We start from the raw sequence: 53749 nt of genomic DNA on the forward strand, positions 1-53749 counted from the left end.
CTACTTCCGCACGACGGACGTGACCGGGACCGTTCAGCTGCCGGAAGGCACCGAGATGGTCATGCCGGGCGACAACCTGAAGTTCAACGTAGAACTGATCGCGCCGATCGCCATGGAAGAGAAGCTGCGCTTCGCCATCCGTGAAGGCGGCCGCACCGTCGGCGCAGGCGTCGTGTCGAAAATCATCGCCTGATCCGTTTATTGGGATCGTGGGTGAGGGGCCGCACGAAAGTGCGGCCCCTTTCNCTCGAAAATCATCGCTTAATCAACCGCAACCCGGAAGAGGGGTTTGGGGGCCTACGGGCCCCCTGACTTCCCGCCGAGCCCAAGGGGCACTACATGACTCAGACCATCCGGATCAGGCTCAAGGCCTTCGATTACCGCGTGCTGGATGCCAGCACCCAGGAAATCGTAAACACGGCAAAACGGACCGGCGCGCAAGTTCGCGGCCCCATTCCGCTGCCGAACAAGATCGAGAAATTCACGGTTCTCCGTGGTCCGCACATCGACAAGAAGTCGCGCGACCAGTGGGAAATCCGCACGCACAAGCGTCTCCTCGACATCGTTGATCCGACTCCGCAGACCGTGGACGCGCTGATGAAGCTCGACCTCGCGGCCGGCGTTGACGTCGAAATCAAAGTGTAAGGGGGCAAAAAGATGCGCTCTGGAATTATCGCCAAGAAACTGGGCATGACCCGTCTGTTCCTTGAGGACGGACGTCAGGTCCCCGTCACCGTCCTTCAACTGGACACCCTTCAGGTCGTCGCACAGCGCACGGTCGAGAAAGACGGCTACACCGCCGTTCAGCTCGGCGCGGGCACTGCAAAAGCGAAACGCACCTCGGCAGCGCAGCGCGGCCACTTCGCGAAAGCGAACGTGGAGCCGAAGCGCAAGATCGCCGAGTTCCGCGTGACCGAAGGCAACCTGATCGAAGTGGGCGAGGAAATCATCGCCGACCACTACTTCGCGGGTCAGTTCGTCGACGTCGCGGGCACCTCGATCGGTAAAGGTTTTGCCGGTGCGATGAAGCGTCACAACTTCGGCGGTCTTCGCGCCTCGCACGGTGTGTCGATCTCGCATCGTTCGCACGGCTCGACCGGCCAGTGCCAGGACCCCGGCAAGGTGTTCAAAGGCAAGAAGATGGCGGGTCACCTCGGTGCCGTCCGCGTCACCACGCAGAACCTGCAGGTCGTCAAGACCGACAGCGAGCGTGGCCTGATCATGATCAAAGGCGCGGTCCCCGGTTCGAAGGGTGGCTGGGTCACCGTCAAGGATGCGGTCAAGAAACCGTTCCCCGAAAACGCGATCATCCCCGCTGCACTGAAGTCCGCTGCCGCTGCCGCCCACAAGGCTGCCGAGGAAGCTGCCGCTGCCGCTGCTGCCGAGGAAGAAGCTGCACGCGCCGCTGCTGCTGCCGAGCAGGCTGCCGCTGAGGAGGCCGCACTGGCCGCCGCTGCTGCCGAAACTCCGGCCACCGATGCCTCCGACGAAGGAGAAGCGAAATGAAACTCGACGTCATCAAGCTTGATGCCGGAAAGGCTGGCTCGGTAGAGCTGTCCGACGACATCTTCGGTCTGGAGCCGCGCGCGGACATCCTGCACCGCGTCGTTCGCTGGCAGCGCGCCAAGGCTCAGGCTGGCACGCACTCCACGCTCGGCAAGTCGGACGTGTCTTACTCGACGAAGAAGATCTACAAGCAAAAGGGCACCGGCGGCGCACGTCACGGCTCCCGCAAGGCTCCGACCTTCCGTCACGGTGGTACCTACAAGGGTCCGACCCCGCGCAGCCACGCCCACGACCTGCCGAAGAAATTCCGGGCTCTGGGTCTGCGTCATGCGCTGTCCTCGAAGGCTGCGACCGGCAACCTGATCGTTCTCGAAGACGTGAACCTCACGGAAGCCAAGACGGGTGCGCTGGCCAAGACCGTGAAGGAACTGGGCTGGAAACGTGTCCTGATCATCGACGGCGCCGACCTGAACGACAACTTCGTGAAGGCCGCCCGCAACATCGAAGGCGTCGACATCCTGCCGACCATCGGTGCAAACGTCTATGATATCCTGAAGCGTGACACGCTCGTGATCACCAAAGCGGGTATCGAAGCGCTGGAGGCTCGCCTGAAATGAGCGTGAAACCGGAACACTACGACATCATCAAGAAACCGATCATCACCGAAAAGGCGACCTTGGCTTCGGAAGCCAACGCAGTCGTCTTCCAGGTGGCGATGGATTCGACCAAGCCGCAGATCAAGGAAGCCGTCGAGGCTGTCTTTGGCGTGAAGGTGAAAGCCGTCAACACGACGATCACCAAAGGCAAGGTCAAGCGCTTCCGCGGCCGTCCCGGCGTGCGCAGCGACAAGAAAAAAGCTTACGTGACCCTCGAAGAGGGAAACACTATCGACGTCTCCACCGGACTCTGATAGAAGCGCCAAATTCTCGCGGCCCCGGATTCGTCCGGGGCCGCGGAATTTTACGAACCGGGGATCTTCGGAGCCCTTCACCGGACCTGCACCATAAGGTCCCTAGCTGTACGGAAGACAGAAAGCATGGCACTCAAGTCGTATAAGCCGACGACGCCTGGCCAGCGTGGGCTGGTTCTGATCGACCGTTCGGAGCTGTGGAAAGGACGCCCCGTCAAAGCCCTCACCGAGGGTCTGACGAAGACGGGCGGCCGGAACAACACCGGACGCGTTACGATGTGGCATCACGGCGGTGGGGCGAAACGCCTCTATCGCATCGTCGATTTCAAGCGTCGCAAATTCGATATCGCGGCTGTCGTGGAACGGATCGAATATGACCCGAACCGCACCGCGTTCATCGCCCTGATCAAATATGAAGATGGCGAGCTGGCCTATATCCTGGCCCCGCAGCGTCTTGCAGTCGGTGACACCGTCATCGCTGGCACCAAGACCGACGTGAAGCCCGGCAACGCGATGCCCTTCTCGGGCATGCCGATCGGTACCATCGTCCACAACGTCGAGATGAAGCCCGGCAAGGGCGGCCAGATCGCACGCGCCGCAGGCACCTACGCCCAGTTCGTGGGTCGTGACGGTGGCTACGCCCAGATCCGCCTGTCCTCGGGCGAGCTGCGCATGGTCCGTCAGGAATGCATGGCGACCGTTGGCGCGGTTTCGAACGCCGACCACTCGAACCAGAACTTCGGTAAAGCCGGACGTATGCGTCACAAGGGCGTTCGCCCGACTGTCCGCGGCGTCGCGATGAACCCGATCGACCACCCGCATGGTGGTGGTGAAGGCCGGACTTCGGGCGGTCGTCACCCGGTTACTCCGTGGGGCAAAGGCACCAAGGGCAACCGCACCCGCAAGAACAAGACCACGGACAAGTATATCGTCCGCTCGCGTCACTTGAAGAAAGGGCGTTAATCCATGTCGCGTTCCGTCTGGAAAGGCCCGTTTGTCGACGCCTACGTCCTGAAGAAGGCCGAGAAGTCGCGCGAGTCGGGCAAAAACGAAGTGATCAAGATCTGGTCGCGTCGCTCCACCATCCTGCCGCAGTTCGTGGGCCTCACGTTCGGCGTCTACAACGGCAAGAAACACGTCCCGGTGGCCATCACCGAGGAGATGATCGGCCAGAAGTTCGGTGAGTATTCGCCGACGCGGACCTACTACGGTCACGCAGCCGACAAGAAAGCCAAGAGGAAGTAAGCCATGAGCAAGGAAAAGAATCCGCGCCGCGTGGCCGACAACGAGGCAATGGCCAAGCTGAAGATGCTGCGCACCTCGCCGCAGAAGCTGAACCTGGTTGCTGCCCTGATCCGTGGCAAGAAAGTCGACAAGGCCATCGCCGATCTGACCTTCTCGAAGAAGCGCATCAGCCATGACGTGCTGAAGTGCCTTCAGTCGGCCATTGCCAACGCCGAGAACAACCATGGCCTGGACGTCGACCAGCTGGTCGTCGCAGAAGCCTATTGCGGCAAGAACCTGACGCTGAAGCGTGGTCGCCCGCGTGCGCGCGGCCGGTTCGGCAAGATCATGAAGCCCTTCAGCGAACTGACCATCACGGTGCGTCAGAAAGGGGAGACTGCGTAATGGGTCAGAAGGTAAACCCCATCGGGATGCGTCTTCAGGTAAACCGGACCTGGGACAGCCGCTGGTATGCCGATTCGAAAGATTACGGCAACCTGCTGCTGGAAGACCTGAAGATCCGCGAGTTTGTCCATAAAGAGGTCAAGCAAGCCGGCATCTCCAAGGTGATCATCGAGCGTCCGCACAAGAAGTGCCGCGTCACGATCCACGCTGCCCGTCCCGGTGTCATCATCGGGAAGAAAGGCGCCGACATCGAGACGCTTCGCAAGAAGCTGACCCAGTTCACGGCGTCGGAACTGCACCTGAACATCGTCGAAGTCCGCAAGCCCGAGCTTGACGCTCAGCTGGTGGCCGAGTCGATCGCCCAGCAAATGGAGCGCCGGGTGTCCTTCCGTCGCGCCATGAAGCGTGGCGTGCAGAACGCTATGCGCATCGGTGCTCTGGGCATTCGTGTGAACGTCGCGGGACGTCTTGGCGGCGCCGAGATCGCACGGACCGAGTGGTATCGCGAAGGCCGGGTTCCGCTGCACACGCTGCGCGCGGATATCGACTACGCGACCGAAGAAGCGACGACCCCCTATGGGATCATCGGCGTGAAAGTGTGGATCTTCAAAGGTGAAATCCTGGAGCACGATCCGCAGGCCCACGACCGTCGTCACGCAGAAGCCCAGGAGGGTGCCGCACCGCGTCCCCGCCGCGAGCGCGCGTAAGGAGCACGAGAGATGCTGCAACCGAAACGGACCAAGTTCCGCAAACAGCACAAGGGCCGCATTCACGGCGAAGCCAAAGGCGGCTTCCTGCTGAACTTCGGCACCTTCGCTCTGAAGGCCACCGAGCCGGAGCGTGTGACGGCACGTCAGATCGAAGCGGCCCGCCGCGCGATCACCCGTCACATGAAACGTCAGGGTCGTGTCTGGATCCGCATCTTCCCGGATGTCCCGGTTTCGTCGAAACCGACCGAAGTCCGGATGGGTAAGGGTAAAGGCTCCGTCGATTACTGGGCGGCCAAGGTAAAACCGGGCCGGATCATGTTCGAGATTGACGGCGTGGCCGAATCTGTGGCAAGAGAAGCGCTGCGTCTTGGCGCGATGAAGCTGCCGGTTACCACCCGCGTCGTCGCTCGCGAAGACTGGTAAGAATTCCCGGACCCCCGGCGCTTTACGCCGGGGGTTCGGATTTTATTAACCCACCAGGCATGGGGTCACCCGACAAGGGGCCTTCTGGTGAGATGGAAAGGATAGGACGCATGTCCGCCAAGGAATTCACGGCGAAAACGCCGGATCAGCTGCGCGACCAGCTCGTGGCGCTGAAGAAGGAAGCCTTCAACCTGCGCTTCCAGCAGGCCACCGGCCAGCTCGAGAACACCGCCCGCATGCGCGCCGTCCGTCGTGACGTTGCCCGCATCAAGACGGTTCTGAACCAGAAAGCCGCTGAAGCGGCGGCGAACTGAGGATCTGACGAATGCCCAAACGTATCCTGCAAGGCACCGTGACCTCGGACAAGAACGAACAGACCATCACGGTTCTGGTCGAGCGTCGCTTCAAGCACCCGCTTCTGAAGAAGACCGTGCGTCTTTCGAAGAAATACCGCGCCCATGACGCGGAGAACAAATTCAAGGTCGGCGACTCGGTTCGTATCGAGGAATGTGCGCCGATCTCGAAGACGAAACGCTGGACCGTCGTGATCGAAGCTTCGGCTTGATCGGTCCAGACTTTACGAAACCCTGGGGGTGGTACGCCGCTCCCCAAAGGTCGGGAGAACCTAAATGATCCAGATGCAGACCAATCTGGATGTAGCTGACAACTCCGGCGCTCGCCGGGTTCAGTGCATCAAGGTCCTGGGTGGTTCGCACCGCCGGTATGCCTCCGTTGGCGACATCATCGTGGTGTCGGTCAAGGAAGCCATTCCGCGCGGCCGCGTGAAGAAAGGTGACGTCCGCAAGGCCGTCGTCGTTCGCACCGCCAAGGAAGTCCGCCGTGAAGACGGCACGTCGATCCGTTTTGACCGCAATGCTGCCGTCATCCTGAACAACCAGGGTGAACCGGTCGGCACGCGTATCTTCGGGCCGGTCGTGCGCGAGCTGCGTGCAAAGAACTTCATGAAAATCATTTCGCTGGCGCCGGAGGTGCTCTGATGGCTGCGAAACTCAAAAAAGGCGATGAAGTCGTCGTTCTGACCGGCAAGGACAAGGGCAAGAAAGGGACGATCTCGTCCGTTGCACCCTCGGCCAACAAAGCCGTCGTCGAAGGCATCAACATCGCGATCCGTCACACCAAGCAGTCCCAGGGCTCGCAAGGCGGTCGCATCCCGAAAGCGATGCCGATCGACCTGTCGAACCTCGCGCTGCTGGACAAGAACGGCAAGGCAACCCGCGTCGGCTTCCGTATCGAAGGCGACAAGAAGGTCCGCTTCGCCAAGACGACCGGGGAGGCGATCTGATGCTGGATCAAGCCAACTACGCACCGCGCTACAAGACGCTGTACAAGGACACGATCCGTCCCGCTCTGAAGTCGGAATTCGGCTACAAGAACGACATGCAGCTTCCGCGTCTGGACAAGATCGTCCTGAACATGGGCGTCGGCGAAGCCGTCAAGGACACCAAGAAGGTGAAAGCCGCAGCTGAAGAGCTGTCGCTGATCGCCGGCCAGAAGGCTGTCATCACGCATGCCAAGAAGTCGATCGCCGGCTTCCGCGTTCGTGAAGAAATGCCGCTTGGCTGCAAGGTGACCCTGCGCGGCGACCGGATGTATGAATTCCTCGACCGTCTGATCACCATCGCGCTGCCCCGCGTCCGCGACTTCCGCGGCGTGAAAGGCAATTCGTTCGACGGCCGTGGCAACTATGCCATGGGCCTGAAAGAGCAGATCGTGTTCCCCGAGATCAACTTCGACAAGGTCGACGAGATCCTCGGCATGGACATCATCATCTGCACGACGGCGAAGACGGATGCCGAAGCGAAGGCCCTGTTGAAGCATTTCAACATGCCCTTCATCGGCGAAACGCGCGAGGGATAAGATATGGCCAAGAAATCCATGGTTGAACGTGAGGTCAAGCGCGCCAAGCTGGTGAAACAGCACGCTGCGAAACGCGCCGCCCTCAAGGAAATCACCAAGAACGCAGATCTGCCGATGGAAGAGCGCTTCAAGGCGCAGCTGAAACTGGCCGGACTGCCCCGCAACTCGTCCGCGACCCGGCTGCACAACCGCTGCCAGCTCACGGGCCGTCCGCACGCTTACTACCGTAAGCTCAAACTCTCGCGGATCATGCTGCGTGAACTGGCCTCGTTCGGCCAGATCCCGGGCATGGTCAAGTCCAGCTGGTAAGGAGGACCGCATATGTCTGTGAACGATCCTCTTGGCGATATGCTGACCCGCATCCGCAACGCACAGCTGCGTGGCAAGTCGACGGTTTCGACCCCGGCTTCCAAGCTGCGCGCTTGGGTGCTGGACGTGCTGCTGGATGAAGGTTACATCCGCGGCTATGAAAAGAACGAGACCGAAAACGGTCAGGGCGAGCTGGTCATCAGCCTGAAGTACTTCGAGGGCACCCCGGTGATCCGCGAAGTGAAACGCGTGTCCAAACCGGGCCGCCGCGTTTACATGGCGACGAAAGATCTGCCCTCGGTCCGCAACGGCCTTGGCGTTTCCATCATCTCCACGCCGAAAGGCGTCATGTCCGATGCAGCTGCACGGTCCGCCAACGTTGGCGGCGAAGTGCTCTGCACCGTGTTCTAAGGAGGGGTTAGATGTCTCGTATCGGCAAAAAACCCGTTGAACTGCCCAAGGGCGTTTCGGCTGCCCTCAGCGGTCAGACCGTCGAAGTGAAGGGCCCGAAAGGGACCCGTAGCTTCACGGCGACCGATGATGTCACGCTGAAACTGGAAGACAACGTGGTCACCGTCACGCCGCGCGGCACGTCCAAACGGGCGCGCCAGCAGTGGGGCATGGTCCGCAGCCAGGTCGAGAACCTGGTGACGGGCGTGACCACGGGCTTCAAGAAAGAGCTGGAAATCCAAGGCGTGGGTTACCGCGCCGCGATGGCCGGCAACGTTCTGAAGCTGTCCCTCGGCTACTCGCACGAAGTCAACTTCGCCGTTCCGGCGGGCGTCACCGTGACGGCCCCGAAACAGACTGAAATCGTTGTGGAAGGCATCGACCAACAGCTCGTTGGTCAGGTTGCAGCGAACATCCGCGACTGGAAACGCCCCGAGCCCTATAAAGGCAAAGGCATCCGGTACAAGGACGAGTTCATCTTCCGCAAGGAAGGCAAGAAGAAGTAAGGGGCGCGAAAATGGCTTTGAACAAACGAGAGCTGTTCCAGAAGCGCCGCCTGCGCGTGCGGAACAAAATCAAGGCGATGGCCAACGGACGTGCGCGTCTGTCGGTCCACCGCTCCAGCAAGAACATCAGCGTCCAGCTGATCGACGACGTCAACGGCGTGACGCTTGCCGCTGCCTCGACCCTGGAAAAGGATCTGGGCTTCTTCGGCAAGAACAACATCGAAGCGTCGACCGCGGTGGGCAAGGCGATCGCCGAGCGTGCCAAGGCAGCTGGCATCGAAGAATGCTACTTCGATCGTGGTGGTTTCCTCTTTCACGGCAAGATCAAGGCTTTGGCCGAGGCTGCCCGTGAAGGCGGTCTGAAGTTCTAAGGAGACGATTATGGCAGAACGTGAGAACCGCCGGGAACGTCGCGACGACCGTCGCGAGGAGACCCCGGAATTCGCCGATCGTCTCGTGGCGATCAACCGTGTTTCGAAAACCGTGAAAGGTGGTAAGCGCTTCGGCTTTGCCGCACTCGTGGTTGTCGGCGACCAGCGTGGCCGCGTGGGCTTCGGCAAGGGCAAGGCGAAAGAAGTGCCCGAGGCGATCCGCAAGGCGACCGAGCAGGCGAAACGCCAGATGATCCGCGTCGCCCTGCGCGACGGCCGGACGCTGCACCATGACACCAACGGCCGCCACGGTGCGGGCAAGGTCATCATGCGTGCTGCGGTTCCGGGTACCGGGATCATCGCCGGTGGTCCGATGCGTGCCGTCTTCGAAATGCTGGGCGTCCAGGACGTCGTTGCAAAATCGATGGGCTCGCAGAACCCCTACAACATGATCCGCGCGACGATCGACGGTCTGAAGCAGGAATCCTCCCCCCGTATGGTCGCGAACCGTCGCGGCAAGAAGGTGGCGGACATCCTGAAGAAGCCTGAAGCCGAAGTCGCGGAAGCGTAAGGAGCAGGACCATGGCAAAGAAAACCATCGTCGTGAAGCAGGTGGCCTCGGCCGCCCGCCGCCCCGCGATCCAGACCGCGACCCTGAAAGGTCTTGGCCTGAACAAGATGAACCGCACGCGCGAGTTGGAAGATACGCCTTCCGTTCGCGGCATGGTCAACAAGATCTCGCATCTTGTTCAGATCATCGAAGAGCGCGGCTGATCCAAGCTGACATCGAAAAGAGCGCCCCGGTTTTTCCGGGGCGTTTTTCTTTGCCAACCACCAATCAGATGAATTGCAGTGCCATCCGTCCGGCCAGAAGGGCGATGACGCCGCCCGCCGCGATCTGCGCCGTGACCGCGGCCCGTCCGCCATTGCCTGCCAGTCGTCGCATCGTGCTGCCGCCGCCGATGGCCAATGTGTTGAAAGCCGCCGTGCCAAGCCCCATTGCGATGACAGCAAGCACGCCCTGCCAGACGATCCCGAAACGCCAGGCGATGACCAGAAGGAACAACGCCCCCGAACAGGGCCGGATCGCGATGCTTCCGATCAACGCCAGCGCGGCAGCGGGCGAGCGTGCGCGTGCGACCTCCTCCGGGGTGGGGCCGTGATGGTGGCCGCAGCCGCAGCCGTGGGGATGCGCCTCGACCCGCGCGGCGCGCAGGCCCCGCAGCATCATGACCAGCCCGATCGCCGCAATCGCGGCATAGCTCGCCGCCGCCAATACACCTTCGGCCAGTGAAATGGCGTGCTGGGACGTAAGCGACAGCAGTTTCACCCCGACCGCGACCAACAGGATCGCCATCGCGGACTGCGCGAGGCTTGCCGCCAGCCCGATCGCGACCATCCGGCGCATCGGCACCAGACCGGTGGCCGCAGCCCCGCCCAGCAGCAGCTTCCCATGACCCGGACCAAGCGCGTGGACAAAGCCGTATCCCGCGCTCATCGCGCAAAGGGTGATCAGCGCCAGCCCATCACCCCCGCGGATCGACTGAAGCGCACCGGCCATCGCGTTCTGGAACTCGCGCTGCCGCTCGGTCGCCCAAACAAACGCGGCGGTGCCATGATCGCCGCGCGACAGCAGGAACGCGCCAAGGATCAGCGCGGCTGCGGCAAGAATCACTCGCATCGCAGCACGACCTCGTCGGCGAAGCGGGCACCGACATTCGGATCGTCGGGGATATCCTCTTGCGACAGTTGCAGAAGCTGGTCCTGCAACTCGCGGGTCTGGGCATCGGCGACGAAGGGGATCAGCTTGGCCTCGCACCCATCGGGCGCATCCAGCATCAAAGGCGCGCCCGGAATGTCATAGGCGTAATAGTAGAACGGGTCATACAGCTTCAGGCTCGCCCCCAGCCCCTTGGCGGGGATAGGCGCGGGCAGGTCCAGATCGAAGCTGACTTCGACCGCGTCGCCGACCATTCGCGCAGCGCCGTTTTTGGGCTGCGACAGCGCCTTCTTCGCGCCGTTCACCCAAAGGTAGGTGTCGCCCTCATATCCCGGCTCCCACACGGTTTCGCCCCGGACGATCTCGGCCATGTCGGCATCATCCAGCGCCCCGTCGCCGTCCTGGTCGAGGTTGAGCTGGTCGTAAAGCAGCAGCGTGGTGAAGGCGTCGTATTGCCAGACGATGCGGATGCCGGTCAGCGCGCCATCGGCGAATCGAAAGCCGCCGGTGGCATCGACGAAGACATGCGGGTGCGCCTCGGCCCGAAGGGGGATCGCCAGCAGCAGGAGGAATAGGATCTTACGCATGGCCTCGGCGTAACCGAGCCGGACCGTCCCGTGCAAGTCAGATCACCGCGAGCGTGCGCGCGGCAGGGTCAGCGTCGCGGCCAGCCCCGGCCCGGCCGACAGGTCCAGCTGCCCCTCATAGACTTGCACCAGATCGGCCACGATGGCGAGGCCGAGGCCGCTGCCCGGCACGGCCTCGTCCAGCCGCGCCCCACGCGACAGCGCCGCGGCAAGATCGTCCTGCGCGATCCCCGGTCCATCGTCACGCACCGTCAGGTGCAGAAGCGCGCCGTCCATGCGCCCCGTGACCTCGATCCGCGAAGCTGCCCATTTCACCGCGTTCTCCAGCAGGTTGCCCAGCATCTCCTCCAGATCCTCGCGTTCTCCGGCGAAGACCAGCGGCGGCAGATCGCGCGTCAGCGTCAGGTGCTCCATGTCGCGGTCCAGCACCTGAAGCAGATCGTCCAGAACCGCATCCACCGGGGTCGTCTGGCCAAGGCTGCGCCCTTGCCCGGCAGTCCGCGCCCGTTTCAGGTGCCAGCGAAGGGTCCTGTCCATCCGCGCGATCAGGTCCGGGTCGGCCCCGCCATTCGCCAGCGCGGCCAGCGGGGTTTTCAGCGCATGGGCAAGGTTGCCGACATGGGCGCGGGCGCGGGCGATGACGGATCGGTTCTCCTCGATCAGGCGGTTCATCTCGTGGGCCAGCGGGCGCAGTTCGGCCGTTTCCGGAATGGGCAGGCTGTCGATCCGGCCCGCGCGCACAGCCTCGATCGACCCGCGCAGGCGGTTCAACGTTCGCAGGCCCAGCGTGACGCCGATGACAGAGGCGGCGACCAGACCGAACCCCAGCACTGCAAGCGCCAAGGCAAGCGGGCGGGTGATGCGCGCAATCTCGCGCGCGAGGACCGATTCCGGCATCGCCACGGTCAGGGTCAGCGGCGCACCATCGCCGGGGGCGGTGAAGCCCACCGCCTTGCGCGACAGCTCCGCTCCATCCGGGCCCATGGCCGCACCCAGCGGCCCAAGGTCGGAGGTCCAGAGCGAATCCGACTTCGCAACCACTTCCGAGCCGTCAGCGATCTGCCAATACCAACCCGACAGCGGCGTATCGAACCGCGGATCGCCCGCGCCCGCCACCGCCAGCACATCGCCGCGCCATTCCGCGCCGCCCATGACGGATTCGGCCACCGCGTCCAGTTCCGCGCCGAAGCGTCCGGTCACGAAATCGCGCAGAAGGGCGGCGATGAACATCCATGCCAGAACCAGCGCAACCGCCGTCCACAGCGCGGAAAACGCCAGCAGCCGCCCCCGCAGCGAATTCATGCAGGTTCCACCGACAAAAGCCGGTATCCCTCGCCGCGCAGGGTTTCGACCCGCCATGCCCCGATCTTGCGGCGCAGGCGCCCGATCACCACCTCCAACGATTTGAAATCGCGGTCGGCTGCGGCGTCATACATGTGCTCGGACAGTTCCGTGCGGCTGACCACGCGGCCCCGGTGCAGCACCATATAACGCAGCAGCCGCGTCTCGAACGGGGTCAGGCGCAGAGGCATCTCGTTCAGCGTCAACAGCCCGGTCTGCGTATCCAGCTTCAGCGCGCCCGCAGCGACGACGTTCTGTGCATGCCCGGCGGCGCGGCGCACCAGCGTCTGGGCGCGCATCACCACTTCCTCCATGCGGAAGGGTTTCAACACGTAATCGTCGGCTCCGGCGCGAAAGCCGCGCACCTTGTCGGCCCATTCGCCCCGTGCCGTCAGGATCAGCACCGGCAGCACCAGCCCCGCGCTGCGCCAGCGGGTCAGAACCTCGATCCCGTCAAGGCGCGGCAGGCCAAGATCCAGCACCGCCACGTCATAGCTTTCGGTCGCGCCCAGATATTCGCCCTGTTCCCCATCGGCGGCGGTGTCGGTGACGAACCCCGCATCGGCGAATGCGGCGGCGATCTGACCGCGAAGGGTCGCGTCATCCTCGACGATCAGCGCCTTCATGGCAGGATGCGCGCTTCGGTCTGACCGACGCCGTCCACCAGCAGGAACCGTCCCGTCGCGGCATCAAGCCGGATGCGCAGCACATTGCCCTGCGGCGTCAGCCAGCGGAAGTCATAGACGGGGCGATCGTCATCCTCGGTCAGTTCGGCGGCGATCATGCGGCCCTCGTATCGGCCCGCGACCACCGACAGCGCCCGGTCGATGGGCAAGGCATGTTCGGCCAACCGCGCCGGATCGTCATGGGCGTGGGCGGGCAATGCAAGGAACAGGGCAAGAAGTGTCGCGCGGATCATGGGGCTGTTATAGCCTGTATTTGCCAAACGGAAACCAAACGGGCCGTTGGCGCGGGGTTTGGCCGTGCCATGTCAAAGATGCTGCATGACCGATCACAGGAGATTCGCCATGAACAAGCTTTCGACCCTTCTTCTTTCCGCCGCCCTGCTGTCGCCGCTTGCGCTCCATGCCCAGACGGCGGAACTGACGGGCCGCGTCGCAGACGTCTTCGCCGATCAGTTCGTGCTGGAATCGAATGGCCAGCGCATCCTTGTCGAAGCGCCGGGGCAACTGCCCGCGCGGGGCGACATCGTGTCGGTGACCGGCACGCGGGATGGCGCGAACTTTGCCGCGACGGGCGTTCAGCAGGCCGCGAACGGCGTGTCCGCCGAGGAAACCACGCTGCCCGAGGATCTGCGCGACCTTGGCCTGACGAACATCCGTGACCGCATGGACGATGGCGAACGCCGCGTCGGCGGCCGCCTTGCCGATGGAAGCGAGATCCGCATCGAATACCACCGCGACGGACGTCTGGACGAGGTGGAGACGAGCCGCGACGGCGCCCTGCCGCCGCAATTCCTGACCCGCATCCTGCCTGCCGCGCTGATGGACAGCGCCGAATACAAGGGCATCGCCCGCGTGACCGAAGTGGACATCGACCGGGACGAAGTGAAGGTCGAAGGGTTTGCCGAAGACGGCGCAAAGATCGAGATCGAAGCCTCGCCCAATGGTGCGATCCACGGATACGAACGCAAGCTGGACCGCGACCGCCGGGCGATGAACGACGGCGCGGCGCGCGAACGTCTGGCGGCTCTGGGCTATGCCGATGCGGGGCGCATCCGCAGCGACGACGGCAAGCTGAACGTCGAGGCGACCAACCCGTTCGGCGAACGTGTCGAGCTGCGCCTTGACGAACAGGGCCGCGTCACGCGCGAACGCGCCGCCAATTAACAGCTGACGCCGGTGCCGCGCAGCGCGCAATAACCGTCGGGGTTCTTCGCCAGATATTGCTGGTGGTAATCCTCGGCGAAGAAGAAGGTGGGGGCGGGCAGGATTTCGGTCGTGACCGCCCCGTATCCCGCAGCCGCCAGCTTGCCTTCGAAGGCGGTGCGGCTGGCCTCGGCGGCTTCGGCCTGTTCGGGGCCATAGGTGTAGATGCCGGACCGATAGGTGGAGCCGACATCGTTCCCCTGCCGCATCCCCTGAGTCGGGTCGTGGTTTTCCCAGAACACGCGCAGCAGATCGTCGTAACTCACGACCTTCGGATCGTAAATCACCCGCACGACCTCGTTATGGCCGGTCATCTGCGTGCAGGTTTCCTTGTAGGTCGGGTTCGGCGTGTAACCGGCGGCAAAGCCCGCCATGGTCAGCCAGACGCCGGGGATCTGCCAGAACTTGCGCTCCACCCCCCAGAAACAGCCCATGCCGAACATCGCCTCCTCGAACCCTTCGGGCACGGGGGATTTCAGCGGGATGCCGGAGAGGAAATGCGTCTCGGCGGTGGGGATCGCGTTCGGGCGGCCGGGAAGGGCGTCTTCGGGGCGAACCATGTCGGTGGGGCGGGAAAAGAACATCTGGGTCCTCCTTGTTGCCGCAGATATAGGGACGGCGCGCGGTCAGAGGAAGGACTGCGGGTCGATGTCGATGGCAAGGCGCAGGTTGGTCGGCGGTTTGAGCTGCGCGACCCAATTGGCCACGGCCTGTTGGAAGGGCGTGCCCTTGTCCGCTTTGACCAGCAGGCGCACGCGGTGCCGCCCTCGGACGCGGGCGATGGGGGCGGGGGCGGGGCCGAAGACCTGCGCGCCGATGGCCCGGAGCGGCCCGTCTCGGCGGGCGAGTTCCGCGGCAAAGTCGAAGACCTGCGCGACATCGGGGTGCGACAGCACGATCCCGGCCATGCGGCCATAGGGGGGAACGCCCGCCATCCGCCGCTCGGTCGCCTCGGCGCGCCAGAAATCCTCCTCGTCGCCGGACAGGATGGCGCGGATGACCGGATGTTCCGGCTGGTGGGTCTGCAGCAGCGCGATGCCGGGCTTCTCCGCCCGCCCCGCGCGGCCCGCAACCTGCCGCATCAACTGGAACGTCCGTTCGGCGGCGCGCAGGTCGGACCCTTGCAGGCCAAGATCGGCGTCGATCACCCCGACCAGCGTCAGCAGCGGGAAGTTGTGACCCTTGGCCACGATCTGGGTGCCGATGATGATGTCCGCGCCCCCTTCGGCAATGGTGGCAATCGCCTCCTTCAGCGCGCGGGCCGATCCGAACAGATCCGAGGACAGGACTGACACGCGGGCATCGGGGAAACGCGCCGCAACCTCCTCGGCCAGCCGTTCGACGCCGGGGCCGACGGGGGCGAGCCGCCCTTCGACCTGACAGGAGGGGCAGGCGGTTGGCACCGGCTTCGTCGCGCCGCATTGATGGCAGACGAGCCGTTTCAGAAACCGGTGTTCGACCATCCGCGCATCGCAATCGTCGCAGCCGATCTGATGCCCGCAGGCGCGGCAGACCGTGACGGGGGCATAGCCACGACGGTTCAGAAACAAAAGCGACTGCTCGCCCGCAGCGATCCGTGCCTCTACCGCGCGGGCAAGGGTTTCCGAAATCCAGCGGTCCCCCGGCAGGCGCTCGGCCCGCATGTCGATGGCCCGCATCTCGGGCAGTTCCGCCGTGCCGAAGCGCGCGCCAAGGTCGATGCGGGCATATCGGCCCAGATCGGCATTCACCCACGTCTCCAGCGACGGCGTGGCCGAGGCGAGCACCACCCGCGCGCCGCAGATCGACGCCCGCAGCACCGCCATGTCGCGGGCGTTATACAGAACGCCTTCCTCCTGCTTGTAGGAGGTGTCGTGTTCCTCATCCACGACGATCAGGCCAAGCTCGCGGAAGGGCAGGAACAGGGCCGACCTCGCGCCGACGACAAGCTGCGCCTCGCCCTGGCTGACCATGCGCCACAGGCGGCGGCGTTCGGTCGATGTGACGCCGGAATGCCATTCGGCGGGGCGCGCGCCGAACCGCGCCTCGACCCGTTCGAGGAAGCCTGCGGTCAGCGCGATCTCGGGCAGCAGGACCAGCGCCTGACGACCCTGCCGCAAACATTCGGCGACGGCTTCAAGGTAAACTTCGGTCTTGCCCGATCCAGTGACACCTTTCAGCAGCGTCGTGCCGTAGCCGTCCATGTTCGCGCGGAGGGTATTGGCGGCGGCAAGCTGGGTGTCCGAAAGATCCTTGGACGGAAGGTCGGGGTTCAGGCGCGGATAGGGCAGATCGCGGGGGGCGTCTTCCTCGGCCAGAACGCCCGCCTTGACCAGCCCCTTGACCACGGCGGAACTGACGCCGGATTCGGCGCAAAGCTCGGCCAGTGTGACGGCGGCACCGTCGAAGACGTCCAGCGCATCCATGACGCGGGCGCGGGCGTCGGTCTGGCGATCCGGCTCGCGCCCGGTGGCGCGCAGGACGCGTCGGGTGGCGGGGCCGGCGCCAAGATCGGGCGCGCGGGTGGCAAGGCGCAGCATCGCGGGCAGGGGGGTCAGCGTGTAGTCGGCGGCACGCTGCAAAAACGCGCGCATCTCGTCCCGCAGCGGTTCGGCATCGAGGACGCGCGAGACGGAGCGGACGCGCGCGGGATCAAAGCCCCCCTCACCCGGTCCCCAGACACAGCCCAGCACGCGGCGGGGGCCCAGCGGGACCTCCACCAGATCGCCCGCGAAACAGCCGCCTTCGGGCGCCTTGTAATCCAGCGGGCGGCCCAGCGGTTCGGTCGTCAGCACGCCGACCAGATCGCCTTCATGGAACCGCACGCCGCATCCTTTCCTTGAGCCCATCATTGGGCTATTACACGCCCGAACGCCGGGGAAACACCCCCCTGAAGCCCCAGAGGATGGTCACATGAAATTCTTCGTCGATACCGCAGACGTCGCCGCGATTGCCGAACTCAACGATCTTGGCATGGTCGATGGCGTGACCACGAACCCGTCGCTGATCCTGAAATCGGGTCGCGACATTCTGGAAGTGACGAAAGAGATCTGCGGCATCGTCTCTGGCCCGGTCTCGGCCGAGGTCGTGGCGCTGAAAGCCGACGAGATGATCGCCGAGGGCCGCAAGCTGGCCGAGATCGCGCCGAACATCGCCGTGAAAGTGCCGCTGACCTGGGATGGCCTCAAGACCTGCAAGACGCTGTCGGATGACGGGTTCATGGTGAACGTGACGCTGTGCTTCAGCGCAAACCAGGCGCTGCTGGCGGCCAAGGCAGGCGCGACGTTCATCAGCCCGTTCATCGGGCGTCTGGACGATATCAACCTGGACGGGCTGGAGCTGATTCAGGACATCCGCACCGTCTATGACAATTACAGCTTCAAGACGCAGATCCTTGCGGCGTCGATCCGCACAGCCAACCACGTGTCGCAATGCGCGCTGATCGGGGCGGACGTGATGACCGCGCCGCCCGCCGTCATCAAGGGTCTTGCCAGCCACGTTCTGACCGACAAGGGGCTGGAGCAGTTCATGGCCGACTGGGCCAAGACCGGCCAGAAGATCATCTGACGCGAAACCGCGCGCCGAAGGCCCCCCATCCGGGGAGCACTTCGGCGCGCGGGCCATCTTGCGATGGCGGCACCACCCCTTACCCGGAGCTTGACGATGCCCACCTATACCGCCCTGACGACCCTGATGGGTCAGGACGAGGCCGAAGCCATCGCCGAGGCGCTGGAGCGGATGGAGCCGGAACCCACCGGCGTCGGCGTGTTCGAGATCGAGGACGACAGCGGGCTGTGGGAAGTGGGCGCCTATTTCCTCGAACAGCCCGACACAGTGACGCTGGAATTGCTGGCAACGGCGTTCGAGGCGAAGCCCTTCGCGATTTCCGAACTGCCCGAGGTGGACTGGGTCGCCCATGTGCGGCGCGAGTTGTCGCCCGTGGATGCGGGGCGGTTCTTCGTCTTCGGCAGCCATGACGCGGACAAGGTGCCCGAGGGCCGCGTGGCCTTGCAGATCGAGGCGACGGTGGCGTTCGGCACCGGGCATCACGGCACGACGCTGGGCTGCCTGAAGGCTCTGGACCGGCTGCTGGAGGCGGGGCATTCGTTCGAGAATGTCGCCGATATCGGCTGCGGCACGGCGGTTCTGGCGATGGCGGCGGCCAAGGAACTTCCGTCGGCACGCGTGCTGGCATCCGACATCGACGAGGTGGCGGTGGACGTGGCGCTGGCCAATACCGACATCAACGGTCTGTCGGGCCGCATCGCCTGTTACGAGGCGGCGGGCTTCGCCCATCCCGACATCCACGCGGCGGCCCCGTTCGATCTGATCTTTGCCAATATCCTGAAGGGCCCGCTGCTGGAACTTGCGCCCGACATGGCGGCGAATGCGAAGCCGGACGGAATCGTGATCCTGTCGGGGCTGCTGGTGGTGCAGGCCGAGGCGATCCTTTCGGCCTATCAGGCGCAGGGATTCGCGCTGATGCACCGCGAAGATCTGGGCGAATGGTCCGCGCTGACCCTTAGAAAGACTTAAGGGCCGGGGCGGTTTCCCGCTCGGCCCTTTCATCACGAGACGCTGCTTTAGGCCAGCGACCTTCAGATATTCACGATGTCGGCGCGGCAGAGGCCGATATCGTCCAGTTCGCGGTCCGACAGCTTGTTCAGGGCGCGGCGGGTGATGCGTGCATCGTTCCAGTCGCGGAGGCTGAGGACAAACGAGGTCAGGAAGGTCGGGATGGCGCCAGCGGGCGCCCGGCGGGTCGTGTCAACGAGGGCCATGGCTGTTACCTTTTTCAAACGGATCATTTTTGCAGCACCCTTGCTGCATGACAGCCAGATAAGCGGGCGCCATGCGAATGACAATCTGGCGGTTCGGTATGCCCGGAATGCAGGAATCGCATGGCTCTTCGTCATGAAATCGTCTTGTTTTACTGGGGTGTCGCGGTCGGTCCGCGAAGGGTCGCAAATCGCCCTCGCGCATTCGACGGGTGACAGATGTTCGCGCTTCGTGCTAACCCCCGGAAAAGACAAGGAGGCGGGATGCGCGTTTTGGGGATTGATCCGGGCCTGCGGAACATGGGCTGGGGAATCATCGACGTGTCCGGCGCGCGGCTGACGCATGTCGCGAACGGTATCTGCCATTCCGAATCGGGGTCCTTGGCGCAGCGTCTGATGTCGCTTCATGCGCAACTGACCGAGGTGCTGCTGCGATTTCAGCCGCAGGCGGCCGCGGTGGAGCATACATTCGTGAACAAGGACGCGGCAGGCACGCTGAAGCTGGGGCAGGCGCGGGGGATCGCGCTGCTGGTTCCGGCGCAGGCGGGGCTGGAGGTGGGCGAATACGCCCCGAATGCGGTGAAGAAGACGGTTGTGGGCGTGGGCCATGCGGCCAAGGTGCAGGTCGATCACATGGTGCGCCTGCATCTGCCGGGCGTGGTGATCGCGGGGCCGGATGCGGCGGATGCGCTGGCCGTCGCCATCTGCCATTCGCACCATGTGCAAAGCGCGGGGCGGCTTCAGGCGGCGGTGGAAAGGGCGAGCAGATGATCGGCAAGATTTCGGGGATTGTGGATTATCGCGCGGGGGATCACGTCCTGATCGATGTGCGCGGCGTGGGATACATGGTCTATGTTTCGGACCGGACGCTGGCTTCGCTGCCGGGGCCGGGCGAGGCGGTGGCGCTTTATACCGACATGCTGGTGCGCGAGGATCTGATGCAGCTGTTCGGGTTCCGCACGCTGTTGGAAAAGGAATGGCACAAGCTGCTGATGACGGTGCAGGGCGTGGGGGCCAAGGCGTCGATGGCGATCCTTGGGGCGCTTGGGGCCGAAGGGGTGGCGCGGGCCATCGCGCTTGGGGACGCGCGGTCGATCCAGGCGGCACAGGGGATCGGACCGAAGATCGCGCAGCGCGTGGTGCTGGAGCTGAAGGCCAAGGCGCCGTCGCTGATGGCGATGGGCGGTACGGCAGCGGTGATCGAGGACGACGCTCCCAAGCGCATCAAGGCCGGGCCGCCGTCCACCGCCGCGCATACGGCGGATGCCTTGTCGGCGCTGGCGAACCTTGGCTACGGCCCCGGCGATGCGGCATCGGCGGTGGCGCAGGCGCAGGCCGATCAGCCGCAGGCGGATGCGGCGATGCTGATCCGCCTTTCGCTCCGGCTTCTTGCGCCGAAACAATAGCGTCCCATATCCGGGAAAACGGAGGGTTTGATGGGTTACGTTCGCACAGCGATGCTTATGGCCGCCATGACGGCGCTGTTCCTTGGGGTCGGCGCGCTGATCGGCGGGGCGAACGGGGCGCTGATCGCGCTGGTAATCGCGGTCGGGATGAACCTGTTCAGCTATTGGAACTCGGACAAGGTAGTGCTGCGCATGCACAACGCGCGGCAGGTCGATGCCCGCTCGGCGCCGGACCTCGTGAACCTCGTGGCGGGGCTGGCGCAGAACGCCGATATGCCGATGCCGAAGGTTTTCGTGATCGAAACAGATCAGCCCAACGCCTTCGCCACCGGGCGGAACCCCGAAAACGCCGCCGTCGCCGCGACGACCGGCCTGCTGCAACGTCTGAGCCGCGAGGAGATCGCGGCGGTCATGGCGCATGAACTGGCGCATATCAAGAACCGCGACACGCTCATTATGACGATCACCGCCAGCTTTGCCGGGGCGATTTCGTTCCTGGCCAATTTCGCGATGTTCTTCGGCAACCGCGAACGGACGGGCGGGATCGTCGGGCAGCTTGCGCTGATGATCCTTGCACCGATGGCCGCGGCCTTGGTGCAGATGGCGATCTCGCGTTCGCGCGAATACGAGGCGGACCGGATCGGCGCCGAAATCTGCCGCAACCCGATGTGGCTCGCCTCGGCCCTGCGCAAGATCGAGGCATTCGCCAAGGGCATCGACAATCACGCCGCCGAACGCAATCCGGCCACGGCGCATATGTTCATCATCAACCCGCTGCACGCCTTTGCGCATGACAAGCTGTTCTCGACCCACCCGAACACTGCCAACCGTATTGCGGCGCTGGAGAAGATGGCCGGGGCGCCGGTGCAGCGCCCTGCACCCTCCGTGGGACGTTCGGGGCCCTGGGGCTGAATCGGCGGGGTTGTATTCGCCCGTGCGTTCGGGGAATGTTCGCGCATGATGGAACCCGATCCCACCCTGCGTGCCGACCGCTTGCCCGAGGATGCCGACCGCGCCCTGCGCCCGCAGGCGCTGGAGGAGTTCGTGGGCCAGGCCGAGGCGCGCGCCAACCTGCGCGTCTTCATCGAATCGGCGCGGATGCGGGGCGAGGCGATGGACCACACCCTGTTCCACGGCCCGCCCGGTCTGGGCAAGACCACGCTGGCGCAGATCATGGCGCGCGAATTGGGCGTGGGGTTCCGCATGACCTCCGGCCCGGTGCTGGCCAAGGCCGGGGATCTTGCGGCGATCCTGACCAATCTTGAACCGCGCGACGTTCTGTTCATCGACGAGATCCACCGCCTGTCCCCCGTGGTTGAGGAGGTGCTGTATCCGGCGATGGAGGATTTTGCGCTGGACCTCGTGATCGGCGAGGGGCCGGCGGCGCGGACGGTGCGGATCGACCTGCAACCCTTCACGCTGGTAGGCGCGACGACCCGTCTGGGCCTGCTGACAACGCCCCTGCGCGACCGTTTTGGCATCCCGACGCGGCTGCAATTCTATACCGTGCCGGAGCTTGACCTGATCGTCGCCCGCGGGGCGCGGCTGCTCGGCATCTCCTCGGACCCCGAGGGCACGCTGGAGATTGCCCGCCGCGCGCGCGGAACGCCCCGGATCGCGGGCCGCCTTCTGCGCCGCGTCGTCGATTTCGCGCTGGTCGAGGGTGATGGCCGCCTGACGCAGCAGATTGCCGACACGGCCTTGCGCCGCCTTGGCGTGGATGATCTGGGGCTGGACGGCGCGGACCGGCGATACCTGATGCTGCTGGCAGAGAATTACGGCGGCGGGCCGGTGGGGGTGGAAACCATCGCCGCCGCCCTGTCCGAATCCCGTGATGCGGTCGAGGAAGTGATCGAGCCCTATCTGCTGCAGCAAGGCCTGCTGCAACGCACCCCGCGCGGGCGGATGCTGGCGCCGAAGGCGTGGCGGCACCTGGGGCTGGAGCCGCCGCGGCAAAGCGATCTTTTTGGCTGAGAGGACAATCATGACACCCGCCGAAGTCGAATCCCTATTCCGCCACCCAGAAGGTTATCGCTTCGCCCGCTGGGGCAGACCCGTGGTTCCCGTCGCCTTCGGCGTCTCGGACGAGACGTTGCGGGTGGTCAAGGGCGCGGTGGAGGCGGTCGTCGCCACGGCAGGGCACAAGATGGCCGATCACGACCCGGAACTGGGCGCGAACCTGATGATGTTCTTCTTTCGCGACTGGTCCGAACTGACCGAGGTGCCGAACCTTGAACGGCTGATCCCCGACATCGTGTCCTTTGCCAAGGGGCAGGCGAAGATCGGGGCAGGGGTGGCGCGCATCTTCCGCTTCGACGACGATGGCGCAATCAAGCTGTCGATCCTGTTCCTGCGCGTGGACGAGGCGGTGGCCGAAAGCTCGGCCCATCTGGTGATGCTGGATCAGGCGGCGCGGTCGATCCTGACATGGCAGCCCGAGGCGGTGCTGGTCGAAGGCGGGGCGCTGCGCCCCGATGTCGCATCGGTGCTGAAGGCCGCCTACGACCCGGTGCTTCCCGCCGCCGCCAATGACAATAGCCATGCGCTGAGGCTGGCGGCACGGCTGTGACGCACCGCTTCGCCTGCCGCGTCTATTACGAGGATACCGATCTTGGCGGCATCGTCTATTACGCCAACTACCTGAAGTTCATCGAGCGCGCGCGCAGCGAATGGGTGCGCGATCTTGGCATCGACCAGCTTGCGATGAAGGCGGCCGGCACCGTCTTTGCGGTTCGGCGCATCGAGGCGGATTACCTTTCCCCCGCGCGGTTCGACGATCTGCTGACGGTCGAGACGGCGGTGGTGGAACGCAGCCCGGCGCGGATCGTGCTGGATCAGACCGTGCTGCGAGACGGGCCGCTGTTCCGCGCCCGCGTCACGCTGGTCTGCATGGGCACCGGCGGGCGCCCGACCCGTCTTCCGCCCGTATTGCGTGATATGTGAGGCACTGTTTCGCCACATTACAGAGTTGTGTTGGCAAACCCCCTGCAAAACGGATAGATTCGCCGCTAAGAGGCCACGCAAACGGCCCCACTCAGACGAGCAGGCATATGGATACGCAAACCCTAGCTGCGGCGCAGGAGATCGACTTCTCCCTGCTCGCGCTTTTCGCACGCGCCACCTTCACGGTGAAGATCGTCATGATCATGCTGATGGTCATGTCCTTCTGGTCGTGGGCGATCATCGTTCAGAAACACATCGCCTTCAAACTGGCCAAGCGCGAGGCGTCGATCTTCGACCGCGCCTTCTGGTCGGGCGAACCGCTGGACGAGCTTTTCGAAAAGACCGGATCGCAACCCGATGGCGCATCCGAGAAGATCTTCGCCGCCGGGATGATGGAATGGCGTCGCAGCCACCGTCAGGATGGCGGGCTGATCGCAGGCGCGCAGGCGCGGATCGACCGGTCGATGGACGTGGCGATCGCCAAGGAATCGGAACGGCTGGGCGGGGGGCTGTCCTTCCTTGCCACGGTCGGCGCGACGGCTCCCTTCATCGGCCTGTTCGGCACGGTCTGGGGCATCAAGCATTCGTTCGAGCAGATCGCGATTTCCCAGAACACCAACCTTGCCGTCGTGGCACCGGGCATCGCCGAGGCGCTTCTGGCGACCGGCATCGGCCTTGTCGCGGCAATCCCGGCGGTGATCTTCTATAACAAGCTGAACGCCGACAACGAACGCATCCTTGGCGGATACGAGGCTTTCGCCGACGAATTCTCTACCATCCTCTCGCGCCAGCTGGACGCCTGATCCATGGGCGCTGGCGTTGCGAAAAAAGGCGGCGGGACCAGCCGCCGGGGACGTCGCCGCGCAGGCGGCGGCGCGATGGCCGACATCAACATCACCCCCTTCGTGGACGTGATGCTGGTGCTGCTGATCATCTTCATGGTGGCGGCCCCGATGCTGACGGTCGGCGTTCCGGTGGAGCTGCCCAACACCGCAGCCTCCGCCATGCCGACCGAGCAGGAGGAGCCGCTGGCGATCACCGTGACCGCCGATGGCCGCCTGATGCTTCAGAACTCCGAACTGGCCGAGGGCGAGCTGATCCCGAGGTTGACCGCCGTCGCGGCCGAGCGGACGTCGAAGAAGATCTTCCTGCGGGCCGATGGTGCCGTCCCCTATGAACGTGTGGCCCAGATCATGGGCGCGCTGAATGCGGGCGGGTTCAACAGCATTGGCCTCGTGACCGATACCGACGGGCCGACCTTCGGCGGGAACTGAGAATTGAGAACCGGCGTCATCATTTCCGGGATCGGCCACCTGCTGCTGATTCTCTGGGCCTTGCTCGGCGGGTTGTTCGCGCCGCGTCCGACGCCGCCGATTTCGGTGGCGGAGGTGTCGATCATGTCGAATGCCGAATTCGACGAGATGGTCGCCGCCGTGCCCGAAGCGCCCGCACAGCCCGAACCCGCCCCGCAGCCTCGCCCGCAGCCCGCGCCCGAACGGCCCGAGCCTGCACCGGAACCCGCGCCCACGCCCGAGCCGGAGCCGCTGCCGGAACCTGAACCTGCCCCGGTCGAAGCGCCCACCGTTGCGCCCGATCCGGTGCCCGAGGTGACCGAGGCGCCGCAACCCGTGCTGCCCCCCGCGCCGCAGGAGCAGCCCGTGCTGTCGCCGCAGAACAGCCCGCGCCCGCGCCCCGCGCCGCGCGTGGCTCCGACGCCTGCGCCGACGCCCGCCCCGAATGCTGAAATCGCGGAAACGCCGACCCCCGCCGTGACGCCCGAGCCGTCGGAAACCGTCACCGAGGAGGAGGAGCGCCCTGAGGCCGCCCCCGAGGAAGCGACGACCGAAGTCGTGACCGAGGCGACCGAGACGGAGGAAGCGCCGTCCCTTGCTCCCGCTGGCAGCCCGCGTCCGCGCGACCGCCCCGCACGTCCCGCCGCCGCGCCGGTGCAGGCCGAACGCCCGACTCAGCAGGCCGCCGCCGAAACACCGCGCCAACCTGCCCGCGAAACCCCGCGGACCGAGCAGCCCGCCAACAGCACCTCGGTCAACGATGCGCTGGCCGAAGCGATGGAAGAAGCGGCCGCCCCGACGCCCGCCGCGCCGTCCGGTCCTTCGGGTCCGCCGATGACCTCGGGCGAGAAGGACGCGTTGCGTGTTGCGGTCCAGCAATGCTGGAACGTCGGCTCGCTTTCGACCGAGGCGCTGCAAAGCACCGTGACCGTCGGCTTCAACGTGGCGCAGAACGGCGTGCCGGACAGCGGTTCGGTCAGGATGATCGGATACGAGGGCGGCAGCGATGCTGGTGCGCGTCAGGCCTATGAGGCCGCGCGCCGTGCCATCATCCGCTGCGGTGCCCAAGGGTTCCCGCTTCCGGCCGACAAATACGACCAGTGGAGCCAGATCGAGATCGTGTTCAACCCGGCCAACATGCGCGTGAAGTGACGCGCGCGGGCCGGGGCCTATAATTCACCGCAATGGAATGCCAGAGGACAGACCAATGTTCAGACCCCTCGCCACCGCGCTGACCATCGCGCTTACGCTGACAGGCGGCGTGGCCCTTGCCCAACAAGGGCCGCTGCGGATCGAGATCACCGAAGGCGTGATCGAACCGCTGCCCTTCGCCGCCCCCGGCTTCATCGCGGAAAACGGCGCGGCACAGCAATACGCCGCCGACATCACCCGCGTGATCGCCGCCGACCTTGCCGGAACGGGCCTGTTCCGCGAGATCCCGGCCAGCGCCCATATCAGCCGGGTGTCCAGCTTCGACGCGCCCATCGCCTATAACGACTGGAAGGCGATCAACGCGCAGGCGCTGATCACCGGGGCCGTCAGCGCCTCGGGCAACCAGATCGTCGTGAAGTTCCGCCTGTTCGACATCTTCTCGGGGCAACCCTTGGGCGAGGGGCTGCAATTCGCAGGCACCCCCGACACGTGGCGCCGCATGGCCCACAAGGTGGCCGATGCCGCATACAGCCGCATCACCGGCGAGACGGGCTATTTCGACAGCCGTGTCGTCTATGTGCAGGAAAGCGGACCGAAGGACGCACGCCAGAAGCGCGTCGCGGTCATGGATTACGACGGCGCGAACACCCAGTATCTGACGGATTCGTCGTCGCTGGTGCTGGCCCCGCGTTTTTCGCCGAACGGCAGCCAGATCCTGTTCACCTCCTATGCGTCGGGCTTCCCGCGCATTTACCTGATGAACATGCAGAACATGCAGGTCCGCGCGCTGGATGAACAGCCCGGCACGATGACCTTCGCGCCTCGTTTCGCGCCGGACGGGCGGACGGTGGTGTTCTCGCTCGAACAGGGCGGCAACTCCGACATCTATACGCTGGACACGCAATCGGGGCAGCGGCGGCAGTTGACCAACTCGCCGTCGATCGAAACCGCGCCCAGCTTCTCGCCCGATGGCAGCCAGATCGTGTTCGAAAGCGACCGTTCGGGCACTTCGCAGATCTATGTCATGTCGGCAGGTGGCGGCGAAGCGCGTCGGATTTCCTCGGGCGAGGGGCGTTACAACACCCCCGTCTGGTCGCCGCGCGGCGACATGATCGCCTTCACCAAGCAGAATGCGGGCCGGTTCCACATCGGCGTCATGCGCACAAACGGGTCCGAGGAACGTCTGCTGACCGCGTCCTTCCTTGACGAGGGTCCGACCTGGGCACCGAACGGGCGCGTGCTGATGTTCACCCGCGAAGGCGCGGGTGCAAGCGGTCAGGCTTCGCTATATTCCGTCGATATTTCGGGGCGCAACCTGAAGCAGGTGCCGACCAACGGTCCCGCATCCGACCCGGCGTGGTCGCCGCTGTTGCCCTGACAATATTGTGCCCCGCATTGCCGGGGCACTGAAAACTGCTATCGTGCGGCAAACGCACATCGAGAGGACAGTTCGATGACAATGATTTCCAAGGGGCTGCTGCTCGTTGCGGTGCTGGGACTTGCGGCTTGTAACAATCCGGGCCGGTTCGGTGCGGGCGGCGCTGGTGGCGCGGGTGCGGGCGGCCAATACGGGCAGGGCGGCTATGGCGCGGGCGGCATCGGCCAGTCGGGCCTTGGCGGGCCGAACGATCCGACCTCGACGGCCTATTTCCAGCAGACGCTGGGCGACCGGGTCTTCTTCTCCTATGACCAGTCGACCGTTGACGACGCCGCGCGCCAGACGCTGACGCAGCAGGCGCAGTGGCTGAACCAGAACCCGAACTATGCCATCATCATCGAAGGCCATGCCGACGAAAAGGGCACGCGCGAATACAACCTTGCGCTGGGCGCCCGTCGCGCGTCTTCGGCGCAGGACTTCCTGATCTCGCAAGGGGTCGCGCCCAGCCGGATGCGCACCGTGTCCTACGGCAAGGAACGCCCGGTTCAGGTCTGCTCGTCCGAGGATTGCTATGCCAAGAACCGCCGCGCCGTGACGGTTCTGTCGCAAGGCGCGGGGATGTAAGATGCGCCGGGTTCTGATCCTTGTGCTGGCGCTGTTGCCCGCGACTGCCTTCGCGCAGGATCGGGCCCAGTCGCTGGCCGACATCCGGGCAGAGCTGACGCAGCTGAATGCGCAGTTCAACAGCCTGAAATCCGAACTGGTGTCCTCGGGGGGGATTTCCTCGGGGGCGGCTGGCGGCTCGGCCCTGCAACGGCTGGACACGCTGGAACAGTCGCTGATGCGCCTGACCTCCAAGACCGAGGAGGTGGAGCTTCGCCTGAACCGCGTGGTTCAAGACGGCACCAACCGCATCGGCGATCTGGAATTCCGCGTGACCGAGCTGGAGGGCGGCGACATCGGCGCCATCCCGGAAACCGCCCCGCTGGGCGGCACGGCGGCACCGGCCGCCGCGCCTGCGCCTGCGCCAACCCCTGCGCCGTCTTCGGGCGGCAGCGACCTTGCCATGAACGAACAAGCGGACTTCGACCGGGCCAAGGGGGTGCTCGGTCAGGGTGACTTTCGCGCCGCCGCTGACCAGTTTGCGACCTTTGCCCAGACCTATACGGGTGGGCCCCTGACCTATGAGGCGCTGTATCTGCGGGGCGATGCGCTGACCCAACTGGGCGAGACGGCGAATGCCGCCCGCGCCTATCTGGACAGCTTCTCGCTTTCGCCGGACGGGGATCGCGCGCCGGACGCGCTTTACAAGCTGGGCGATGCGCTGGGCAAGCTGGGCCAGACGCAAGAGGCTTGCGTGACGCTGGCCGAGGTCGGCAACCGTTTTCCCGGCAAACCGGCAGCAGGGCAGGCGGCATCCGCGATGCAGGGCCTTGGCTGCAACTGAGGCGGAGTTTCTGAAAGGCCTGGGTCCGGTTCCGCCGGTCCTGGGCCTTGCCGTTTCCGGGGGCGGGGATTCGATGGCACTGCTGTCGCTGGCCTCGGGGCTTCGTTGCCATGCTGTGACGGTGGATCACGGGCTGCGCCCCGAAAGCCGGGCCGAGGCCGAGGCTGTCGCCCGCCATTGCGCCACCATCGGTATCCCGCACGACATTCTGCGCTGGCATTGGGACGGTGCGGGCAACCTTCAGGATGCCGCCCGACGGGGGCGTTATGCCCTGATCGCGGAATGGGCGATGGCGCGGGGTATCGGCACCGTCGCGCTGGGCCACACGCAGGACGACGTGGCCGAAACGTTCCTGATGCGCCTTGCGCGCGGTGCGGGGCTGGACGGGCTGTCGGCGATGCGGGGCGCGTGGTTCGACCGGATCGAGTGGCGCCGACCTTTGCTGGGGATGTCGCGCGCCGCCTTGCGGGATCACCTGAACGCCAAGGGCATCGCGTGGTTCGATGACCCCTCCAACGACAATCCGCGTTTCGACCGCGTTCGCGCCCGGCAGGCGATGGCGCATCTGCCGCTGGGCCTGACCGCAGGACGGCTGGCCGAGGTGGCGGGCCATCTGGCCGATGCGCGGGCGGCGCTGGATGCGGCGGTGCTGGCGACTGCACGGTCCCATGCGCGAATCGACGGTGGCGATGTGGACATCGACCCGGACCTGCCGCCCGAAATCCTGCGGCGGCTGGTGCTGCATGCGATGGCCTGGGTGGCGCCTGCGCCCTATGGCCCGCGCGGCGAGGCGCTGATGCGTGCCTTGGCCGCAAAGACCGCAACGCTGCATGGCTGCGTGCTGAAGCGGGGCAAGACCCTGCGCATCGCGCGCGAGGCGGCGGCGACGCCCGGCCCCTCGGGCAGCGTCTGGGACTGCTGGCGGATCGAAGGGCTGGCCCCCGGCCAGCAGGTTTCCGCGCTGGGCCAGGACATTGCCCTCTGCCCCCGCTGGCGCGAGTCGGGGCTGCCGCGCCGCAGCCTTCTTGCCTCGCCCGCCGTGCGCGAGGGGGGGCGGCTGGTTGCCGCACCCCTTGCCGGATTCGGCCCCGCCCTTGTGGTGCAGCATATTCCCCCGCCCGAGGCGTTCCATTCTTCGCCGTTATCGCATTGAACCCCCCGCGCGAATGACTATCTTGTGCGCGATATACCGCGTTATGGGAGACGACCTTTGGGGAACGCCAGAAACATCGCCTTTTGGGTTGTCCTGTTCCTGCTGGTTCTGGCGCTGTTCAACCTGTTCAGCGGCGGCACGGCGACGAATTCCTCGCGCACCATTTCCTATTCCGACTTCATCGAGCGGGTCGAGAACGATCAGGTCTCGTCGGTGACGCTGGATGGCGAACGGGTCATGTTCCGCGGCAGCGACGGGAACCAATACGTATCGATCAAGCCGGCGGGCGAGGAAGTCACCGACCGCCTGATCGCCAAGAACGTCGAGGTTCGGGCCGAACCGCAGGAGCAGTCGGGCTTCCTGTCGCTGATCTCGCTCTGGCTGCCGTTCCTCGTGCTGATCGGGATCTGGATCTTCTTCATGAACCGGATGCAGGGCGGCGGTAAGGGCGGGGCGATGGGCTTCGGCAAATCGCGCGCCAAACTGCTGACGGAAAAGCATGGCCGTGTGACCTTCGACGATGTCGCGGGCATCGACGAGGCGAAGGAGGAGCTGGAGGAGATCGTCGAGTTCCTGCGCAACCCGCAGAAATTCAGCCGTCTGGGCGGCAAGATCCCCAAGGGGGCGCTGCTGGTCGGCCCGCCCGGCACGGGTAAGACGCTGCTGGCGCGCGCGATTGCAGGCGAGGCGGGGGTGCCGTTCTTCACCATCTCGGGTTCCGATTTCGTCGAGATGTTCGTGGGGGTCGGTGCAAGCCGCGTCCGTGACATGTTCGAGCAGGCCAAGAAGAACGCGCCCTGCATCGTCTTCATCGACGAGATCGACGCGGTGGGCCGTGCGCGCGGCGTCGGCATCGGCGGCGGCAACGATGAACGCGAGCAGACCCTGAACCAGCTTCTGGTCGAAATGGACGGGTTCGAGGCGAACGAGGGTGTCATCATCGTCGCCGCGACCAACCGCAAGGACGTTCTGGACCCCGCGCTGCTGCGTCCGGGCCGCTTCGACCGCCAGATCCACGTGCCGAACCCCGACATCAAGGGGCGCGAGAAGATCCTCGGCGTCCATGCCCGCAAGGTGCCGCTGGGTCCGAACGTGGACCTGCGCCTGATTGCACGCGGCACGCCCGGATTCTCGGGTGCGGACTTGATGAACCTTGTCAACGAGGCGGCGCTGATGGCCGCCCGGGTCGGCCGCCGTTTCGTCACCATGGACGATTTCGAGAACGCCAAGGACAAGGTCATGATGGGGGCCGAGCGTCGGTCCATGGTCCTGACCGCCGACCAGAAAGAAAAGACGGCCTATCACGAGGCTGGTCACGCCATCGTCGGCATGGCGATGCCGAAATGCGATCCGGTGTATAAGGCCACCATCATCCCGCGCGGCGGTGCCCTCGGCATGGTCGTCAGCCTGCCCGAGATGGACCGGCTGAACATGCACAAGGACGAAGGCAAGCAGAAGATCGCGATGACCATGGCGGGCAAGGCCGCCGAGATCATCAAGTATGGCGAGGAGGGTGTCTCCTCGGGTCCGGCGGGCGACATTCAGCAAGCTTCGGCTTTGGCGCGGGCGATGGTCATGCGGTGGGGCATGTCGGACAGCGTCGGCAACATCGACTATGCCGAGGCGCATCAGGGCTATCAGGGTCAGACCGGCGGCTTCTCGGTTTCCGCGGAAACCAAGAACATGATCGAAGCCGAGGTGAAGCGTCTGATCGACGAGGGATACGAGACCGCCTATCGCATCCTGACCGAACAGACCGAACAGTTCGAACGTCTGGCCAAGGGGCTCCTGGAATACGAGACGCTGACCGGCAACCAGATCCGCAAGGTCATCGCGGGCGAGGCGCTGGACGACGATGACGACGGCGCGGACAAGCCTTCGGGCACCGGGTCGATCGCCGCGATCCCCAAGACGCGGCCCAAGCCTGCGGGCGACGGGTTGGCAGAGCCCTCGGCGTGACGGCAGCACCGACATGGAGCCCCGGAGCCTATTCAAGGTTCCGGGGCCTTCGCTTGCGCCCCGCGCTGGATTTGCTGGCGCAGGTGGGCGAATTGCCGGATGGCGGTATGATCGACCTTGGCTGCGGCGATGGCGCGGTGGCCGGTGCGCTGTCCACGCTGGGCCGTCCGCTGATCGGGGTGGACACTTCCGCGGAAATGCTGGCCGAGGCGCAGGGCTATGACCGTCTGGTCAAGGCAGATATCGCCGAATGGCAGCCGGATGCACCGCCTGCGCTGATCTTTTCCAACGCTGCGCTGCAATGGCTGGACGGGCACGAGACGCTTCTGCCGCGGCTTGCCGGGATGCTGGCACCGGGCGGCGTGTTGGCCGTGCAGATGCCCCGGCAGGAGGCGGCGCCTTCGCACCGGTTCATGCGGGATATTGCGTTGGCGATGTTCGCGGGCCGCTTCCTTAACGTGCCGGAGTTCCGCGTGCTGGCCGCGCAGGACTATGCCGCGATGCTGGCCCCCTTGGGCGAGGTGACGGCGTGGGAGACGGAATATGTTCAGCGCCTGGCGCCCGCTGAAGGGCACCCGGTGCGTCATTTCACGCAATCGACCGGGCTGATGCGCTTCACCTCGCGGATGGATGCGGGCGAGGTCGCGGATTACGTCGCCGCTTACGATAGCGCGCTGGCGGCAGCCTATCCTTTGCAAGAGGACGGATCGGTCCTGTTCCCGTTTCGCCGCTGTTTCTTCACCCTGCGATGCCCGCGCTGATCGCGACGACGTTCGCGGGCAGGATCGCGTGGCTGGGACTGGTGCGCGACCGCAAGGCGCTGGTGTCCGAGCCGGTGAAATCCTTGATCGCCAGTTTCGCTGGACCTGAAGGCGACGTGCATGCGGGAATGACCCGGTCTTCGTGCGTGCGCGTCGCGCAGCAATACAAACGCGGCACCCGGATCAGGAACACGCGGCAATTTTCGATCCTGTCGGCGTCCGAACTGCGGCGCATCGCGGCGGAGATGGGGCTGGAGCGGCTGGACCCTGCGCTTCTGGGCGCGACCGTGGTGATCGAAGGAATACCGGACCTGTCGCTGCTGCCGCCTTCGTCGCGGCTTCAGGCGGAAGGCGGCGCGACGCTGGTGGTCGACATGCAGAACCATCCCTGCACGTTGCCCGCCCGCGTGATCGAGGCGGCGCATCCGGGGCATGGCGAAGCGTTCAAACCCGCAGCGGCGGGTCTGCGCGGCATCACCGCATGGACAGAGGCCGAGGGGATGCTGCGGCTGGGCGCGCAGGTTCGCCTGCATCTTCCGGCGCAGCCTGCCTGGCCGCATCTGGACGCAAAACGCTGAACTGCCGTCGCCTTTCCCTCTCCACCTTCCGGGAAAGGGGGGGTAAAGAGGCGGCATCCAAGATGGGGGCGTCCTTATGGCTCAGGTGATCGACGGCAAGGCATTCGCGGCACGGGTGCGCGGACAGGTGGCGGAACATGTCGCGGGGCTGAAGGCGCGCGGGATCGTGCCCGGGCTGGCCGTGGTTCTGGTGGGCGAGGACCCGGCGTCGAACGTCTATGTCACCGCCAAGGGCAAGCAGACGGTCGAGGTCGGGATGGCCAGCTTCGAGCATCGCCTGCCTGCCGATACGCCCGAGGCGGAGCTTCTGGCGCTGATCGACCGGCTGAACGCGGATGCGGCGGTGCATGGCATTCTGGTGCAGTTGCCGCTTCCGGGCCACATGGATGCGGCCAAGGTCATCAACGCGCTGGACCCGGCCAAGGACGTGGACGGGTTTCATATCCTGAATGTCGGGCTTCTGGGCACTGGGCAGAAGGCGATGGTGCCCTGCACGCCGCTGGGATGCCTGATGATGTTGCGCGACCATCATGGCAGCCTTTCGGGGCTGAACGCGGTGGTGCTGGGGCGGTCGAACATCGTGGGTAAGCCGATGGCGCAGCTTCTGCTGGCCGAAAGCTGCACGGTGACGGTTGCGCATTCCCGCACGAAGGATCTGGAGGAGGTCTGCCGCCGTGCGGATATTCTCGTGGCGGCGGTCGGACGGCCCGAGATGGTCAAGGGCGACTGGATCAAGCCCGGCGCGACGGTGATCGACGTGGGCATCAACCGGATCGAGCGGGACGGGAAGATGCGGCTGGTGGGCGATGTGGACTTCGCCTTGGCATCAAGCGTGGCGGGGGCGATCACGCCTGTGCCGGGCGGGGTGGGGCCGATGACCATCGCCTGCCTGCTGGCCAATACGCTGACGGCCTGCTGCCGCGCGAACGGTCTGGCGGAGCCGGAGGGGCTGACCCCGTAAGGGGGGGCGCCTGCCCCTCACGCCCCCATCCGGGGACATTCGGCGCAGGCGGCTGCCGCGCGTCAGACCGGGATGGCGAAAGTGCGTTTGCCGGTCAGGATCGCAAGCGCACCGGGGGCCATGAGACGAGCGAGGGCCGGATCGTGGCACCACAGACCGCCGGTGTAGGTGCCGTAGGCCGGCAGGATCAGGTGCCGCGCATCCAGCAGGAAACAGGGCCGCGCCGTGCCGCCAAGACGCGCCTTTGGGTGGTAGTGGCCGCTGACCTCGTGCCCACCTGCCGCAATGTGGCGGAAGGTCAGCGGGCCGATCACGAGCTCGGCCAGATGCGCGCCGCCAAGGCCCATCGGCGCGGGGTCGTGGTTGCCCAGTATCCATATCCAGTCGCGCCCCGCCATCAGCCGCAGAAGCCAGAGGCGTTCGGATTCGCCAAGGACCGCCTCGGCATCGTCGAAACTATCGCCAAGGCAGATGACGCGGGTGGCGCCGGTGGTCTCCAGATCGGCGTCGAGACGGGTGAGCGTGTCCTGAGCCTCGTAGGGTGGCAACAGCGCGCCGCCGCGGCGGGCGAGGCGTTCGGATTTGCCGAGGTGCAGGTCCGACACGCATAAAATCCCCCTGTCCGGCCACCAGAGCGCACCCGAGGGCAGGGCGACCAGTGCCGCTCCGGCAAGGGTGAAGGGGTGGTTCATGCCAGCCCCGCCGCGATCATCAGCCGCTCGGCCTCGGCCTCCATCAGCCGTTCGCGCGCGGCGCCCATGACGGGGACGCGGCCCATTTCCAGCATCAGCGGCGCGGCCAGCGGGGTGACACGTTCGCGGCGGACAAGGTCGATGCCGTGGTTGCGCTCCAGCATCTCCTCGATCCGGCTGAAATCGACGAGGCCGCGTTCCGCCTCCTCGCGCGTGACCTGCATCATCAGGTGGTCCGGGTCATAGCGCAGCAGCGTGTCATAAAGGATGTCGGAGGAGAACGTCGCCTGCCGCCCGGTCTTGCGCCGCCCCTGATGCGCGCGCTCGATCAGGCCCGCGATCACGGCGGAATTGCGAAAGGTGCGTTTCATCACCGCATTGCCGCGCAGCCATGTGTCCAGCCCGTCGCGCAGCCCTTCGGGGTCGAGCAGGGGGGCGGCGTCGTGCACCCGCTCCAGCCCCCAGATCAGGGTGGCGTAATCGGTGGCGACGAAGCCCAAGGGGGCAAGGCCCGCTTCCTCCATCCGTTTGGTGACCAGAAGTCCCAGCGTCTGCTGTGCGTTGCGGCCCGCGAAGCCATAGATGCACAGGTATTCGCGCCCTTGATCGGGGAAGCTTTCGCACAGCAGCCGGTGCGGTTCGGGAAGGCGCGAGACCTCGCGTTGCAGGGCCAGCCATTCGGCGGTGTGGCGGGGCAATTCGGGCCAGCGATCCTGTTGGAACATCTCGAGGATGCGGTGGGTCAGCAGGGTCGATGTCGCGAATTTGGTGCCGTCGAAGGTCGCGACCTTTGGATCGCGTCCGGGGTTGCGGGTGACTTCGACCGTCAGCTCGCGCATCGCCTCGTATCGGACGACCTGACCCGCCATCAGAAAGGTGTCGCCGGGGGTCAGGGTGGCGGCGAAGCCTTCCTCGATCTCTCCCAGCGGGCCGCCGCGGCGGAAGCGGACCTTCAGCTTTTCGGTGTCGATGATGGTGCCGAGGTTCTGCCGGATCACCAGCGCCGCACGGGGGTCGCGAAGCTGCCACAGGCCGTTCCGCAGCAGCAGGCGTTTCCAGCGGTCATAGGCGGCGAGGGCATAGCCGCCGGTGGCACAGAAATCCACGCAGGCGTCGAAATCGGCGCGGGTCAGCGTGGCGTAGGGGCCGGCGGTCACGACCTCGGCATACAGCGCGCCCGCGTCGAACGGCCCGGCGCAGGCGGTGGCGAGGATGTGTTGGCACAGAACGTCGCGCGGGCCGGGGCCGCGCGGTTCGCCATCCAGATCGCGGGCGCGGACGGCCTGAAGCGCGGCGACGCATTCGACCACTTCGAAACGGTTGGCGGGAACCAGCAGCGCTTTGGACGGCGCATTGTAGCGGTGGTTGGCGCGGCCGATCCGCTGCACCAGACGTTTGACGTTCTTGGGCGCGCCGACCTGAATCACCAGATCGACGTCGCCCCAGTCGATGCCAAGATCGAGGCTGCCGGTGCAGACGATGGCGCGAAGCTCTCCCGCTGCCATCGCGCCTTCGACCCGCGCCCGCTGTTCGCGCGACAGGCTGCCGTGGTGGATGCCGATGGGCAGATCGTCGGTATTCGCCAGCCAGAGGTCGTGGAAGAACAGTTCCGCTTGCGCGCGGGTGTTGTGGAAGATCAACGTGGTGTTGTGGCGCCTCACCTGCGCCAGCACGTCGGGGATGGCATAGCGCCCGCCGCCGCCCGCCCATGGGGGCGGCGCTTGCGTCTCCAGCATCGCAATGTCCGGCTCTGGGCCGGGATCGGCGACCAGAACATCCGCACCGCCCATGAAGCGGGCGAGGGCGGGCGGGTCCTCGACCGTGGCGGACAGACCGACGCGGCGCAGGCCCGGGGCCAGTGTTTGCAGCCGCGAAAGGTTCAGCATCAGCTGATCGCCTCGTTTGGATTCCGCCAGCGCGTGAATTTCGTCCACGATCACGCGCTGCAACCCGGCGAAGGTCCGCGCGGCGTCGGGATAGGACAGAAGCAAGGCCAGCGATTCCGGCGTGGTCAGCAGGATATGCGGCGGATCGGCGCGCTGGCGCTTGCGGGCGGTTGCGGTGGTGTCGCCGGTGCGATCCTCGACCCGGATGGCCAGACCCGCGCCTTCGATGGGGGCGCGCAGGTTGCGTCGGATATCGGCGGTCAGCGCCTTCAGGGGAGAGATGTACAGCGTGTGCATCCCCGCGGGCGGCTTCGTCCCAAGCTCGTCCAGCGAGGCGAGGAACCCCGCCAGTGTCTTGCCGCCGCCCGTGGGCGCGATCAGCAGCGTCGCCGGATCGCGCGATCGGTCCAGCATCGCCTGCTGATGCGGGTGCAGGTGCCAGCCTTTTTCGGCGAACCAGTCATCAAGGATCATCACGCGCAGATAGGCGCGGGGCTTGCGTCTGCCAAGTGCGGGCCGTATCGCTGGTGCATGAGAATTTTGTTTCTTGGCGATGTCATGGGGCGCGCGGGCCGCGCCGCGATCACGGAACGCCTGCCGGGGCTGCGCGCCGAATGGGGACTCGATTTCGTCGTGGTCAATGGCGAGAATGCGTCTGGCGGGATGGGGCTGACGGGGGATCACGCGAAGGCGATCTTCGAAGCCGGGGCCGATTGTGTGACGCTTGGGGATCATGCCTTCGACCAGAAGGACATGCTTTCCGCCATCGAGAGCGAAAACCGCATCATCCGCCCGCTGAACTTCGCCAAGGGCGCGCCGGGGCGCGGGGCGCGGCTGTTCAACGCCACGGGCGGGCGCAAGGTGCTGGTGGCCCAAGTGCTGGGGCAGGTGTTCATGAAACGCGCCTTTGACGATCCGTTTTCCGCCATCGACGGTGTGCTCAAGCAATATTCGCTGGGCGGCGCCTGTCAGGCGGCGGTGATCGACATGCATTGCGAGGCGACGTCCGAGAAGATGGCGATGGGCCATTGGTGCGACGGGCGCGTCAGCCTCGTCGTCGGCACGCATACGCATATTCCGACGGGGGACGCGCATATTCTTGGTGGCGGCACGGCCTATCTGACCGATGCCGGGATGTGCGGCGATTACGACAGCGTCATCGGGATGGAGAAGCTGGAGCCTATGCGCCGGTTCGTTACCGGGATGCCGAAGAACAGGTTCGAACCTGCGAACGGCCCCGCAACCTTGTCGGGCGTGTTCGTGGAAACTGACGACCGCACGGGGCTGGCAAAATCCGTCTCGCCGGTGCGCCTTGGCGGTCGCTTGCAAGAGGCACGGCCCCTGCGGTAAGAACCCCCAACTTTTATTGGACGGAGGCGGCCATGGCAGGCCATTCTAAGTGGGCGAACATCCAGCACCGCAAGGGCAAGCAGGACAAGCTGCGCTCCAAGATGTTCTCGAAGCTGGCGAAGGAGATCACCGTCGCCGCCAAGATGGGCGATCCCGATCCCGACAAGAACCCGCGTCTGCGTCTGGCGGTCAAGGCGGCGAAATCCGTGTCGATGCCGAAGGACGTGATCGACCGCGCGATCAAGAAATCGCAAGGGGGTGATGCCGAGGATTACACGGAACTGCGCTATGAAGGCTATGGCCCGAACGGCATCGCGGTGATCGTGGAGACGATGACCGACAACGTGAACCGCACCGCGTCGAACGTGCGCAGCTATTTCACCAAGAACGGCGGCAACATGGGCACCACGGGGTCCGTGTCGTTCATGTTCGACCGGGTGGGCGAGATCACCTATCCCGCATCGGCTGGCGATGCCGACACGGTGATGATGGCCGCGCTGGAAGCCGGGGCCGAGGATGTGGAATCGGACGAGGAAGGCCACTGGATCTATTGCCCGATGGACCAGCTTTCCGAAGTGTCCGACGCGCTGGAAAAATCGCTTGGGGAATCCACCGAGGCGAAGCTGATCTGGAAGCCGCAGAACCGCACCAATGTCGACCTGGAAACCGCGCAGAAGCTGATGCGCCTGATCGACACGCTGGAGGAAGATGACGACGTGCAGAACGTCACCGCCAATTTCGACATCCCTGAGGATGTGGCGGCACAGCTGTGATCAAGGCCCCTTCGGGGGCCTTTTTGCTTCGCGGCTGATGGCGATGGCCTTGGCAATCGCCGCGCCTAGTTCGTTATCTGCTACATCGGCACCGACGTCGATCGCTCCGTTGCCCGCGAACCCTTCCCAAGCGCCGCGTGTGCGGTAGCACAGGGGCGTGATCGCGATCCGCCCGTCCATCAGCCGCAGCGAAACCATTCCGGCCCCGTCGAAAAGCGCCTTGAGCGATCGGACCTTGGCGTGGCTTTTCAGCCGTTGGTCTGCCGCGGCCGCCTCTTCTTTCGTCGGAAACCGCATGATGCTGTCCCGTTCGGGATGCTGCGGCGTGATGAAGCGGCTTGCCGCAAGCGCCTCGCGCGCCGCGCGGCCAAGGGGTTCGGGTGCAAGGTCGGCAGCCAGCAATTCGTCATAGCCAGTGGGATCGGGGACGCACATACGATAGACCGCGTGCGAATAGATATGGGTGAAGGTGCGGAAGGCCACCACGCCCGCCTCCTTCCGCTCGGGCGGGGGTGGTGGTTTCGGGCGCGCGGCGGCCTCGGCGCGCATCATGGCGCCGAACTCTGCCGGTGAGAGAACCTTCGGCGCGGGCAGCTTTTTCCGAAACAGGGCGTCGAACAAGCGTTTCATGACCGCGATCCTGCCGCAGAATGGTTAACGACACCCTGACGCAAGGCCGCCGTCACCCCCGCCAGCGCTGGGGCGGTCAGGCGTGCGACCTGCCAATATAGCGGCGTGTCCAGCGGCGTGTCCGGCACCAGTTCCACCAGCGCGCCGGAGGCGAGATGGGCTGCGACCAGCGGCTCGGGGTTCATGCCCCAGCCAAGCCCGTGAAGGCAGGCATCGACGAAGGCGTGCGTCGCGGCCATCCGGTGCGTGGGATAGGCGACGCGCCGCCCGATGCGGGCGTGGATCCAGTCCGATTGCAGGCGGTCCTTGTCGTCATAGGTCAGGGCGGGGGCCTTGGCCAAGCCAAGCGCGGTCACGCCATCCGCGAACCAGCGCGCGACATAGGCTGGGCTGGCGGTGGCGCGGTATCGCAGCGCGCCCAGCGCAAACGTGTCGCAGCCCTGAAGCGGGCCGGGATGCGAGGTAATGGCGGCGGCGACCTCGCCCCGGCGGAGCCAGTCCTGCGAGTGGTTCTGGTCGTCGATGACCAGATCGAACAGCACATCCGGCACTTGGGCCAGCGCCGGGATCACCCATGTCGCCAAGGTATCGGCGGTGACGGCGATGCGCAGAGTGGCCGGGGCGGCGGGCTGGTGCAGGTCGGCAGCAAGGGTGCGCTCCAGCAGCGCGACCTCGTCATGGTGGCGGATCAGGCGCATCCCGGCCTCGGTCGCGGTGCAGGGCTGGCCACGGCGGATCAGGGTCGTGCCCAGGCGTTCCTCCAGCGATTTGACGCGCTGCGACACCGCCGAGGGCGTCAGGCCCAAGGACGCGGCGGCAAGGTCGAAGCTGCCGCGCCGATGGACTTGCGCCAAGGCGGAAAGGAGGGGGTAATCCAGCATGGCGCAACATTAGCATAGCTTAATCAGCGACAGAAAAGTTAATTCGATTGATTCGAGCATGGCCGTTACAAGCGCGCCATGACCCATTTCATCTCCGGTTTCTTCGTCTCTCTCAGCCTTATCGTCGCCATCGGGGCGCAGAACGCCTTCGTGCTGCGGCAGGGGCTTCGACGCGAGCATGTGGGCATCGTGGTGGCGATCTGCGCCGCCTCGGATGCGGTTCTGATCACGGCGGGGGTTCTGGGATTCGGCGCGGTGTCGGCGGCGGTGCCGGGGCTGGGGATGGCCATGCGGATCGTGGGGGCGGCGTTCCTGATCGTCTATGGCGCGCTGCGGTTTCGCGCGGCGTGGCGCGGCGGCGAGATGCTGGAGACGGCATCGGCCCCGCGCGGCAAGGTGGTGGCAACTGCGCTGCTGCTGACATGGGCGAATCCGCATGTGTATCTGGACACGCTTATGCTGATCGGCTCGATCTCGGCCCAGCATGATGCGCTGCCCTTCGGGGTGGGGGCGGTGCTGGCCTCGCTTTCGTTCTTCACCGCGCTGGGTTTCGGGGCGCGTTGGCTGGCGCCGGTTTTTGCCCGGCCTCGGGCATGGGTGGTGCTGGAATGTGCCGTGGGCGTTCTGATGTGGGTGATCGCGGCCAGCCTGCTGATCGGGGCTTGAAGCGGCACCGGGCTTCGTATCTGGTCGCGCGCATGGAAAACAACCGTCCCGCCCTTGGCATTGCGTGGATGCTGGCCGCCGGGTTCAGCTTCGTCGCGCTGAACGCGATCGTTCGATACATGGGGAATGATTTGCCCGCCGCGCAGAATGCGTTTCTGCGCTTTGCCTTCGGCTGCGTGTTCCTGCTGCCTTTGCTGCCACGTCTGCGGGCCGAGGGGTTCGCGCCGGGGGCGCTGCGGCTGTTCGGGTTGCGGGGTGTGGTCCATGCGGCGGGAGTGGTGTGCTGGTTCTATGCCATGGCGCATATCCCGATGGCCGAGGTGACGGCGATCGGCTACCTCAATCCCATCCTTGTGACGCTGGGCGCGGCGCTGATCTTCGGCGAGGCGCTGTCGTTGCGGCGGATCATCGCGATCCTTGTCGCGCTGGTGGGGGCGGTGGTGATCCTGCGGCCCGGCGCGCGGGTGGTGGAGCCGGGGCATCTGGCGCAGCTTGGCAACGCCTTTTTGTTCGCCAGCGGATACCTGATCGCCAGCCGCCTGACCCGCATCGCCAGTCCGGAAATGGTGGTGTCGATGCTGTCGGTGGTGGTGACCGTGATCCTGCTGCCGCTGGCCGTTTCGGTCTGGCAGGCGCCGACGCCGCTGCAATACGGGTTGCTGGCGGGAACGGCGATCTTTGCCACGGCGGGGCATTACTTCATGACGCGCGCCTTTGCGTCCGCACCACTGACGGTGACGCAGCCGGTCACCTTCCTGAACCTGATCTGGGCCTCGATGTCCGGCTATTTCCTGTTCGGGGAAAGCGTGGACCCGTTCGTGCTGCTGGGGGGCGGCATCATCATCGGGTCCATCGCCTATCTGACATGGCGCGACGCGGTCAGGCGTCGGGCTGCTGCCGGGTAAAGGCCGCGACGCTTTGCCATGGCAGGGCGACCTCGCCGCTGGCAGGGCGGTCGCAGGCGACGGGGTCGGCGGCGGTGTCGATCCGCTGGACCCAGTCGCCTTCGGGCAGGGCAAAGGGGCCGTCATCGCCCGCATTCAGCACCAGCAGCACGTCGTGCGAGCCGGTCATCAGCCGCATCCCGATGCAGGCGAGGCCGCTGTTCCAATCCTCGTCGGTCATGGTGCGGCCCTGCGGGTGGTGCCATGTCACCTCCGGCCCCTTGCCGTCGCCATCAGGGGCGGTCGCCCATTGGATCTGGCCCAGCGCGACTTCCTTGCGGAAGGCCATCATGTCGGCCACCGCCTGCGTGATCGCCTCCTGCCGGTTGTCCCAATCCAGCCACGCGATCTCGTTATCCTGGCAATAGGCGTTGTTGTTGCCCTGCTGGGTCTGGCCGATCTCGTCCCCGGCAAGGATCATCGGCACGCCTTGAGAAAACAGCAACGAGCCGAGCATCGCCTTCACCCGGCGGCGGCGCGAGGCGGTGACGCTGTCATCGCCCGGTCCTTCGACGCCCATATTGTCCGACAGGTTGTGCGAATGGCCGTCGCGGCCGTCTTCGCCATTCGCGTCGTTGTGCTTGTCGTTGTAGGACACCGTGTCCCACAGGGTGAAGCCGTCATGCGCGGCAAGGAAGTTGATCGAACTGGTGGCCGGGCGGTGGGAATGGTTGAACTGGATGGGCGATCCGGTCAGCCGCTGGCTGACGCGCGGCACCAGACCCGGATCGCGCCGCCAGAACGCGCGCAGATCGTCGCGCGCCTTGTCGTTCCATTCGCGGAAGGGCCACGGAAAACCGCCGACCTGATAGCCGCCCTCGCCAATGTCCCAGGGTTCTGCGATCAGTTTGACCTTGGACAGCACCGGGTCCTGACGGATGGCGGCAAAGAAGGCGCCCTCACGCTCGAACCCTTGGCTTTCGCGCCCCAGGGTGGATGCTAGATCGAAGCGGAACCCATCCACATGCATCACCTGCACCCAGTAGCGCAGCGAATCCAGCACCATCCGCAGCACCATCGGATGCGCCACGTTCAGCGTATTGCCCGTGCCGGTGGTGTCGAAACTGTGGCGCTTGTCGTCCGACAGCAGGTAGTAGGAGGCGTTGTCGATGCCCTTGAAGCACAGGGTCGGGCCACGCTCGTTCCCTTCGGCGGTGTGGTTATAGACGACGTCGAGGATCACCTCGATCCCGGCGCGGTGGAATTTCTGGATCGCCAGCTTCACTTCGCGCGGGTTGCCGGTCTTCAGGTATCCACGGTGGGGGGCGAAGAACAGAAGCGAGTTGTAGCCCCAGTAGTTTGACAGACCCTTTTCGACCAGATGCCGGTCATGCAGGAAACCGTGTATGGGCAGCAGTTCGATCGCCGTCGCGCCGATGCGGTGCAGATGCTCGATCACCGCGTCCGAGGCGAGGCCCGCAAAGGTGCCGCGGTCTTCCTCGGGCACGCCGGGGTGGCGCTGCGTCAGGCCTTTGACGTGGGATTCATAGATCAGGCTGTCGCACCAGCGGTATTGCAGCGTCCAGTCGGCATCCCAGTCGAAATCGGGGTCCGACACGACCGCCTTGGGCATGAAGGGCGCGGAATCCCGTTCGTCGAAGGTCAGATCGTCGCCGGGCAGGGCATAGCCGAACAGCGCGTCATCCCATTTCGTATGCCCCACCACCTGCCGCGCGTAAGGGTCGAGCAGCAGCTTGTTCGGGTTGAAACGGTGGCCGTTCTCCGGTTCATACGGACCGTGGACGCGGTAGCCATAGGCCTGGCCCGGACGAATGCCGGGGATGAAGCCGTGCCAGATGCCGCCTTCCATGAGCGGCATGTCCAGCCGCTGGATCTCTGTCTCGCCGGTTTCGTCGAACAGGCACAGCTCCACGCGGGTGGCGTTGTCGGAAAACAGGGCGAAATTGGTGCCGTCGGCGCTGACATCCGCGCCCAGCACGTCGGAACGCGAGGCGGCGAGGTCGAAACTGTAGTCGTTCATCAGCGGGTCACCACCATTGCGGCTGCGGGACGGACAAGGGCGCGGGCGTCGCGGCGGGCAAGCATGTCCTGCGTGATCAACGTCGTGCCGCCCGGAGTCCTGCGGAACCAGCGTGCGTCTTCGGTCGGGTCTTCGCCCACAGTCAGATCGGACGGGATCACGGTGCCGGGCGCGACGATGGCGCGGGTCAGGCGCGCGCCGGTTTCCACCCGTGCGCCGGGCAGGATCACGGTTTCGTCCAGCAGCGTCCAGCGGCCCGCGCTGCGCGGTGCCATCAGCGAAATGCCCGAGATCGTCACCGAATGCCCCACCCAGCCATCATGTCCGGGGTCGAGGTCGGCGCGTGCGATGCGGTCGGGCAGGCGACAAGGCGAATGCGCATCGCGCAGGTCCAGCGCGGTGCGGCGAAAGGCGTCCAGCGTGCCCACGTCGCGCCAATAGGCGCCCATCGGGCGACGATGGGCAAAGGCGATGCCCATGTCCACGGCGGCCGGCAGGATGTCATGGCCGAAATCATGGCTGCTTTCCAGCTCCATCGCGTCCATCATCAGCGCGGCGCGCAGCCAGTTCCACGAGAAGACATAGATGCCCATGCTGGCAAGCGCGCGAGACGGATCGCCCGGCATATGCGGCGGCAGCGCGGGCTTTTCAAGGAAGGACAGAACGCGGCCTTCGGCATCGGTATGCAGCACACCGAAGGCGCTGGCGTCGCGCAGCGGCACCGCGTCCACCGCCACCGTCACCGCAGCCCCGGTTTCGCGGTGCTGGGCGATCATCGCGGCATAATCCATGTCATAGACGTGATCGCCGGCAAGGATCAGCACCTCCTCGGCACCGCTGGCGTCGATCTCGGCCATGTTGGCGGCGACGGCGGCGGCCGTGCCGACATATCCGGCGGCCGAGCCGGTCACGGTCGGGCCATGGCGCAGCGACAGGTTGCGGAAGGCATGGCCCCAACGGCGCGGCAGATGATCCTCGAGGCTGGCCGGGCGGTATTGGGTGGCCACCAGCATCCGGTCGATCCCCGAGGACACCGCATTCGCCATGGTGAAATCCACGATCCGGCGCCCTTCGCCCATGTGGAGCGCGGGCTTGCAATCGGACGCGGTCAGTTCGTGAAGGCGAGAACCCTGCCCACCTGCAAGCAGGATGGCCAAGGTGCGGTCATCGGATCGTGCTGTCATCTGGGTCCCCCGGGGCGCGATTTCGCATCGCTCAACCTGTGCGATGGCAGAACCGCGCTCCGGCCCGTTTGTTCCGCACTGCGGCAAGAATTTCAGCGCGGTTCCCACAGCACGGAAACCGGGCCGTTTTCGCGGTCGGGCCAGAGGTTCCCCGGCGCTGGGGTCGAGGCATCCAGCGCCGCCGTCACCGTCAGCCGCCCAGATGCGCCCTGACGGATCAGGCGAAGCTGGCCGGGGGCGGGTTGATCCACCCGGACCCCGGCATCGCGGAAGAAATCGGGCATCTTGCGCCGCAGGTCCACCAGCACGCGGGTCAGCCGCGATTTCGCGCAGGTCGCGCCCCGGACGGCTGCATGATCAACCGGAAGGCGGTTGTCGGGATCGGTCAGGTTATGGGCGGAAACCTCGGTCCCCTGATAGACGTAGGGGATGCCCGGCATGGTCAGCTTCAGCGCCGTTTGCACCAATGTCAGCCGGTCGGCGCGGTCCAGCAGTGGATGCGCGTCTTCGGGCAGGCCCAAGGTCCAGCTTCGGCACAGCGCGTGGGCGAAGGCCAGGGGCGCGGCTTCTGCCGCCGCGTCGGGATGGGTCCACGAGGTGATCCGCTTGGCCTCGCGCATCGCCTTTTCGATATGGGCACGCAGCCGATCCTCGATGTCGCCGCGATCGGGCTCCCACATGGCCAGCAGGCTTTGGAGAATATACCAGCGCAGGTTGGCATCGACCGCATCCGCCTGCGGCATGTCCGAGGCCCGTCGCCACAGCGCAAGGAAGCTGTCTGGCATGTGGCTGATGGCGACAAGGCGCATCCGCGCATCCTCGGCCCGTTTCGTATCGTGGGTCGAGGTGAGGTTCATATGCGCCGGCTGCACCTTTTGCATCCAGTCGTCGAACGCCTGCACGGTCATGCTCGCCTCGTCCGGCAGCGATCCGACCTCGTTCGCGGCAAGGTAGCGGTTCCAGCGGAAGGCGGCGGTATCCTCGTGCGATTTTGCCAGCAATGCGCCGGTGACCTGTTGGAACCGGGTGCGGAAGGCGCGGGCGGGGTCGCTTGCCGCATCGGTGACGAAACCCGCGACCAACCGCACGGTCGCATCGGTTCGCAGCCCTTGCGAGGCCTGTTCGACCAGAGCGTCCATCAGCGCAAGATCCTCGCCCCGGCGGGTGCGGTCCGTGAAATAGGTGCGATAGCGGGGAAAGTGGATCAGCAGGCGCAGGATCGCCTCGCGCAGGGATTCGTCGCCCGGTTCGGCCTCGGGGTCCTGTTCGGCGGCGGCGCGGGCAAGGGCGACCAGTTGCAGCAGTTCCGCCGCAAGGTCCTGACGGATCACCTCTCCCTTCGCCTCCTCCAGCGCGGCTTCGAAATCGCCGGTCGCTCCGGTGGCCTCGCGCCACTGGCGGTCGATCTCCTCCAGCCCCGACGGGTTGGTCAGCACGCGGGCCAAGGCGCGGGCGGATTCGTAGCCGGTGGTGCCAAGCGTGCGCCAGTCGGGCAGCGCCTCGTCGCCGGTCAGGATCTTTTCGACCCAGACGGGAGTGCCCGGCAGATCCTCGGCCAACCAGTCCAGATAGGTTTCGGGGTCGGCCAGCCCGTCGATGTGGTCGATCCGCAGCCCCTGGACCCAGCCGCGCCGCACCAGATCGAAGGTGGCGGCGTGCATGTCCTCGAACACCTGCCGGTCCTCGACCCGCATTCCGATAAGTCCGGTCACGTTGAAGAAGCGGCGATGGGTGATGCCGTCGCGTTCCAGCTCCCAATGGGCGAGGCGCCAGTGCTGCGCCTCGTGGACGGCGGCGATGATATCCGGGTCGTCATGGCCATCCGAGGGCAGGGTGCCCGGTGCCAGCGGCAGTTCCAGAAGGCCGTCGGTCAGGATGCCGCCGTTCTTGTCCTCCAGCCGGAAGGTTTCGATCACCGTGGCGAACGGGGCGGGCAGGAAAGGCAGCACCAGCCGCCCGCGCGCCCAGTCGATGTCGAAATGGCGGGCATATCTGCTTGCCTCGCCATGGCGCAGCACGTCCAGCAGCCAGGGATTCGACAGGTTGCACGCAGTATGGTTCGGCACCACGTCAAGGATGATCCCGATCCCTTGCACCCGCGCCGCGTCGGCAAGACGGGCAAAGCCGTCGATCCCGCCAAGGCTTTCGTCGATGCGGGTCGGGTCGCTGACGTCATATCCATGAGTGGACCCCGGCGTCGCCTGCAGGATGGGCGAGAGATAGAGGTGCGAATACCCCGTCTCGGCCAGGTGCGGCAGAAGGTCGCTTGCGGTGTCGAAGCTGCGGCCTTCGCGCAGCAGCAGATGATAGATGGCTGTCGGAAGGGTCATGATTTTCTTCGCTGGCTTGGACTTGGGCCAACCGACAACCGCGCCGCAGGTTCCGGAAAGAAGGTTTGGAACAGAATTTCCATACCGAGGTTGGGAATGGGAGCGCCGAACGAGCGCGCTGATTTCGAGGAGACCATCAGATGAAAAAGCTTTTCCTGTCGACCATCCTTGCCACTGCGACCGCCGGTTTTGCCTTTGCGCAGGACACGACGACCCCGCCCGCGACCGATGGTGACACGCAGGCCCCGCTGACGGGCGAGAACATGACCCCGACCAACGATCCCGCCGATACCGGCACCGGAACGATGGCCGATCCCGCCGTGCCGACCGCGCCCGCAACTCCGGAAACCACCAACCCGGACATGGCCACCACCTCGTCCCGCGAAGGCTACAGCCCCGTGATGACCGAAGCGGTGACGTCCGAGAACCTGACCGGCGCCAACGTCTATACCGCCGAGGATGCCGATGTGGGCACCGTGTCCGAACTGGTGCTGGACGATCAGGGCAAGGTCACGCAGGTGATCGTCGATGTGGGCGGATTCCTCGGGATCGGCGCGAAGCCGGTGGCGCTGACCATGACCGAGCTTGAGATTCTGCAACAGGACGATGGCGACGACATCCGCGCCTATACCACCATGACCCGCGAAGAGCTGGAGGCACTGCCCGAATACGAGGGCTGACGCCGATGCGAGGGGGGCGCTTCGGCGTCCCCCTTTCATTTTGACGTCCGTGAACATATAGTGAACGCATGAAGTCCCTGACCGAAAAGCTCGCGATCCTTTCCGATGCCGCGAAATACGACGCCTCCTGCGCATCCAGCGGCGGGGCGAAGCGGGATTCGCGCGATGGGAAGGGGGTGGGATCGTCGGGCGGTTCGGGCATCTGCCACGCCTATGCCCCGGATGGGCGCTGCATCAGCCTGCTGAAGATCCTGATGACCAATTTCTGCATCTATGACTGCGCCTATTGCGTGAACCGTGTGTCGTCCAAGGTGGAGCGCGCGCGGTTCTCGGTCGAGGAAGTGGTTCGGCTGACCATCGAATTCTATCGCCGGAACTATATCGAAGGGTTGTTCCTGTCGTCGGGGATCATCCGGTCGTCGGACGATACGATGGCCGACATGGTGCGGATCGCGAAAACCCTGCGCGAGCGGGAGGGGTTTCGCGGTTACATCCACCTGAAGACCATCCCAGACGCCTCGCCCGAGTTGATCGAGGAGGCGGGAAAATATGCGGACCGGCTGTCGATCAACATCGAAATGCCGACCGAGGCCGGGCTGTCGCAGCTTGCGCCGGAGAAATCGGCCAAGGGTATCCGCCGCGCGATGGGCGAGGTGCGCCTGCGCCGCGAAGCCTCGCGCGAGGTGACGCATACGGGCAAGCGCCGCGCGGCCTTTGCGCCCGCCGGGCAATCGACGCAGGTGATCGTAGGGGCGGATGCCGCCGACGATCGCGACGTGCTGACGCAGAGCGCGAACCTCTATGCCAATTATGGGCTGAGCCGGGTGTATTACTCGGCCTTCTCGCCCATTCCCGACGCGTCGCGGATGCTGCCGCTGAAAAAGCCGCCCCTGATGCGGGAACATCGGCTGTATCAGGCGGATTGGCTGTTGCGCTTCTATGGGTTCGACGTGTCCGAGATCGCCTCGCAGGGGATGCTGGATCTGGAGGTGGACCCCAAGACCGCATGGGCGCTGGCGCATCGCGAACAGTTTCCCGTGGATGTGAACCGCGCGGCGCGCGAGATGCTGCTGCGCGTGCCGGGGTTCGGCGTGAAGACGGTGGACCGGATCGTGGCGGCGCGGCGGCGCGGGGCGGTGCGGTTCGAACATCTGGTGGCGATGGGGGCGGTGACGAAACATGCCAAGCCCTTCATCACGCTTCCGGGTTGGACGGCGCGCGGGCTGGATGACGATGCGCTTCGGGCGCGATATGCCCCCGCGCCGGAACAGTTGAGCCTGTTCTGATGCGGCAGGTCGTGCTGCCCATCATCGGCACGGTGGCGGCATGGCGGACCGAGGCGCGGGCGCTGGCCGCCGAAGGCATCGCGCCCGAACATGTCATCTGGCATCGCGGGACCGCCCCGCCGGACCTGTTCGCCGGGGATGCGCCAAAGGGGCAGGGACGCAGCCTGACGATCCCCCGTGCCGCGCTGGCCGAGATCGAGGCGGCCCTGTGTCATTCCGACCCCGAACGCTTTGCTCGCGCCTATCGTCTGGTGCTGCGGCTGAACGACGGGCTGGTCTGGGGCGATCGAAGCGATGCCGATATCCGCCGCGTGATGGAGCAGGCCAAGTCCGTGCGCCGCGACATCCACAAGATGCACGCCTTCGTTCGCTTCCGCGAGGTGCCCTCGGAGGGCCGCCGCGCCTTTGCCGCATGGTTCGAGCCGGAGCATCACACGGTCGAAGCCGGGACGCCCTTTTTCGCCAAACGCTTCGGCGACATGGATTGGGTGATCGCAACGCCCGAGATCACCGCCCGTTTCGACGGCACGCTGACCTTCCACGAGACGACCGCCGCTGCCCGCCCGCCCGAAGATGCGACCGAGGAGCTTTGGCGCACCTATTACGCCAATATCTTCAACCCGGCCCGCGTGATGGTGCGCGCGATGCAGTCGGAGATGCCGAAGAAATACTGGAAGAACCTGCCCGAAGCGGATCTGATCCCCGGACTTATCCGCGATGCCGACCGCCGCGTCGCCGAGATGGCCGCGCGCGAAGCCGAGGAGGCGCCCGCCCGCCGCCTTGCCGTCGCCCGCCGGATGGCCGTGCCCGAACGTCCGGTGCCGACCGCCGGAACGCTGGACGCGCTGCGGGCCGAGGCGGCGGCCTGCACCCGCTGCCCGCTTCACGCCCCCGCCACGCAGACGGTGTTCGGGATCGGCCCCGCCGATGCCGAAGTGATGTTCGTGGGCGAGCAGCCGGGCGATCAGGAGGATCTGGCGGGCCGCCCCTTCGTCGGCCCCGCAGGCCAGATCTTCGATCAGGAGGCGGAGGCGGCTGGGCTGGACCGCGGCCGCCTTTACATCACCAATGCGGTCAAGCATTTCAAATTCGCCCCGCGCGGCAAACGCCGTCTGCACCAGAAGCCGAATGGCAGCGAAATCCATGCTTGCCACACATGGCTCGATCAGGAACTGGCGCTGGTGAAGCCGAAGCTGATCGTCGCGATGGGCGCGACCGCGCTTCAGGCGCTGACCGGGTCGGGCGAGGGCATTCTGAAGCGCCGCGGGCAGGTGGAGCGGATGGAGGATGGAACGCCGGTGCTGGTCACGGTCCACCCCTCCTACCTTCTGCGCCTGCCTGATCCCGAACTGGCGAAGGCGGAGCGCCGCCGGTTCCGCGAGGATCTGGAACAGGCGGCGCGGCTGTCGCGGCCCTAGGCCTCGCGTTTCATCCGCAGATCGGGCGGGAAGATCAGCTCGCTTTGCGGCGGCGGGACGGAAATGCCCTTCTCCTCGAACACGTCGCGCACAAGCTCGGTGTATTTGTTGCCGATGCCCCAGTGTTTTCCCGGCAGCGTCTTGATGTTGGCGCGCAGGCTCATGGTGTTGTCCAGCGCCGCGATCACCCCGTCATGGGCCAGACCGCCGATGATGACGTGATCGTTGTCCAGCGCCTTCAGACGCTCGAACGCCTCGTCCAGCGCGGCCTTCACCTTGGCGACGTTCTCGTAATAGGCGACCTTGACGACCTGCTGGTGCTGGCCGAAATCGCGGGTGCGGTTGGTCACGGTATCGACGGAACTGAACGGCACGATGTTGATCGCGCCATCGCCCGCCCGGACGCGCACCGATCGAATCGACACTTTCTCCACGCTGCCGGCGATGCCCGCCACCTCGATCACGTCGCCTTCGTTGATGGCGTTTTCAAGCTGGATGAAGATGCCGGTGATCACGTCCTGCACCAGTTTCTGCGAGCCGAAACCGATGGCCAGACCGATCACCCCGGCACCGGCGATCAGCGGCGCGATGTCGATGCCAAGCTGCGACATGGTGATCATGGTGGCAAAGATGGCGATGGCGATGGTGAAGGCGTTGCGGAACAGCGACAGCAGCGTTCTCGTCCGGCTGGTGGCCGCGCCGCCCCCCGCTGCGTGGCGCAGGCGATAGGCGATCCAGCCGTCGATCACCGCCCAGATGACCGCGGCGATGGCGGCGATCAGCAGCGCCGACAGCAGCCGCCACAGGAAGTTCTGCATCCCCTCGGTCATCAGCACGGAACTGTCGATCCAGCCCCAGCCCGTGACGCCCACCGTCACGGCAACGATCAGCAGCACCAGGGCGACGATGGCGGCCATCGTGGTCATCAGCCGGTTGAGGCGCGATTCGATGTTCGGCAGCGTGCCCAGCACGGCCTTGGGCAGCCGCACACGGATTGCCGATGCCGATTTCAGCAGACGCAGCGCACAGACGAGGATCAGCAGCGCGATCACGGTATAGATCGTGCCGCGCAGGACGATCTCCTCGATCAGGTTGGGGCGGGTGACGGCGATGAACCAGCAGTAGACGACATAGACGAAGCCCAGCACCGGCCAGATGCGGCGCCATGTGGAATGCGCCCCTTCGGCCACCGCCGATCCGGGCTGGCCGTCGGCGGTCGCGCGGTCGCCCCGCGCCTTGTCCAATGCGCGCGCCATGCGGCGGATGGCGATCAGCGCAAGGATGGCGGCGATGGTCGCGATCAGGGTGCGCAGCGGGCGCACGGTGGCGAACCCCAGCCACAGGCGCGTCAGCGGCAGGATGAACAGGAAGCCCTGAATCACCAGCCCCGCCACCATGACGATATTGCCATAGACGATGCTCTGCGCCGCCGGGGCAAGGATCGACAGCGCCGGTTCCTTGTCGGCATCCGGGCTGGTGATCGCGCGCAGCAGCACGCGGACCAGTCCGAAGACGAAGAAGGCGTTCAGATACAGCGTCTGCGACTGGCTCGGCACCCCGGTCGACGAAAACACCGCCGTTGCCAGCACGAAGCCGAGCGCCCATGCCAGATGCAGCGCGATCAGCCGGAACAGGACCGAAATCCCCGTCGCCTTGGCGCGCTGGGCGAAGCCGGCGGTTGGCGGCGGCGTGTGCCTGCGCGCAAAAGCCCCCGCGATCTGGCCAAGGATGGCCGAGGCGGCAATGGTGGTCACGACGGTCAGGATCAGCGCGATCGCCTCGGGCGACAGGCTTCCGGCGGTGCGCACGTCCTGCACCAGCACCCAGATGCGCGTCAGTTCCGTCCAGAGGCGCCCCAGTTCCGCGGTCAGTTCGCGTCCGAAGGTCGCGGTCTGTTCGGCGATCTGCTGGGCGAAGGCGGGCGGCTCCTCGGGGGCGGCGGTGGCGGCAGGGGTGGCGGCGACCTGCGCCTGAAGCTGCTGGACTAGCGCATTGCGCGAGGTTTCGTTCTGCAGGATGTCCAGAAGCTGTTGCACCGCCTGATCCGAAGGCGGTGCCGCGGCGGGTTCCTGCGCCATCGCCATCATCGGCAGCAGCATCACGAGAAAGGCGGCGAGGATCGCGCGGAGAGGCATGGGCAGGCTTCCTGAACTGGTCTCGGGCATGTTCCTGATGGCCCGGTAGGGGGGCGGGGCGCAACCCCCAACCGCAGCGCGATCAGGCCACGGCCTGGGTTGAAAGGGCCGGCTGACGGATAAGTTGCAGGATGTAGCCGATCTTTGCCGCCACGATGGGCGAGATCACGAAAGGGTAGAAATCCTGATGTCCCATCGAACGGTTCATCGCGTTCATCGCGGTGGCCAGCGGAATCCACGCCTGCATCAGCACCTCGGGGTCGGTGATGGCATGGGCATCGTCCACCCCCGTGCCGGATGGGTCCAACCCGTGATTGCGCGCCGTATCCAGCCCGTCCACGATATGCAGCATATGCGCCCAGGTTTCGGCCCAATCCTCCCACGGGTGGGCGGTGGCATAAGAGGAGACATGCGCCTCGTCCCAGCCTTGGGGCGGGCCTTCGGCATAGTGGCGTTGCAGCGCTGCGGCGTAATCCTGCGCGGCGTCACCGAAGACCTCGGCGCATTCGGCCTCGCGCCCGGCTTCCTTGACCAGCACCTCCCAGTAATAATGCCCGACCTCGTGGCGCAGATGGCCCAGAAGCGTGCGATACGGCTCGCCCATCGCGACGCGGCGGGCCTCGCGTTCATCATCGTCGGCTTCGGCGATGTTGATGGTGATCGCGCCTTCCTCATGCCCGGTCAGGACCTTATGGATCACCTGCCCGTCCGGCCCGATCTCGTCCGCCATGAACGAGAACCGCAGCGCCTTGCCCGCGGGCGAAACACGCGGCAGGCCCAGCGCGATCAGCGAATAGAACAGCCGCCGCTTCGCCGTCTCCACGCGCGACCAGCGATCGAGGTTGCCCATGATGTTCAGATCCGGGATCGTTTCGGTCGCAGCGCAGCTTTCGCAGA

65 protein-coding genes (1 of these 65 cut by a window edge) are annotated in these 53749 nt (G+C 65.6%); 48 read left to right on the top strand and 17 right to left on the bottom strand.

Features of this window, described 5'->3' with window-relative positions:
* The 21 genes from E2K76_RS12610 to rpmD form a co-directional block, all read left to right on the top strand.
* Positions 1-193: EF-Tu C-terminal domain-related protein (locus tag E2K76_RS12610; protein ID WP_449265779.1), on the top strand; the 193-nt coding region annotated here is incomplete at its 5' end.
* A 146-nt stretch (positions 194-339) separates the two neighbouring features.
* A complete protein-coding gene (gene rpsJ, locus E2K76_RS12615; RefSeq protein WP_091302849.1) occupies positions 340-645 on the top strand; it encodes a 30S ribosomal protein S10 in 306 nt (101 codons plus the stop codon).
* Positions 646-657: 12 nt separating this feature from the next.
* On the top strand, positions 658-1506 hold the full coding sequence (rplC, locus tag E2K76_RS12620) for a 50S ribosomal protein L3 (RefSeq protein WP_136684674.1): 849 nt from the start codon (positions 658-660) through the stop codon (positions 1504-1506).
* A complete protein-coding gene (gene rplD, locus E2K76_RS12625) occupies positions 1503-2123 on the top strand; it encodes a 50S ribosomal protein L4 (protein ID WP_136684675.1) in 621 nt (206 codons plus the stop codon). The genes rplC and rplD overlap by 4 nt, the downstream gene beginning before the upstream one ends.
* Entirely contained in the window at positions 2120-2416 is a 297-nt protein-coding gene (locus tag E2K76_RS12630) for a 50S ribosomal protein L23 (RefSeq protein WP_136684676.1), read from the top strand. The genes rplD and E2K76_RS12630 overlap by 4 nt, the downstream gene beginning before the upstream one ends.
* Positions 2417-2542: 126 nt before the next feature.
* Entirely contained in the window at positions 2543-3379 is an 837-nt protein-coding gene (gene rplB / locus E2K76_RS12635; protein ID WP_136684677.1) for a 50S ribosomal protein L2, read from the top strand.
* A gap of 3 nt (positions 3380-3382) precedes the next feature.
* On the top strand, positions 3383-3661 hold the full coding sequence (rpsS, locus tag E2K76_RS12640) for a 30S ribosomal protein S19 (protein WP_136684678.1): 279 nt from the start codon (positions 3383-3385) through the stop codon (positions 3659-3661).
* A 3-nt stretch (positions 3662-3664) separates the two neighbouring features.
* Entirely contained in the window at positions 3665-4045 is a 381-nt protein-coding gene (gene rplV, locus E2K76_RS12645) for a 50S ribosomal protein L22 (protein ID WP_136684679.1), read from the top strand.
* A complete protein-coding gene (gene rpsC / locus E2K76_RS12650; RefSeq protein ID WP_136684680.1) occupies positions 4045-4752 on the top strand; it encodes a 30S ribosomal protein S3 in 708 nt (235 codons plus the stop codon). Before rplV ends, rpsC begins: the two co-directional genes overlap by 1 nt.
* A 12-nt stretch (positions 4753-4764) precedes the next feature.
* Positions 4765-5178, top strand: a complete 414-nt coding sequence (rplP, locus tag E2K76_RS12655; protein WP_136684681.1) for a 50S ribosomal protein L16 — start codon at positions 4765-4767, stop codon at positions 5176-5178.
* A gap of 110 nt (positions 5179-5288) precedes the next feature.
* Positions 5289-5492, top strand: coding sequence for a 50S ribosomal protein L29 (gene rpmC / locus E2K76_RS12660; protein ID WP_136684682.1), 204 nt, complete (start codon positions 5289-5291; stop codon positions 5490-5492).
* Between the two features lie 11 nt (positions 5493-5503).
* Entirely contained in the window at positions 5504-5743 is a 240-nt protein-coding gene (rpsQ, locus tag E2K76_RS12665; RefSeq protein ID WP_136684683.1) for a 30S ribosomal protein S17, read from the top strand.
* A gap of 64 nt (positions 5744-5807) precedes the next feature.
* Positions 5808-6176 (top strand): 50S ribosomal protein L14, encoded by a 369-nt coding sequence (gene rplN, locus E2K76_RS12670; protein ID WP_035714274.1) that lies wholly within the window; start codon positions 5808-5810, stop codon positions 6174-6176.
* Positions 6176-6481 carry a 50S ribosomal protein L24 gene (gene rplX, locus E2K76_RS12675; RefSeq protein WP_136684684.1) on the top strand — a complete coding sequence of 102 codons (306 nt, stop codon included), beginning with the start codon at positions 6176-6178 and terminating at the stop codon, positions 6479-6481. Before rplN ends, rplX begins: the two co-directional genes overlap by 1 nt.
* On the top strand, positions 6481-7056 hold the full coding sequence (gene rplE / locus E2K76_RS12680; RefSeq protein WP_136684685.1) for a 50S ribosomal protein L5: 576 nt from the start codon (positions 6481-6483) through the stop codon (positions 7054-7056). Before rplX ends, rplE begins: the two co-directional genes overlap by 1 nt.
* A gap of 3 nt (positions 7057-7059) precedes the next feature.
* The gene (gene rpsN / locus E2K76_RS12685) at positions 7060-7365 is read left to right on the top strand and encodes a 30S ribosomal protein S14 (protein WP_136684686.1); all 306 of its coding nucleotides are present in this window, start codon (positions 7060-7062) and stop codon (positions 7363-7365) included.
* Positions 7366-7377: 12 nt separating this feature from the next.
* The gene (gene rpsH / locus E2K76_RS12690; RefSeq protein ID WP_136684687.1) at positions 7378-7776 is read left to right on the top strand and encodes a 30S ribosomal protein S8; all 399 of its coding nucleotides are present in this window, start codon (positions 7378-7380) and stop codon (positions 7774-7776) included.
* An 11-nt stretch (positions 7777-7787) separates the two neighbouring features.
* Entirely contained in the window at positions 7788-8321 is a 534-nt protein-coding gene (gene rplF / locus E2K76_RS12695; RefSeq protein ID WP_136684688.1) for a 50S ribosomal protein L6, read from the top strand.
* 11 nt (positions 8322-8332) lie between these two features.
* The gene (gene rplR / locus E2K76_RS12700) at positions 8333-8692 is read left to right on the top strand and encodes a 50S ribosomal protein L18 (protein WP_136684689.1); all 360 of its coding nucleotides are present in this window, start codon (positions 8333-8335) and stop codon (positions 8690-8692) included.
* A gap of 10 nt (positions 8693-8702) precedes the next feature.
* Positions 8703-9263 (top strand): 30S ribosomal protein S5, encoded by a 561-nt coding sequence (gene rpsE, locus E2K76_RS12705; RefSeq protein WP_136684690.1) that lies wholly within the window; start codon positions 8703-8705, stop codon positions 9261-9263.
* Positions 9264-9274: 11 nt separating this feature from the next.
* Positions 9275-9466 (top strand): 50S ribosomal protein L30, encoded by a 192-nt coding sequence (gene rpmD / locus E2K76_RS12710; RefSeq protein WP_136684691.1) that lies wholly within the window; start codon positions 9275-9277, stop codon positions 9464-9466.
* Positions 9467-9530: 64 nt separating this feature from the next.
* Here rpmD and E2K76_RS12715 read toward each other — a convergent pair whose 3' ends face one another.
* Genes E2K76_RS12715 through E2K76_RS12735 form a run of 5 tightly spaced genes read right to left on the bottom strand, consistent with a single transcriptional unit; the run spans position 9531 to position 13259 of the window.
* Complete coding sequence (locus E2K76_RS12715; protein ID WP_136684692.1) at positions 9531-10373, bottom strand: nickel/cobalt transporter; 843 nt, start codon at positions 10371-10373, stop codon at positions 9531-9533.
* The gene (locus E2K76_RS12720; RefSeq protein WP_136684693.1) at positions 10364-10999 is read right to left on the bottom strand and encodes a DUF1007 family protein; all 636 of its coding nucleotides are present in this window, start codon (positions 10997-10999) and stop codon (positions 10364-10366) included. The genes E2K76_RS12715 and E2K76_RS12720 overlap by 10 nt, the downstream gene beginning before the upstream one ends.
* 42 nt (positions 11000-11041) lie before the next feature.
* Positions 11042-12301 carry a sensor histidine kinase gene (locus E2K76_RS12725; protein ID WP_136684694.1) on the bottom strand — a complete coding sequence of 420 codons (1260 nt, stop codon included), beginning with the start codon at positions 12299-12301 and terminating at the stop codon, positions 11042-11044.
* Entirely contained in the window at positions 12298-12966 is a 669-nt protein-coding gene (locus E2K76_RS12730; RefSeq protein WP_136684695.1) for a response regulator, read from the bottom strand. Before E2K76_RS12730 ends, E2K76_RS12725 begins: the two co-directional genes overlap by 4 nt.
* Positions 12963-13259: a PepSY domain-containing protein gene (locus tag E2K76_RS12735; RefSeq protein ID WP_136684696.1), complete on the bottom strand. Its 297-nt coding sequence runs from the start codon at positions 13257-13259 to the stop codon at positions 12963-12965. Before E2K76_RS12735 ends, E2K76_RS12730 begins: the two co-directional genes overlap by 4 nt.
* 109 nt (positions 13260-13368) lie before the next feature.
* On the opposite strand from E2K76_RS12735, the gene E2K76_RS12740 reads away from it, so the two are divergent.
* The gene (locus E2K76_RS12740) at positions 13369-14190 is read left to right on the top strand and encodes a prevent-host-death protein (protein WP_136684697.1); all 822 of its coding nucleotides are present in this window, start codon (positions 13369-13371) and stop codon (positions 14188-14190) included.
* On the opposite strand, the gene msrA is transcribed toward E2K76_RS12740, so the two are convergent.
* Together msrA and E2K76_RS12750 are read right to left on the bottom strand one after the other, a co-directional pair.
* Positions 14187-14813 carry a peptide-methionine (S)-S-oxide reductase MsrA gene (msrA, locus tag E2K76_RS12745; protein WP_136684698.1) on the bottom strand — a complete coding sequence of 209 codons (627 nt, stop codon included), beginning with the start codon at positions 14811-14813 and terminating at the stop codon, positions 14187-14189. The two genes, E2K76_RS12740 and msrA, sit on opposite strands and share 4 nt — an antisense overlap.
* Positions 14814-14855: 42 nt before the next feature.
* The gene (locus tag E2K76_RS12750; RefSeq protein ID WP_246032957.1) at positions 14856-17033 is read right to left on the bottom strand and encodes a primosomal protein N'; all 2178 of its coding nucleotides are present in this window, start codon (positions 17031-17033) and stop codon (positions 14856-14858) included.
* A gap of 88 nt (positions 17034-17121) precedes the next feature.
* Here E2K76_RS12750 and fsa point away from each other — a divergent pair, with 88 nt between their 5' ends.
* Both fsa and E2K76_RS12760 read left to right on the top strand, forming a co-directional pair.
* Positions 17122-17775: a fructose-6-phosphate aldolase gene (gene fsa / locus E2K76_RS12755; RefSeq protein ID WP_136684699.1), complete on the top strand. Its 654-nt coding sequence runs from the start codon at positions 17122-17124 to the stop codon at positions 17773-17775.
* Between the two features lie 96 nt (positions 17776-17871).
* Positions 17872-18744, top strand: a complete 873-nt coding sequence (locus tag E2K76_RS12760; RefSeq protein ID WP_136684700.1) for a 50S ribosomal protein L11 methyltransferase — start codon at positions 17872-17874, stop codon at positions 18742-18744.
* Positions 18745-18806: 62 nt separating this feature from the next.
* On the opposite strand, the gene E2K76_RS12765 is transcribed toward E2K76_RS12760, so the two are convergent.
* Positions 18807-18989: a DUF1127 domain-containing protein gene (locus E2K76_RS12765; RefSeq protein WP_136684701.1), complete on the bottom strand. Its 183-nt coding sequence runs from the start codon at positions 18987-18989 to the stop codon at positions 18807-18809.
* A gap of 261 nt (positions 18990-19250) precedes the next feature.
* Between E2K76_RS12765 and ruvC the strand changes: the two genes are divergently transcribed.
* The 17 genes from ruvC to folD all read left to right on the top strand — a co-directional run bounded on the left by ruvC (position 19251) and on the right by folD (position 34016).
* Complete coding sequence (gene ruvC / locus E2K76_RS12770) at positions 19251-19757, top strand: crossover junction endodeoxyribonuclease RuvC (protein ID WP_136684702.1); 507 nt, start codon at positions 19251-19253, stop codon at positions 19755-19757.
* Positions 19754-20392 carry a Holliday junction branch migration protein RuvA gene (ruvA, locus tag E2K76_RS12775; RefSeq protein WP_136684703.1) on the top strand — a complete coding sequence of 213 codons (639 nt, stop codon included), beginning with the start codon at positions 19754-19756 and terminating at the stop codon, positions 20390-20392. Before ruvC ends, ruvA begins: the two co-directional genes overlap by 4 nt.
* Before the next feature lie 30 nt (positions 20393-20422).
* The gene (htpX, locus tag E2K76_RS12780; RefSeq protein ID WP_136684704.1) at positions 20423-21304 is read left to right on the top strand and encodes a zinc metalloprotease HtpX; all 882 of its coding nucleotides are present in this window, start codon (positions 20423-20425) and stop codon (positions 21302-21304) included.
* 45 nt (positions 21305-21349) lie between these two features.
* A complete protein-coding gene (gene ruvB / locus E2K76_RS12785; RefSeq protein WP_136684705.1) occupies positions 21350-22366 on the top strand; it encodes a Holliday junction branch migration DNA helicase RuvB in 1017 nt (338 codons plus the stop codon).
* 10 nt (positions 22367-22376) lie between these two features.
* The gene (locus E2K76_RS12790) at positions 22377-22961 is read left to right on the top strand and encodes a hypothetical protein (RefSeq protein WP_181952902.1); all 585 of its coding nucleotides are present in this window, start codon (positions 22377-22379) and stop codon (positions 22959-22961) included.
* Positions 22958-23335: a tol-pal system-associated acyl-CoA thioesterase gene (ybgC, locus tag E2K76_RS12795; RefSeq protein WP_136684706.1), complete on the top strand. Its 378-nt coding sequence runs from the start codon at positions 22958-22960 to the stop codon at positions 23333-23335. The genes E2K76_RS12790 and ybgC overlap by 4 nt, the downstream gene beginning before the upstream one ends.
* A gap of 107 nt (positions 23336-23442) precedes the next feature.
* A complete protein-coding gene (gene tolQ / locus E2K76_RS12800; RefSeq protein WP_136684707.1) occupies positions 23443-24138 on the top strand; it encodes a protein TolQ in 696 nt (231 codons plus the stop codon).
* Between the two features lie 3 nt (positions 24139-24141).
* Positions 24142-24609, top strand: coding sequence for a protein TolR (gene tolR / locus E2K76_RS12805; protein WP_136684708.1), 468 nt, complete (start codon positions 24142-24144; stop codon positions 24607-24609).
* A gap of 3 nt (positions 24610-24612) precedes the next feature.
* Positions 24613-25779 (top strand): cell envelope biogenesis protein TolA, encoded by a 1167-nt coding sequence (locus E2K76_RS12810; protein WP_136684709.1) that lies wholly within the window; start codon positions 24613-24615, stop codon positions 25777-25779.
* A 55-nt stretch (positions 25780-25834) separates the two neighbouring features.
* Complete coding sequence (gene tolB / locus E2K76_RS12815; RefSeq protein WP_136684710.1) at positions 25835-27157, top strand: Tol-Pal system beta propeller repeat protein TolB; 1323 nt, start codon at positions 25835-25837, stop codon at positions 27155-27157.
* Positions 27158-27232: 75 nt separating this feature from the next.
* Entirely contained in the window at positions 27233-27781 is a 549-nt protein-coding gene (gene pal, locus E2K76_RS12820) for a peptidoglycan-associated lipoprotein Pal (protein ID WP_136684711.1), read from the top strand.
* Position 27782: 1 nt separating this feature from the next.
* Positions 27783-28604 (top strand): tol-pal system protein YbgF, encoded by an 822-nt coding sequence (gene ybgF / locus E2K76_RS12825; protein WP_136684712.1) that lies wholly within the window; start codon positions 27783-27785, stop codon positions 28602-28604.
* The gene (tilS, locus tag E2K76_RS12830; protein ID WP_281280737.1) at positions 28591-29757 is read left to right on the top strand and encodes a tRNA lysidine(34) synthetase TilS; all 1167 of its coding nucleotides are present in this window, start codon (positions 28591-28593) and stop codon (positions 29755-29757) included. Before ybgF ends, tilS begins: the two co-directional genes overlap by 14 nt.
* Before the next feature lie 57 nt (positions 29758-29814).
* Positions 29815-31716 (top strand): ATP-dependent zinc metalloprotease FtsH, encoded by a 1902-nt coding sequence (gene ftsH, locus E2K76_RS12835; RefSeq protein ID WP_136684714.1) that lies wholly within the window; start codon positions 29815-29817, stop codon positions 31714-31716.
* A 53-nt stretch (positions 31717-31769) separates the two neighbouring features.
* Positions 31770-32477 (top strand): methyltransferase domain-containing protein, encoded by a 708-nt coding sequence (locus tag E2K76_RS12840; protein WP_246032958.1) that lies wholly within the window; start codon positions 31770-31772, stop codon positions 32475-32477.
* Positions 32465-33055, top strand: a complete 591-nt coding sequence (locus E2K76_RS12845; RefSeq protein ID WP_136684716.1) for an MOSC domain-containing protein — start codon at positions 32465-32467, stop codon at positions 33053-33055. Before E2K76_RS12840 ends, E2K76_RS12845 begins: the two co-directional genes overlap by 13 nt.
* 76 nt (positions 33056-33131) lie before the next feature.
* On the top strand, positions 33132-34016 hold the full coding sequence (folD, locus tag E2K76_RS12850) for a bifunctional methylenetetrahydrofolate dehydrogenase/methenyltetrahydrofolate cyclohydrolase FolD (protein WP_136684717.1): 885 nt from the start codon (positions 33132-33134) through the stop codon (positions 34014-34016).
* 62 nt (positions 34017-34078) lie between these two features.
* Here folD and pdeM read toward each other — a convergent pair whose 3' ends face one another.
* Together pdeM and E2K76_RS12860 are read right to left on the bottom strand one after the other, a co-directional pair.
* On the bottom strand, positions 34079-34708 hold the full coding sequence (gene pdeM / locus E2K76_RS12855; protein ID WP_136684718.1) for a ligase-associated DNA damage response endonuclease PdeM: 630 nt from the start codon (positions 34706-34708) through the stop codon (positions 34079-34081).
* Complete coding sequence (locus E2K76_RS12860) at positions 34705-37068, bottom strand: ligase-associated DNA damage response DEXH box helicase (RefSeq protein WP_136684719.1); 2364 nt, start codon at positions 37066-37068, stop codon at positions 34705-34707. The genes pdeM and E2K76_RS12860 overlap by 4 nt, the downstream gene beginning before the upstream one ends.
* Positions 37069-37125: 57 nt before the next feature.
* Here E2K76_RS12860 and E2K76_RS12865 point away from each other — a divergent pair, with 57 nt between their 5' ends.
* Positions 37126-37944 (top strand): TIGR00282 family metallophosphoesterase, encoded by an 819-nt coding sequence (locus E2K76_RS12865; protein ID WP_136684720.1) that lies wholly within the window; start codon positions 37126-37128, stop codon positions 37942-37944.
* A 32-nt stretch (positions 37945-37976) separates the two neighbouring features.
* Positions 37977-38717, top strand: coding sequence for a YebC/PmpR family DNA-binding transcriptional regulator (locus tag E2K76_RS12870; protein ID WP_136684721.1), 741 nt, complete (start codon positions 37977-37979; stop codon positions 38715-38717).
* Here the strand turns inward: E2K76_RS12870 and E2K76_RS12875 are convergent, their stop codons facing one another.
* Positions 38718-39347 carry a contact-dependent growth inhibition system immunity protein gene (locus E2K76_RS12875; RefSeq protein ID WP_136684722.1) on the bottom strand — a complete coding sequence of 210 codons (630 nt, stop codon included), beginning with the start codon at positions 39345-39347 and terminating at the stop codon, positions 38718-38720. It abuts the gene before it with no gap.
* Positions 39344-40228 (bottom strand): LysR family transcriptional regulator ArgP, encoded by an 885-nt coding sequence (locus E2K76_RS12880; RefSeq protein ID WP_136684723.1) that lies wholly within the window; start codon positions 40226-40228, stop codon positions 39344-39346. Before E2K76_RS12880 ends, E2K76_RS12875 begins: the two co-directional genes overlap by 4 nt.
* A gap of 78 nt (positions 40229-40306) precedes the next feature.
* Here E2K76_RS12880 and E2K76_RS12885 point away from each other — a divergent pair, with 78 nt between their 5' ends.
* Both E2K76_RS12885 and E2K76_RS12890 read left to right on the top strand, forming a co-directional pair.
* The gene (locus tag E2K76_RS12885; RefSeq protein WP_136684724.1) at positions 40307-40894 is read left to right on the top strand and encodes a LysE/ArgO family amino acid transporter; all 588 of its coding nucleotides are present in this window, start codon (positions 40307-40309) and stop codon (positions 40892-40894) included.
* A 32-nt stretch (positions 40895-40926) separates the two neighbouring features.
* Positions 40927-41799, top strand: coding sequence for a DMT family transporter (locus E2K76_RS12890; RefSeq protein WP_246032959.1), 873 nt, complete (start codon positions 40927-40929; stop codon positions 41797-41799).
* On the opposite strand, the gene glgX is transcribed toward E2K76_RS12890, so the two are convergent.
* The 3 genes from glgX to treY all read right to left on the bottom strand — a co-directional run bounded on the left by glgX (position 41774) and on the right by treY (position 47333).
* Positions 41774-43819, bottom strand: a complete 2046-nt coding sequence (gene glgX, locus E2K76_RS12895; RefSeq protein ID WP_136684725.1) for a glycogen debranching protein GlgX — start codon at positions 43817-43819, stop codon at positions 41774-41776. The genes E2K76_RS12890 and glgX overlap by 26 nt on opposite strands.
* A complete protein-coding gene (locus E2K76_RS12900) occupies positions 43819-45003 on the bottom strand; it encodes a sugar phosphate nucleotidyltransferase (RefSeq protein WP_136684726.1) in 1185 nt (394 codons plus the stop codon). The genes glgX and E2K76_RS12900 overlap by 1 nt, the downstream gene beginning before the upstream one ends.
* A 92-nt stretch (positions 45004-45095) precedes the next feature.
* Complete coding sequence (gene treY, locus E2K76_RS12905; protein WP_136684727.1) at positions 45096-47333, bottom strand: malto-oligosyltrehalose synthase; 2238 nt, start codon at positions 47331-47333, stop codon at positions 45096-45098.
* A 140-nt stretch (positions 47334-47473) separates the two neighbouring features.
* Between treY and E2K76_RS12910 the strand changes: the two genes are divergently transcribed.
* The 3 genes from E2K76_RS12910 to E2K76_RS12920 all read left to right on the top strand — a co-directional run bounded on the left by E2K76_RS12910 (position 47474) and on the right by E2K76_RS12920 (position 50717).
* Positions 47474-48013, top strand: a complete 540-nt coding sequence (locus E2K76_RS12910) for a PRC-barrel domain-containing protein (RefSeq protein ID WP_136684728.1) — start codon at positions 47474-47476, stop codon at positions 48011-48013.
* Positions 48014-48081: 68 nt separating this feature from the next.
* A complete protein-coding gene (locus tag E2K76_RS12915) occupies positions 48082-49299 on the top strand; it encodes a putative DNA modification/repair radical SAM protein (protein ID WP_136684729.1) in 1218 nt (405 codons plus the stop codon).
* Entirely contained in the window at positions 49299-50717 is a 1419-nt protein-coding gene (locus tag E2K76_RS12920) for a UdgX family uracil-DNA binding protein (protein WP_136684730.1), read from the top strand. Before E2K76_RS12915 ends, E2K76_RS12920 begins: the two co-directional genes overlap by 1 nt.
* Here E2K76_RS12920 and E2K76_RS12925 read toward each other — a convergent pair.
* Both E2K76_RS12925 and E2K76_RS12930 read right to left on the bottom strand, forming a co-directional pair.
* Positions 50714-52852 carry a mechanosensitive ion channel domain-containing protein gene (locus E2K76_RS12925; protein WP_169053301.1) on the bottom strand — a complete coding sequence of 713 codons (2139 nt, stop codon included), beginning with the start codon at positions 52850-52852 and terminating at the stop codon, positions 50714-50716. The two genes, E2K76_RS12920 and E2K76_RS12925, sit on opposite strands and share 4 nt — an antisense overlap.
* A gap of 82 nt (positions 52853-52934) precedes the next feature.
* Positions 52935-53749, bottom strand: the 3' portion of a protein-coding gene (locus E2K76_RS12930; RefSeq protein ID WP_136684732.1) for a zinc-binding metallopeptidase family protein. 184 nt of this gene lie beyond the right edge of the window; 815 of the gene's 999 nt are visible here — the last part of the coding sequence; its start codon lies off the right edge, out of view; its stop codon occupies positions 52935-52937.

Origin of the sequence: Falsirhodobacter xinxiangensis, from assembly GCF_004959935.1 — a bacterium.
Taxonomy (GTDB): Bacteria; Pseudomonadota; Alphaproteobacteria; order Rhodobacterales; family Rhodobacteraceae; genus Falsirhodobacter; species Falsirhodobacter xinxiangensis.

Excerpts from the sequence above, each read along its gene's own strand:
- rplF (WP_136684688.1), top strand. The coding sequence starts at position 7,788 with ATGTCTCGTATCGGCAAAAAACCCGTTGAACTGCCCAAGGGCGTTTCG.
- E2K76_RS12760 (WP_136684700.1), top strand. The coding sequence starts at position 17,872 with ATGCCCACCTATACCGCCCTGACGACCCTGATGGGTCAGGACGAGGCC.
- E2K76_RS12885 (WP_136684724.1), top strand. The coding sequence starts at position 40,307 with ATGACCCATTTCATCTCCGGTTTCTTCGTCTCTCTCAGCCTTATCGTC.
- rplE (WP_136684685.1), top strand. The coding sequence starts at position 6,481 with ATGCTGGATCAAGCCAACTACGCACCGCGCTACAAGACGCTGTACAAG.
- rpmD (WP_136684691.1), top strand. The coding sequence starts at position 9,275 with ATGGCAAAGAAAACCATCGTCGTGAAGCAGGTGGCCTCGGCCGCCCGC.
- E2K76_RS12740 (WP_136684697.1), top strand. The coding sequence starts at position 13,369 with ATGAACAAGCTTTCGACCCTTCTTCTTTCCGCCGCCCTGCTGTCGCCG.
- E2K76_RS12790 (WP_181952902.1), top strand. The coding sequence starts at position 22,377 with ATGACACCCGCCGAAGTCGAATCCCTATTCCGCCACCCAGAAGGTTAT.
- E2K76_RS12870 (WP_136684721.1), top strand. The coding sequence starts at position 37,977 with ATGGCAGGCCATTCTAAGTGGGCGAACATCCAGCACCGCAAGGGCAAG.
- E2K76_RS12865 (WP_136684720.1), top strand. The coding sequence starts at position 37,126 with ATGAGAATTTTGTTTCTTGGCGATGTCATGGGGCGCGCGGGCCGCGCC.
- ruvC (WP_136684702.1), top strand. The coding sequence starts at position 19,251 with ATGCGCGTTTTGGGGATTGATCCGGGCCTGCGGAACATGGGCTGGGGA.
- rpsQ (WP_136684683.1), top strand. The coding sequence starts at position 5,504 with ATGCCCAAACGTATCCTGCAAGGCACCGTGACCTCGGACAAGAACGAA.
- msrA (WP_136684698.1), bottom strand. The coding sequence starts at position 14,813 with ATGTTCTTTTCCCGCCCCACCGACATGGTTCGCCCCGAAGACGCCCTT.
- E2K76_RS12915 (WP_136684729.1), top strand. The coding sequence starts at position 48,082 with ATGAAGTCCCTGACCGAAAAGCTCGCGATCCTTTCCGATGCCGCGAAA.
- E2K76_RS12875 (WP_136684722.1), bottom strand. The coding sequence starts at position 39,347 with ATGAAACGCTTGTTCGACGCCCTGTTTCGGAAAAAGCTGCCCGCGCCG.
- rplR (WP_136684689.1), top strand. The coding sequence starts at position 8,333 with ATGGCTTTGAACAAACGAGAGCTGTTCCAGAAGCGCCGCCTGCGCGTG.
- tolQ (WP_136684707.1), top strand. The coding sequence starts at position 23,443 with ATGGATACGCAAACCCTAGCTGCGGCGCAGGAGATCGACTTCTCCCTG.
- rpsS (WP_136684678.1), top strand. The coding sequence starts at position 3,383 with ATGTCGCGTTCCGTCTGGAAAGGCCCGTTTGTCGACGCCTACGTCCTG.
- E2K76_RS12715 (WP_136684692.1), bottom strand. The coding sequence starts at position 10,373 with ATGCGAGTGATTCTTGCCGCAGCCGCGCTGATCCTTGGCGCGTTCCTG.
- htpX (WP_136684704.1), top strand. The coding sequence starts at position 20,423 with ATGGGTTACGTTCGCACAGCGATGCTTATGGCCGCCATGACGGCGCTG.
- glgX (WP_136684725.1), bottom strand. The coding sequence starts at position 43,819 with ATGAACGACTACAGTTTCGACCTCGCCGCCTCGCGTTCCGACGTGCTG.
- rplC (WP_136684674.1), top strand. The coding sequence starts at position 658 with ATGCGCTCTGGAATTATCGCCAAGAAACTGGGCATGACCCGTCTGTTC.
- rplP (WP_136684681.1), top strand. The coding sequence starts at position 4,765 with ATGCTGCAACCGAAACGGACCAAGTTCCGCAAACAGCACAAGGGCCGC.
- ruvA (WP_136684703.1), top strand. The coding sequence starts at position 19,754 with ATGATCGGCAAGATTTCGGGGATTGTGGATTATCGCGCGGGGGATCAC.
- rplN (WP_035714274.1), top strand. The coding sequence starts at position 5,808 with ATGATCCAGATGCAGACCAATCTGGATGTAGCTGACAACTCCGGCGCT.
- E2K76_RS12725 (WP_136684694.1), bottom strand. The coding sequence starts at position 12,301 with ATGAATTCGCTGCGGGGGCGGCTGCTGGCGTTTTCCGCGCTGTGGACG.
- E2K76_RS12880 (WP_136684723.1), bottom strand. The coding sequence starts at position 40,228 with ATGCTGGATTACCCCCTCCTTTCCGCCTTGGCGCAAGTCCATCGGCGC.
- E2K76_RS12900 (WP_136684726.1), bottom strand. The coding sequence starts at position 45,003 with ATGACAGCACGATCCGATGACCGCACCTTGGCCATCCTGCTTGCAGGT.
- E2K76_RS12925 (WP_169053301.1), bottom strand. The coding sequence starts at position 52,852 with ATGCCTCTCCGCGCGATCCTCGCCGCCTTTCTCGTGATGCTGCTGCCG.
- pdeM (WP_136684718.1), bottom strand. The coding sequence starts at position 34,708 with ATGAACCACCCCTTCACCCTTGCCGGAGCGGCACTGGTCGCCCTGCCC.
- E2K76_RS12765 (WP_136684701.1), bottom strand. The coding sequence starts at position 18,989 with ATGGCCCTCGTTGACACGACCCGCCGGGCGCCCGCTGGCGCCATCCCG.
- ruvB (WP_136684705.1), top strand. The coding sequence starts at position 21,350 with ATGATGGAACCCGATCCCACCCTGCGTGCCGACCGCTTGCCCGAGGAT.
- treY (WP_136684727.1), bottom strand. The coding sequence starts at position 47,333 with ATGACCCTTCCGACAGCCATCTATCATCTGCTGCTGCGCGAAGGCCGC.
- E2K76_RS12890 (WP_246032959.1), top strand. The coding sequence starts at position 40,927 with ATGGAAAACAACCGTCCCGCCCTTGGCATTGCGTGGATGCTGGCCGCC.
- rpsJ (WP_091302849.1), top strand. The coding sequence starts at position 340 with ATGACTCAGACCATCCGGATCAGGCTCAAGGCCTTCGATTACCGCGTG.
- E2K76_RS12730 (WP_136684695.1), bottom strand. The coding sequence starts at position 12,966 with ATGAAGGCGCTGATCGTCGAGGATGACGCGACCCTTCGCGGTCAGATC.
- rpsE (WP_136684690.1), top strand. The coding sequence starts at position 8,703 with ATGGCAGAACGTGAGAACCGCCGGGAACGTCGCGACGACCGTCGCGAG.
- rpsN (WP_136684686.1), top strand. The coding sequence starts at position 7,060 with ATGGCCAAGAAATCCATGGTTGAACGTGAGGTCAAGCGCGCCAAGCTG.
- rplB (WP_136684677.1), top strand. The coding sequence starts at position 2,543 with ATGGCACTCAAGTCGTATAAGCCGACGACGCCTGGCCAGCGTGGGCTG.
- pal (WP_136684711.1), top strand. The coding sequence starts at position 27,233 with ATGACAATGATTTCCAAGGGGCTGCTGCTCGTTGCGGTGCTGGGACTT.
- E2K76_RS12720 (WP_136684693.1), bottom strand. The coding sequence starts at position 10,999 with ATGCGTAAGATCCTATTCCTCCTGCTGCTGGCGATCCCCCTTCGGGCC.
- rpmC (WP_136684682.1), top strand. The coding sequence starts at position 5,289 with ATGTCCGCCAAGGAATTCACGGCGAAAACGCCGGATCAGCTGCGCGAC.
- rplV (WP_136684679.1), top strand. The coding sequence starts at position 3,665 with ATGAGCAAGGAAAAGAATCCGCGCCGCGTGGCCGACAACGAGGCAATG.
- E2K76_RS12920 (WP_136684730.1), top strand. The coding sequence starts at position 49,299 with ATGCGGCAGGTCGTGCTGCCCATCATCGGCACGGTGGCGGCATGGCGG.
- E2K76_RS12735 (WP_136684696.1), bottom strand. The coding sequence starts at position 13,259 with ATGATCCGCGCGACACTTCTTGCCCTGTTCCTTGCATTGCCCGCCCAC.
- tolR (WP_136684708.1), top strand. The coding sequence starts at position 24,142 with ATGGGCGCTGGCGTTGCGAAAAAAGGCGGCGGGACCAGCCGCCGGGGA.
- E2K76_RS12630 (WP_136684676.1), top strand. The coding sequence starts at position 2,120 with ATGAGCGTGAAACCGGAACACTACGACATCATCAAGAAACCGATCATC.
- ybgF (WP_136684712.1), top strand. The coding sequence starts at position 27,783 with ATGCGCCGGGTTCTGATCCTTGTGCTGGCGCTGTTGCCCGCGACTGCC.
- fsa (WP_136684699.1), top strand. The coding sequence starts at position 17,122 with ATGAAATTCTTCGTCGATACCGCAGACGTCGCCGCGATTGCCGAACTC.
- rpsH (WP_136684687.1), top strand. The coding sequence starts at position 7,378 with ATGTCTGTGAACGATCCTCTTGGCGATATGCTGACCCGCATCCGCAAC.
- E2K76_RS12845 (WP_136684716.1), top strand. The coding sequence starts at position 32,465 with ATGCCCGCGCTGATCGCGACGACGTTCGCGGGCAGGATCGCGTGGCTG.
- E2K76_RS12910 (WP_136684728.1), top strand. The coding sequence starts at position 47,474 with ATGAAAAAGCTTTTCCTGTCGACCATCCTTGCCACTGCGACCGCCGGT.
- rplD (WP_136684675.1), top strand. The coding sequence starts at position 1,503 with ATGAAACTCGACGTCATCAAGCTTGATGCCGGAAAGGCTGGCTCGGTA.
- folD (WP_136684717.1), top strand. The coding sequence starts at position 33,132 with ATGGCTCAGGTGATCGACGGCAAGGCATTCGCGGCACGGGTGCGCGGA.
- E2K76_RS12860 (WP_136684719.1), bottom strand. The coding sequence starts at position 37,068 with ATGATCCTTGATGACTGGTTCGCCGAAAAAGGCTGGCACCTGCACCCG.
- rpsC (WP_136684680.1), top strand. The coding sequence starts at position 4,045 with ATGGGTCAGAAGGTAAACCCCATCGGGATGCGTCTTCAGGTAAACCGG.
- rplX (WP_136684684.1), top strand. The coding sequence starts at position 6,176 with ATGGCTGCGAAACTCAAAAAAGGCGATGAAGTCGTCGTTCTGACCGGC.
- tolB (WP_136684710.1), top strand. The coding sequence starts at position 25,835 with ATGTTCAGACCCCTCGCCACCGCGCTGACCATCGCGCTTACGCTGACA.